Below are 55,062 nucleotides of genomic sequence, written 5' to 3'. Positions count from 1 at the left end.
GTGTCCCGGCTTCACGTTTCTGACCACACGCAGATGGCTGCCATGCGGCAGCCATTGGTTCCCAGCGGTTCGCCAGGTCAGCGAGCCGCGCACTATAGCAGCATTCAAGTCGAGCGCCTAGACGGCGCCCGGCCGGTGTCAGCCCTTCTCGACCTGACCGAACTCGAGCTCGACCGGCGTGGAGCGACCGAAGATGAGCACGGCAACCCGCAGCCTGCTCTTCTCGTAATTGACCTCTTCCACAACGCCATTGAAGTCGTTGAACGGACCGTCGGTGACGCGCACCATCTGACCCGGCTCGAACAACACCTTCGGACGCGGCTTCTCGACACCGTCCTGCACACGCTGCAGGATCGCATCGGCCTCTTCGTCGCGAATCGGCAGCGGACGGTCGGCAGTGCCGCCAATGAACCCCATCACCTTGGAAGTTTCCTTCACCAAGTGCCAGCTTTCATTGTCGATGCGCGGGATACCGGCCTCTTCGTGGGTCTCGATCTGCACCAGCACGTAGCCGGGGAAGAACTTGCGCTCGGACCGACGCTTCTGGCCGGCCCGCATTTCGATGACCTCTTCGGTCGGCACCAAGACGTCGCCAAAACGGTCTTCCATCTCGGCACGGGCGATACGGTCACGCAATGCCTGCGCAACAGATTTTTCGAAGCCTGAATAGGCGTGAACGACATACCAACGCTTCACTGCTTGATTCTCCTCAACGAGCCAGGAACCACTGCGTGAGCTTCTGGATGACAAAGTCGAAGCCGCCCAACAGCAAACTCAGAATGATCACAACGACAATCACGACCCAGGTGGTGCGGATGGCTTCCTGACGCGTCGGCCAGACCACCTTGCGCAACTCGAACCTGGATTCGGACATGAATTCACGGGTTTCCCGGCCCTTGCCGGTTCCCAAAAACACGAATGCGCCGGCCACCAGCCCCACGATCACTGCCAGCGCACGCAACTGCGGCGTCCAGGCACCAAACTGGGTGGCGCGCTCGGGCGCAGAAAACCAGAACCACACAAACAACCCCGCGATCACCAGGAGCGCGGAGATGACGTATTTCACGATATCAGCGCTTGCAGCAGACGCGCTTTTGGAAGGCTCGATTTTGCTATTCATCCGGCTCTAGTTACCGATCTGACCCGAATCGCTGGGCCGGAAAGAGGAGTGGCACGCCAGGAGGGACTCGAACCCCCAACCTGCGGTTTTGGAGACCGCTGCTCTGCCAATTGAGCTACTGGCGTATGTACTCGTTTACCGCAAACCCTAAGACAACGAAGGCGGACCGCGGTTCAGCCGGCCCGCCATTCGTTTGGCACCAGCCGCCGCGAGGCGACTGGATGCAGGCACTTACTTGATGATCTTGGCAACCACGCCGGCGCCGACGGTACGACCGCCTTCACGGATGGCGAAGCGCAGACCTTCGTCCATCGCGACCGGGTTGATCAGGGTCACGACCATCTTCACGTTGTCGCCCGGCATCACCATCTCCACGCCTTCCGGCAGCTGGCAGGCGCCAGTGATGTCGGTGGTGCGGAAGTAGAACTGCGGACGGTAGCCCTTGAAGAACGGGGTATGACGGCCACCCTCGTCCTTGGACAGCACGTAGACTTCGGCTTCGAACTCGGTATGCGGCTTGATCGAACCCGGCTTGCACAGCACCTGGCCGCGCTCGACGTCGTCACGCTTGGTGCCGCGCAGCAGCAGACCGGCGTTGTCGCCTGCCTGGCCCTGGTCCAGCAGCTTACGGAACATTTCCACGCCGGTGACGGTGGTCTTCTGGGTGTCACGGATGCCGACGATTTCGATTTCGTCGCCGACCTTGATGATGCCGCGCTCGATACGACCGGTCACCACGGTGCCGCGTCCGGAGATCGAGAACACGTCTTCGACCGGCATCAGGAACGGACGATCGACGTCGCGGGTCGGCTCCGGAATGAACGAATCCAGCGCCTCGACCAGCTTCAGGATCGCCGGCACGCCGATGTCGCTCTGGTCGCCATCCAGCGCCAGACGCGCCGAACCGTGGATGATCGGGGTGTCATCGCCCGGGAAGTCGTACTTGCTGAGCAGCTCGCGCACCTCCATCTCGACCAGCTCGAGCAGCTCGGCGTCGTCGACCATGTCGGCCTTGTTCAGGAACACCACGATGTGCGGCACGCCGACCTGACGCGAGAGCAGGATGTGCTCGCGGGTCTGCGGCATCGGGCCGTCAGCAGCCGAACACACCAGGATCGCGCCGTCCATCTGCGCCGCACCGGTGATCATGTTCTTGACGTAGTCGGCGTGGCCGGGGCAATCGACGTGCGCGTAGTGACGGGTCGGGGACTCGTATTCGACGTGGGCGGTCGAAATCGTGATGCCGCGCGCCTTCTCTTCCGGCGCCGCGTCGATCGCGTCGTACGCCTTGAACTCGCCACCGAAACGCTCAGCACCGATCTTGGTCAGCGCGGCTGTCAACGTGGTCTTGCCATGGTCAACGTGACCGATGGTGCCGACGTTCACGTGCGGCTTGGTGCGCTCAAATTTAGCTTTTGCCATGGGTGCGTGTCTCGGTAATCGTTTGGAGTTGAAGACGATTGAGTAGTGGTGCTCACGAAAGGAATCGAACCTTCGACCTCCTCCTTACCAAGGAGGTGCTCTACCGACTGAGCTACGTGAGCGAGTTTTGTATTATGCCATGCATTTGCGTTCAATGGAGCGGGAGACGGGAATCGAACCCGCACCATCAGCTTGGAAGGCTGAGGTTCTACCGTTGAACTACTCCCGCGCCGGGAACTGCATGCCACAACATGAAACTGGTGGAGGGAGGTGGATTCGAACCACCGAAGGCGTAAGCCAGCAGATTTACAGTCTGCCCCCGTTGGCCGCTTGGGTATCCCTCCAGCTTTTACTACCGGACCGGTGCGCGATGAGGCGAATTCGGTTCGGGGTGAAGCAGCCCGTTATTTTGTTGTGGGATGCATGCGGTGTCAACAAAAATTTTGAGCAGATCGTCAGTGCCGAAAACGCGCGACCATCGGGGTCGCGCGCAACCGGTCAGACGTTGAAGCGGAAGTGCAGCACATCGCCTTCCTGCACGCGGTATTCCTTGCCTTCCAGACGCAAACGCCCGGCGTCGCGCGCACCGGCTTCGCCGCGGTGCTTGATGAAGTCGTCGAAGCCGATCGTCTCGGCGCGGATGAAGCCCTTTTCGAAATCGGTATGGATCACCGCTGCCGCCTGCGGCGCGGTCGAGCCAGCCCTGACCGTCCACGCACGCACTTCCTTGACGCCGGCGGTGAAATAGGTCTGCAGGCCAAGTAGCTTGTAGGCGGCACGGATGACGCGATTCAGACCCGGCTCGTCCAGACCCAGGTCGGCCAGGAAGGTGTCGCGGTCCTCGTCGTCGAGCTGCGACAGCTCTTCCTCGATCGCTGCCGAGACCGGCACCACTTCCGCACCTTCGGCCAACGCATGCCGACGCACCGCGTCCAGGTGCGGATTGTTCTCGAAACCGTCCTCTAGCACGTTGGCGATGTACATCACCGGCTTGAGCGTCAACAGGAACAGATCGCGCACCAGCGCCTTTTCATCGTCATCCAGGCCGGCTGCACGCCCCGCCTTGCCATCGGACAGCGCGGCCTGCAACTTGGCCAGCACCGGCTTGCGCGCCGCAGCATCCTTGTCGCCACCCTTGGCGCTGCGCTCGGCACGGTTGAGCGCCTTTTCCACGCTGTCCAGATCGGCCAATGCCAGTTCGGTATCGATGGTTTCGATATCGCTGATCGGGTCGACCTTGTTGTTCACATGGATGACGTCGTCGTTTTCAAAGCAACGCACCACGTGGGTGATCGCGTCGACTTCGCGGATATGCGCCAGGAACTTGTTGCCCAGCCCTTCGCCGCTGGCCGCACCCGCCACCAGGCCGGCGATATCGACGAACTCGACCGCGGTCGGAATCAGTTTCTGCGGCTTGACGATCTCAGCCAGTTGATTGAGGCGCGGATCCGGCACCGGCACGATGCCGACGTTCGGCTCGATGGTGCAGAACGGAAAATTGGCCGCAGCGATGCCCGCCTTGGTCAGCGCATTGAACAGGGTCGACTTGCCGACGTTGGGCAGGCCGACGATGCCGCATTTGATACCCATGGGTCACATCCGGGATTTGGGATTCGGGATTGGAGATTCGCCATGCCGCACGGCTGCAAATCCCCAATCCCCAATCACGCATCCCTGCTGGTATGCAGGCGCTTCATCGCCTCGTTGAAATTACCTTGCAGTGCCAGCGGCAGGATATCGATGGCCGCGTCCACCGCAGCGCCGATTGCCGCGTCGTCGTCGCGCCCTGCCCGTCCCAGCACCCAAGGCACCACGCGGTCCTTGTGGCCGGGATGGCCGATGCCGATCCGCAAGCGATGGAATTTACCGTGCCCCAGCAGGCGAATGGTGTCGCGCAGGCCATTCTGGCCGCCGTGACCGCCATCGAACTTGAGCCGCGCGATGCCCGGCGCAAGATCCAGTTCGTCGTGTGCAACGAGCAGTTGCTCCGGCTCGATCTTCCAGAACCGCAACGCGGCGGTGATCGATTTGCCGCTGAGATTCATGAAGGTGGCCGGCTTGAGCAGCCAGACCGATTGCCCGGCGATCTCGACCTTTGCGGTCTCGCCGAACAACTTGGCGTCCAGCCCCCAGCGCACGCCATGGCGTTCGACGAGGGCATCGACGAAACGAAACCCGGCGTTGTGCCGGGTTTGCGCGTGTTCCGGACCGGGATTCCCGAGTCCGACAATCAGGCGGAGTGCAGACATGCCAGTGACCGCAGCCGATCCCGCGCAGTGCGAGGAATCGGCCGACGGCTTACTTGGTCTCGGCGCCTTCGCTGCCTTCTTCACCGGCAGCGTCTTCTTCCTCGATCCGCACGTGCTTGGCAGCAACCACCGCCACGTCGTGCTCCTTGCCCAGCTTCAGTTCCGGAATTTCCACACCGGCCGGCAGCTTGATCTCGGACAAGTGGATCACGTTGCCCACTTCCAGGGCACCGAGGTCCACTTCGATGAACTCCGGCAGATCCTTCGGCAGGCAGACCACCTGAACTTCGTTGAGTTCATGGGTCACGACCACTTCGCTGGACTTACCGGCCGGCGAGGCCGCTTCGTTGATGAAGTGCAGCGGCACGGCGGCACTGAGCTTCTCGTTGGCGCTGACGCGCTGGAAGTCGATGTGGATGATCAGCTGCTTGAACGGATGGCGCTGCATGTCACGCAGCAGCACCTGCTGCACGTCGCCATTGAGGTTCAGGTCGAGGATCGACGAGTAGAACCACTCGTTCTGCTGGGCAAGCCAGATCTGCTCGTGGTTGAGCTGGATGCTGACCGGCTCGAGTTCGCCACCGTAAACGATGGCCGGAATGACGCCAGCGTGACGTAGGCGGCGGCTCGCACCCTTCCCCTCGTTCGCGCGGCGCTCGACCTTGATTTCGTGAGTCTTTGCCATGTTGTTTCACTACCTAGATTGGAATACCGCCTCGCGGCGATGAAGCGTCTCACCCGCGACCAGGCGAGACGTGGTACCGGCACCCGGAACTCCGGGCACCGAATGCGGCATCAGTCGACGTAGAGCGAACTCACCGACTCGCCGAAGGCGATGCGGCGAATGGTCTCGGCCAGCAGTTCGGCCACGCTCAGCTGACGAATCTTGGCGCAGGTGCGCGCAGCTTCGTTCAGCGGAATCGTGTCGGTGACCACCAGCTCGTCGAGCTGCGAATTGTTGATGTTGTCCACTGCCGGGCCGGACAGCACCGGGTGGGTGATGTAGGCGACCACCTTGAGCGCGCCGCGCTGCTTCAGCGCTGCGGCGGCGGCACACAGGGTACCGGCGGTATCGACCAGATCGTCGACCAGCACGCAGGTCTTGCCCTGCACATCGCCGATGATGTTCATCACCGTGGCGACGTTGGCGCGCGGACGGCGCTTGTCGATGATGGCCAGATCCGCATCGTCCAGGCGCTTGGCGACGGCGCGCGCGCGCACCACGCCGCCCACGTCCGGCGATACCACGATCAGGTTGTCGGTGCCGTAGGCGCGCCAGATGTCGGCCAGCAGCAGCGGCGAGGCATAGACGTTATCGACCGGCACGTCGAAGAAGCCCTGGATCTGGTCGGCGTGCAGATCGACCGTCAACACGCGGTCGGCCTCCATCGCGCAGATCATCTTGGCGGCGACCTTGGCGGTGATCGGCACGCGCGAGGAGCGCATGCGACGGTCCTGGCGCGAGTAGCCGAAGTACGGGATGACCGCGGTCACCGACGCGGCGCTGGCGCGCTTGAGCGCGTCGATCAGCACCAGCAACTCCATCAGGTTTTCCGCGCTCGGCGCGCAGGTCGGCTGGATCACGAACACTTCCTGCCGGCGCACGCTTTCTTCGATCTCGACCTGTACCTCGCCATCGGAGAAGCGCGTGACCAGCGCCTTGCCCATGCGAACGCCGAGCTCCTTGCAGATGCTCAGGGCAAGCGGCTTGTTGGCATTGCCGGAGAACACCAGCAGGTTACGTTGGTCTTGCATGGGATCTCTCGGGCGGCGGCAAAGAGCGTGCGGGCGATGATGGAGCTAGACAAAGCCGACCAAATGCCGGGCTTCTTGTTCAATCCCCGCACATGGATGTGCGGGCTGTTGCAGAGGGACCTGCATATACGGCTGTTGCAGGGGACCTGCATGTACCACTGTTGCAGAGGGACCTGCATCAACAACTGGCAGGGGCGGTAGGATTCGAACCTACGAATGCCAGGATCAAAACCTGGTGCCTTGGGCCTCTTGGCGACGCCCCTGCATCAAACCTGTCTCGCGTCCAGCGCGTCGAGCAGTGGCGAGTGCGCTGCACCCTCCACGACCCACGCCCTCAGGTTGTCCGGCAACTGCGCCATGGCCTGCTCTGCAGCAGCGCGCGTGGCGAATTCGACGAAACACCCGCTCCCCGACCCGGTCAAACGCGGCGTCCCGATCCTGGACAGCGCCTGGAACACTGCCTCGATGGCGGGTTCACGGCGCCGCAGGACCGGCTCGAACGCATTGTCGAGCAGGGAACCCGAAGCGAAGTCCGCTATTTTCACGGGCGCAGCATCCCGCGTCAATTCCCGTGATTGAAATAAGACCGGGGTGGGCACGTGAATTCCCGGATCGACCAGCACGTAGGACGCCGCCGGGAGACCGATCGGGGTCAGTCGCTCGCCGACACCCTCGGCCCAGGCATTGTGACCGCGCACGAACACCGGCACGTCGGCGCCCAACCGCAGCCCCAACTCGGCCATTGTCTGGACCGGCAAGCCCAGGCCCCACAAGGCATTCAGCGCGACCAGCACGGTGGCGGCGTCCGACGATCCGCCGCCGAAGCCGCCGCCGGCGGGGATGCGCTTGTCGACCCGGATGTCGGCGCCGGCCTGCGTGCCCGCGCTGGATTGCAGCAGGCGCGCGGCCCGGATGACCAGGTCATCGTCTTCCGCCACGCCGGGCAGGCTGTCGCCGATGCGCCGGATCAGCCCGTCGTTGCGCACACGAAGATGAATGGTGTCCCCCCAGTCCAGCAGCCGGAACACGGTCTGCAGCAGGTGGTAGCCATCGGCGCGGCGCCCGACAATCTGCAGGAACAGGTTGAGCTTGGCCGGCGCAGGCCACGCCGACCAGCCCGTCTCCACCGCGGACATCAGGGCGATACCGTCCATTGATCGACCAACAGGCGCACCTTGGCCTCGCCGTTGCGGGCTTCGATGCGCTGCGGCAGCTCGGGTTGCCCGGCGCCGGCCGGCGCCCAGGCGAGAAAGTCGATGGTCCAGCCATCCTGCTGCACGGTACGCGGTCGCCCGGCCGCATCCAGATCGGCGCGTTCGGCGCCCGTGTCGGCGATGCGCAGCGCGCGCACCCAGTCCGGCATCTGGTTGACCGGGATGGTCCACCCGGTCGCTTCCAGCAGCACCTGCTCGGCATCCGGACCGCTGCGCGGGCCGCCCTCCAGCCCTTCCAGGCGTCCGGCGCCGCTGGCGGTGTCGCCAGTGAGCACCCAACTCTGCCGGGTTACCGGCGCACTGAGCTGCACGCGATACTGCGCACCGTCCTGCTGCCAGTCGATGCGGCCGCTACCACCATTGCTGCCCTTGCTGATCGCCACCCGGCCCTGGAACGACCAGGTCGGATGCGCCTGCAGCCAGGCCTGGCGTGCGGCTTCGGCCTGCCGCGCACCCTCGGAAACCTGCGCGACCACTGCGGCGCCACCGCCCTGCCCGCGCGGCACGCTGACGCAGGCCGACAGCCCGACCAGCACCAGCCCGCTCAGGGCCAGTGTTCGGATCGTCCCGCTCATAGTCCGAATTTTTCCACGGCGCGTTGCAGCGCGCGGTTGTCCGGATCCAGACGCCGCGCCTCATCGAAGTAGCGCCGTGCCTCCTCCTGCTTGCCGCTGACCCACAGCACCTCGCCCACGTGCGCGGCGATTTCCGGGTCCTTGACCAGCGCCCAGGCACGGCGCAGCTGTACCAGAGCTTCCTTGGTGCGGCCCATGCGATACAGCACCCAGCCGTAGCTGTCGACGATGGCCGGGTTGTCCGGGTCGGCGGTGCGGGCGCGGTCGATCAGCGCCAGCGCTTCCTTGTAGCGGGTGGTGCGGTCGGCCAGGGTGTAGCCCAGCGCGTTCAGCGCCGCCACGTTTTCCGGTTCGGCCACCAGGATCTTGCGCAGGTCGGCCTCGGCACGCGCGACATCGTCGCGGCGCTCCCAGGCCAGGCCGCGGGCGTACAGCAGCGCGCCGTCGTCCGGATAGGCGGCCAGGCCGCGCTCGAAGGCATCCAGTTCACCCGCTGCGTCGTCGGCGCGCTGGTGCAGCTCGGCTTCGAGCACATAGGCGTCGCGACGCGCGTCGTCGTCGGCAGTGGCATCGCTCTGCAATGCGCGCGCTTCGGCGAGCGCCTCGGGCTTGCGACCCAGTTCGTACAGGGCGCTGGCGGCGCGCAGGCGCGCCTCGCTCAGCTGCGGGCCGCCGGGCACGCCGCGATACCATTCCACCGCCTCGTCGTAGCGCTTGAGGAATTCGGCGATCTTGCCGAGCAGCAGGCGGCGGTCAGGGTCGGGCTTGGCGGCATTGCTCTTGAGCTCGCCGTACAGCGCCTCGAGCGCGGTGCGATCCTTTTCCTTGGCCAGCATGGAGGCACGCAGCCCGTAGGTCTGGGTGTCCTGCGGCCCGGTCGACAACACCCGTGCGGCGGCTTCGGTCTGCCCCATGGCGTCGTAGGCAAACGCCAGCGCGCCACGCAGCTCGGAATCCTTGACCGCCTGCGGCTCGACATTCTTCAGCAGTGCCAGCGCTTCGTCGTTCTTGCCTTCTTGCTGCAGCTGGGTGGCGTGCAACAAGGCAACGCGCGGCTCTTCGGGGAAGCGGCGCACCACTTCGTCGACGATGCGCTTGGCCAGCGCCGGGCGCTCCATGCGCAAGGCAAGCCGGCCGAATTCCTGCCAGGCTTCGATCTGATTGGGGATGGCGCCGGCCTTGACCAGGTCCTCGAGCACGTCGGCGGAGGCTTCCGGCTCGCGCCCGCCATTGGCCAGGGCGATCAGGGCGAAGCGCCAGCCGCGCGGGTCTGGCTCCTTGAGCAGGCCGAGCAGATCACGGCGGGCGGTACGCAGGTCGTTGCGGCGCAAGGCCAGCGAGGCTTCGGTACTGCGCATGGACATCGACGAGGGTGCGCGGGAGCGCCACAGCGCCAGGGCCTCGATCGCACGCGGGTCGTCGTTGGCCAGCATGGCGATGCGGGCGGCGCGTTCGGCCAGCCCGGCGTCGCCGGCCTCGGCCTTGGCGGCGTCCAGGTAGGCGCGGGCGGCATCGTCCAACTGCCCGGCCTGCAACGCGAATTCGCCGGCGAGCACCGGCTCCAGCGAGGTGGCGCCGGCGCGACCGGGCGGCGGCGCGGGCGGTGCTTTCTTGGGTGCTGCAGTGGCGCTGGCGGAGACTGCGACCAGCAAAAGAACACACAGGATGCGAATCGGTACAGGCATCGGGGGCAACCGGGCCGTAAAATGGGGCCCTGAATGGCCGCCAGCTTATCGCAAGCAACTGAACAATGACGTTGTGGGTGCTCGGACTGAATCACCAGACCGCACCTGTGGACCTGCGCGAACGCGCGGCGTTCGCAGGTGACGCGTTGCCGCGCGCGCTCGAATCCCTGCGCGCGTTGCCGCAGGTGCGCGAGGCCGCGTTGCTGTCCACCTGCAACCGCACCGAGCTGTATGCGATGTCCGACGACCCGCACAGCCTGGTGAGCTGGCTGGAGACCCATGCGCCGGGCTTGAGCGGCTACCTGTATCAGCACCAGGAGGAAGCGGCGGTGCGCCACCTGTTCCGCGTTGCCACCGGGCTGGACTCGATGGTGCTGGGCGAGCCGCAGATCCTGGGCCAGGTGAAGGACGCCTGGGCAGTGGCGCGTGCACATGGCGCGCTGGGCAGCGGGCTGGACCGCCTGTTCCAGCAGACCTTCTCGGTGGCCAAGCGGGCGCGCACCGATACCCGCGTCGGTGCCAATCCGGTGTCGGTGGCCTCCACTGCGGTACGACTGGCGCAGGAATCCTTCGCGCGGCTCAACGAATCCACCGTGCTGCTGATCGGCGCGGGCGAAACCATCGAGCTTGCGGCCAAGCATCTGAGCGAAGGCCGCGTGCGCCGCTTGTTGATCGCCAATCGCACGCTTGCGCATGCGCAGACGCTGGCCAGCCAGCACGGCGGTTACGCCCTGCCGCTGACCGATCTGGACCGCCATCTGGCCGAAGCCGACGTGGTGTTCTCGGCCACCGCCGCGCGCGAGCCGATCGTGACGCGGGTGCAGGTGGAACAGGCACTGCGCGCGCGCAAGCGCAAGCCGATGCTGCTGTTCGACCTGGCGGTGCCGCGCGACATCGAAGCCTCGGTGGCCGAACTCGGCGACGCCTACCTGTACACGGTGGACGACCTGGAACGCGCGGTGGAAGACAACCGCCGCGGCCGCCGTGAAGCCGCCGATCAGGCCGAAGCCATCATCGACCTGCAGGTGGCTCGCTATGTCGAGACCTTGCAGGCCAACGCGCGCCAGGCGCCGCTGAAGCGCTTGCGCGCGTTCGGCGACAGTACCCGCGACGAACTGCTGGCCAAGGCGCGCCAGCAATTGCACAACGGCAAGCCGGCCGACGAAGTACTGGAACAGCTGGCGCACGCGCTGACCAACCGGCTGCTGCATCCGCCCACTGCCGCGCTGCGCGATGCCGCGCTCAACAACGACCTGGACTTGACCAACGCGGCCGACCGGCTGTTCCCGGAAAAGCCGGGTTATCGACATCCCCCTGTAGCCACCCCGATCGTGAGGACCGATGACGCCGACCCTGCGCCGTAAGCTCGAAGCGCTGGCCGAGCGCCGCGAAGAACTGCAGCACCTGCTCTCCGACCCCGATGTGGTCAACAACAACGACAGGTTCCGCGCGCTGTCGCGCGAACTGTCGCAGCTGGAGCCGGTGGCCGTGGCCCTGGAAGACGAAGCGCGCGCCAAGGCCGACCTGAGCGCGGCCGAAGCGATGCGCAACGATCCGGAGATGCGCGAGCTTGCCGAAGAGGAGATCGCCGCCGCACAGGCGCGGCTGGAAGAACTGGATGCGCAACTGGCCTTGCTGCTGGTGCCGCGCGACCCGCGCGATGACGGCAACCTGTTCCTGGAAGTGCGCGCCGGCACCGGCGGCGACGAGGCGGCGATCTTTGCCGGCGACCTGTTCCGCATGTACGCGCGCTATGCCGAGCGCCAGGGCTGGAAGGTGGAAATCGAATCCGACAGCCCCGGCGAGCACGGCGGCTACAAGGAAGTGGTGGCACGGGTGGTCGGACGCGGCGCGTACTCGCGGCTGAAGTTCGAATCCGGCACCCATCGTGTGCAGCGCGTGCCGGCGACCGAGTCGCAGGGCCGCATCCACACCTCGGCGGCGACGGTGGCGATCATTCCCGAAGCCGACGATGTGGAAGAGATCGTGATCAACCCGGCCGACCTGAAGGTGGACACCTTCCGCTCGTCCGGTGCCGGCGGCCAGCACGTCAACAAGACCGAGTCGGCGATCCGCATCACCCATGTGCCCAGTGGCGTGGTGGTGGAATGCCAGACCGAACGCAGCCAGCACGCCAACCGCGACAAGGCGATGAAGCGGCTGAAGGCGCAATTGGTGGAAGCCGAACGCAGCAAGGCGGCCGCCGCCGAAGCGCAGACGCGCAAGTTGCAGGTCGGCAGCGGCGACCGCAGCCAGCGCATCCGCACTTACAGCTTCCCGCAGGGCCGCATCACCGACCACCGCGTGGAAGGCCTGACGCTGTACGACCTGCCCAACATCATCGAAGGCGATCTGGATGCACTGATCGCACGACTGCTGCACGAGCATCAGGCCGACGAACTGGCACGGTTGAGCGACAGCCCGTGAGTGCGCAGGTCCCGCGCGAGCTGCTGCAGCTGCGCGAGGCGGTGCGACGCCAGCCGGGCGACTTCATCGCCTGGCTGATGCTGGCCGATGCCGAGCTCGGCATGGGCGCAATCGTTGCAGGCGAGGCCGCGGTACAACGCGCGCTTGCACTGCAGCCGGGCCATCCGGAAGCGGTGGCGCGGCTTGGCCGGGTGCGCTGGACACAGCAACGGCATGCCGAGGCGGCAGCGTTGTTGCAGCAGGCATCGGACCTGGTGCCGCAACATCCGGGCATCGCGCTGTGGCTGGGGCATGCATTGGAAGATGCAGGCCAGGCCGAAGCTGCCGCGGCCGCGTATACGCGTGCGCATCAGCTGCTGCCCGATGAGCCGTATATCGCTGCGCAACTGCTCAACTGGCGACGCCGCCTGTGCGACTGGCGTGAGCTGGATGCGCTCGCTGCGCAGGTGCGCAGTGCCGTGGCCCAGGGCGCTGCCGCGGTGGAACCGTTCGCCTTCCTGAGTGAGGACACCAGCGCTGCCGAACAGCTTGCATGTGCACGGACGCGCGCGCAGGCAGTCGCTGCGATGTTGCGCCCGTTACCGCCGACTGCAATGCGCAGCCAGGGCGGGTTGCGGCTCGGCTTCGTTTCCAACGGGTTTGGTGCGCACCCCACCGGCTTGCTGACGGTCGCGCTGTTCGAAGCGCTGAAGCGCCGGCAGCCGGCGCTACAACTGCATCTGTTCGCCACCAGCCATGACGACCGCAGCGAGATCCGCGCGCGCCTGGCGCAAGCCACCACGCTGCACGATGTCACAGCGCTCGGGCACCTGGCCACCGCGCAGCACATCCGCGACCAGGGCATCGATCTGCTGTTCGACCTGCGCGGCTGGGGCGGTGGCGGGCGCCCGGAAGTGTTCGCACTGCGGCCGGCGCCGCTGCAGCTCAACTGGCTGGCATATCCGGGCACGTCGGGCGCGCCGTGGATGGACTATGTGCTGGGCGATGCGTTTGCGCTACCGCCGGCGCTGCAGCCGTTCTATCGCGAGCGAGTGCTGCGCCTGAACGGTGCGTTTCAGCCGTCGGACACCTCGCGCGTGGTCGCCGAGCCGCCGCCGCGGGCGCAGTGCGGTTTGCCCGAGCATGGCGTAGTGCTGTGCTGCTTCAACAACAGCTACAAGCTCAATCCCCGCAGCATGGCGCGCATGCTGGCGGTGTTGCGTGCGGTGCCGGGCAGCGTGCTGTGGCTGTTGTCCGGACCCGGCGAGTCCGACGCACGCCTGCGTGCGGTGGCGCAGACGCAAGGCGTGGCTGCGCAGCGCCTGGTGTTCATGCCGAAGCTGCCGCACGCGCAGTATCTGGCGCGCTACCGGCATGCAGACCTGTTCCTGGATACGCATCCGTACAACGCGCATACCACCGCATCGGATGCCTTATGGGCGGGTTGCCCGGTGTTGACCACGCCCGGCGAGACATTTGCCGCGCGCGTGGCCGGCAGCCTGAATCATCATCTGGGCCTGGATGAGATGAATGTGGCCGATGACGCTGCGTTCGTTGCCAAGGCGGTGGCGTTGGCGACTGACCCAGCGGCATTGAGTGCGTTGCGTGCGCGGGTGGCGGAGCGTCGGCGCGAGTCGGGCGTGTTCGATATGGATGGGTTTGCCGACGGATTCGCGGACCTGATGCAAGCACTCGCGCGCCAACATGGTTGGTTGGGTAACTAGCGGGCTGCTTGCCTTTTCAAGCTAGATGGCTGTCTTCCGCCGCACCCCACCCAAACCCGCGCGTCCGTGCCCCGGCCCGCGCTTGCGGCGCGGGCGCTCCAAGGCACGCGCGCCCAGCTGTCCCTCCTCGCCCCTGCGGGAGAGGTGCTTGAAAGCGTCATTGAGTTTCTTCGAGACCTTTTCATGTCATGGAAACAACGTGCAGAGCGGCAGCGTGGCCGGGGATTGGCGGAGAGCGGCACAGGGATGTGCCGCGGCGGCGAGTCAGACAGGATGTCTGCCGAGCCGAGGAGCCGATCCCCGGCCGCGCTGCCGCCCTCGCTGAAGCGAGTACCGACAGGCATCTTGCTTCGCCGTACCCTCACCCCACCCCCTCCTCCCGGCGGGAGACCGGCGTCCAATCTTGCCGCGTGGGCGCTCGGCGGAACGCACACCAGTGGCGCGCAAGATGCGCCTTCTCGCCCGCAGGGAGAGCGACTGGTCGATTTGCCACGAACTGTCAGTTGCTAATTGCCAGTGTCAGCGAACCCCGCTGGCAATCAATGTTGTGCGGCTTCACGCCGTGGTGCTGTACCCGGTCGTTCCGGCTCGCTAGGCTTGGGGCATGCCTTCCAATCCCGACTTCATTCCCTTGCACCTGTGCGTGCTGACGGTGTCCGACAGCCGCACGCTGGCCGATGATCGCTCCGGCGACTATCTGGTCGATGCCCTCACTCACGACGGTCACGTGCTGCACGAGCGCGCCCTGTGTCCGGACGATCGCTACCGCATGCGCGCGATCGTCTCTGCGTGGATCGCCGATGCGCAGGTCGACGGCATCCTGATCACTGGCGGCACCGGCTTTACCGGCCGTGACAGCACGCCGGAGGCAATTACCCCGTTGCTGGACAAGACCATGCCCGGTTTCGGCGAGTTGTTCCGCGCGGTCAGTGTCGACGAAATCGGCACCTCCTCACTGCAGTCGCGCGCGTTTGCGGGGCTGGCCAATCACAGTTTTGTGTTCTGCCTGCCCGGCTCCACCTCGGCCTGCCGCACGGCCTGGGAAAAGATCGTGCGTGCGCAGCTGGATGCGCGGACCAAGCCCTGCAATCTGGCGACACTGCGTCCACGTCTGGGCGAATAGCCTGCGCGCTCCATCGCTGTTGGAACGCGCATGTCGCACCTGAAACGCAAGGCCTACAAGAAGTTGCTGGCACCGCTGCAGCTGGAACTGGTCAACATGGCGCGCTGGCTGCGGCATACCAACCAGCGCGCGCTGGTATTGGTGGAAGGCCGCGACACCGCCGGCAAAGGCGGTGTGATCCAGGCCATCGCCAGCCATCTGAACCCGCGCCAGTGCCGGGTGGTGGCGTTGCCGACACCCAACGATCGCGAAAGCACGCAATGGTATTTCCAGCGCTATGTGGCGCACCTGCCAGCGGCCGGCGAGTTGGTGCTGATGGATCGCAGCTGGTACAACCGCGCCGGCGTGGAACGGGTGATGGGCTATTGCACCGACGCGCAATACGACGCGTTCCTGGAGCAGGCGCCGCGCTTCGAACAACTGCTGGTCGACGACGGCATCCTACTGTTCAAGTATTGGCTGTGCGTGGATCAGGCCGAGCAGGAACAGCGCTTTGCCGAACGCCAGGAAGATCCGCTCAAGGGCTGGAAACTGTCGCCGGTGGATCTGCAGTCACGCAGCAAGTACGAGGACTACACCGCCGCGCGTGAGCGCATGCTCGAGGTGACGCATACGCCGGACGCGCCATGGACGCTGGTGGATTTCAACGACCAGAAGCGCGGCCGGTTGAGCCTGATCCGCAATCTGCTGGATCGGCTCCCGGACACCGCGGTGCCAGATGACACGCTGCAGCTGCCGCCACTGGACGGCAAGCCGCACAAGGAACGTTACGGCGTGCTGGAACCGATCGACGATTACGCCGGCCAGTCCTGAGAGATCTCGTCACTGGCCGCAGTGGCACGTGGCAAGGGGTACAGCCCGGCCTGGCGCTCGGCCTGCTCGGCCTGCAGCACCAGCTGGCTCAGGCGCTGGCTGAACAGCTGCATGAAACCGCGGTGCAGCGGGCGCATCGCTTCGATGTAGTCGACGTCGTCGGCCTGCGCACCGAGCGGGCTGCAGGACGACAGCAGCACTTCGTCCAGGCGTAGCGCGCTGTCGGGCAGACGCACCAGCGCGGCGCGGCGCAACCAGTCGCGCATGCCCTGGCGGTACTCGGCAGCCAGGATATAGGCCACTTCGACCTGATCCAGGTCCACATCCGGGTTCCATGCAAGCACCTGGATGACCTGCGAGCGCTCGTCCAGCATGCGGCTCTCGGCAACCAGGCCGTGCAGTTGCTGCAGCAGACGCCACTGGACGCCGGCGGCCTCGCGCTGCGGGGCAGGCATGGTCTCGATCGCCAGCGCCAGGCGGCGTGCGAACAGCGCCGGCACTTCGGCCAGGACGATCGGGCCGGCATCGGCGCCGAGCAGGAAACGTTCGGTGCGCAGCGTGGCGGTGTCGGGCAGGTAGCCGTCCTGCAGCGGGCGCATCACGCCGTGGTCGAGCAGCGACAGCACCACGTCCAGCCAATAGCGACGCTCCTGTTGCAGCGCGCGGTTGGCGGTGGCGTTCTGCCAGGCCGGACGGAGATCGTCCAGACGCGCGATGCAGGCCTGGGCATCGAGGGTGTCCCAGGGCGCGCGGGTGGCGTCGTTGGGATCGAAATTCTCCACGTTGAGCATGCCGCCGCCGAAACGGTGCCAGGCTGCGCCGCGCTGGGTGCCGGCGGGATCCGGCCTGGAGGCCGACAGCGGCACCGCGGGGGCCGGGCGCAACAGGGCTGCGTAGGCGTCGGCCCAGGAATCGGGCAGACGCGCCGACAGCGGATAGCTGGCAGCGGACGCGCCCAGGCCGTGACGTGCGAGCTTCAGGCTCCACAGCACCGCAGCGATCACGATGCCGCCGAAGATCCAGGCCAGCAGCCAGCTGGTGGCCGCCTGCCCCGGCTGCAGCACGCGGGTCTGCGGCTGCAGAAACAGCAGCCAGCCACTGCCCGACAGGACGCCCAGGTACAGCCATGGCGCCAGCTGCGCCAGGCGACGGTTGCGGGTAGGCAGTTCCTGCCCGTCGGTGTGATCTTGAGATGGAGCGGCCATATATTCCCCCTGCACGCCTGATCGCGCTGACAAGGTTATCGGCGACGCATCGCAAGTCTGTTGGCCTGCTCGACTGGCAGCGACTCAGCCAGTTACAAATTCTTCAGTCGCAAGTCTGTTGGCCTGCTCGACTGGCAGCGACTCAGCCAGTTACAAATTCTTCAGTCGGCGGCGGCGCGCAGGGCGTGCGGGTCACCGCCGCGACCCTGGCCGCCGGCGGGCCTTGCCATAACCAGGATTCCAGCGCATCCAGCGCGACGGCGGGCCCGGCAGCGACCACCTCCACACTGCCGTCGGGCTGGTTGCGCGCATGCCCACGCAGGCCCAGCGCAACCGCACGCTCGCGGGTGGAGGCGCGGAACCACACGCCCTGCACCACGCCGGTGACGATAAAGCGCGCCGCCTGCATCAGCCGGCCTTGCCGGTGATGCCCACCGCCGTCTCGATGTCGCGTGCGGTCACCGGGCCGAGGAACTGCTTGGCGACCTTGCCGTCCGGCCCGATCAGATACGTCATCGGCAAGCCGCGCGGCGTGGCGAAGTCCTGCGGCGGTTGGTAAGGGTCGAGAATGGCGATCGGGTACGACACCGGGTGGTCCTTCAGGAACGCCTGCATGTCGGCGCTGCTGATGTCTTCATAGGCCAGGCCCACCACTTCGACGGTGTCGCGCATGGTGTGCAGCGCCGACAGCTCGGGCATTTCCTTCAGGCACGGCGCGCACCAGGTGGCCCAGAAATTGACCACCACCCACTTGCCGCGATGCGCGGCCAGGTCGTAGGCCTCGCCGGTCACGGTCGGCAGCGACAGCTTGGGCATCTCGGCGGTCTGCTGCACCACCGAGGTGTCGGTTGGGCTGGCCGGGTCGGCGGGAGCGGCCGGCTTTTGCGGCGTCTGTGCGGTGGTCGCCGGCGCTGCACCGCCGGCGGAGGGCGTGCCCTCGCCGGTGGGCTTGCAGGCGGTCAGCAGCAACAGCGGCAACAGCAGCGCACAGGCGCCGCGCACAAGGCGCACGGTCATGGGAGGTCTCCGGGAAGGTGGGTGTAGAGGTCGCCGACCGGTTGCGCCAGCACGCTGCGCAAGGGTTGGCGCAGTTGTTCCAGCGCAGCGGCAGCGGCCTGGCCGTAGGCATCGTCGCGGCACGGCAGGGGGCGGTCTTCGATCGGCACGCGCAGCTGGCAGCTTTCGTAGAGTTCGGCCAGCGGCACCACGTCCAGGTCGCGCGCCAGCAGCCATTGGCCGCGCTCGTCGCGGCGCAACAGGCGGATGCGTTTGAGTTCGCACAGCAACTCCTGCATCAGCGTGTCGGTGAGCATCGGCTCCAGCGCCAGGATGCGGTCTTCATCCAGGCCGTTGCCGTGGATGCGTGCCTGGCGGAAGCGGCCGAGCAGGCGCAGCAGGCCATAGATCTCGAAACCCGGCGGCAGCCGCATCGCTTCGGGCTGGTAGCGGAATGCCGCCATCGAGGAGGCCAGCGAGGCGCCCAGCAGCACCGAGACCCAGCTCAGGTAGATCCACAACAGCAGGATCGGCAGCGCCGACAGCGCACCGTAAATGCGCTGGTAGGTCTGGAAATTGCCCAGATAGAAGCCGAAGCCCCATTTGACGATTTCCATCAGGATCACCGCCAGCAACGCGCCCGGCAGCGCATGCCGCAGGCGTACCCCATGCTGCGGCACCACGCGGTAGATCAGCACGATGCAGACGAATTCCACCGCCATCGGCGCCAGCCGCCAGGCGAATTCGGCCAGCCACTGGCCTTCGGTGGTGCGGAACAGCGGCAGCGCGAACACGTAGGCGGCCATCGCCATCGAGGCGGCGGCCAGCATCGTGCCCAGGGTCAGCACCGTCCAGTAGATCAGGAAGCGTGTCACCTTCGGCCGTGCGGCGGCCACCCGCCAGATGCTGTTGAAGGTCTGCTCGATGCTGTGCAGGGTAATCAGCAGCGAGGCCACCAGCGCGACCATACCGGCCACGGTGAACTTGCCCAGATCCTCCAGCGAACGATTGAGGTAGTTCTGCACCGAGCGCGCCGCGCCGGGCACGAAGTTGTTGAAGATGAAGTCGGTCAGCGCGTCCTTCCACTCGTTGAAGGCCGGGAACGCCGACAGCACCCCGAACACCACGATCGCCAGCGGCACCAGCGCGAACACCGTGGTGTAGGCGAGCGAGGCGGCCGCCTGGAACAGGCGGTCGTCGAGAAAGCGACGCCACAGGAAGCGCCCGAAGCTGACCGTCCGCGCGCGGTCGCGCAGCCGTTCTTTCCATTGGTGGATTTTGTTCACGCGCAACATCGCGCAAGGGTACCCGATGCGCCGTCATCGCGGCCTTGCCGCAACTGCGGCGTGCAGGCAGACGGTGGCTTGGCCGATACTGCGGCAACTCACACAGGCGGTAGATGCGCGATGGCGGAGATTCTGGTGCTGTATTACAGCCGTGGCGGTTCGGTGGCGCGGCTGGCGCGGCAGATCGCGCGCGGCATCGGCGAAGTGCCGGGCATGGGCGCGCGGCTGCGCACGGTACCGCCGGTAGCGGCGGTGACCCAGACCAGCGCCCCGCCGGTGCCGGACGAGGGCGCGCCGTATGTGGACAAGGCCGATCTGGCCGAGTGCAGCGGCTTGCTGCTGGGCAGCCCGACCCGCTTCGGCAACATGGCCGCGCCGATGAAGCATTTCCTTGACGGCCTGGGTGCCGAGTGGGCCAGCGGCATCCTGGCCGGCAAGCCGGCAGGCGTGTTCACTTCCACCGCCTCGATGCACGGCGGCCAGGAATCCACCTTGCTGTCGATGCACCTGCCGCTGCTGCACCACGGCTGCCTGATCGTCGGCATCCCGTTCACCGAGCCGGCGCTCAGCCATACCACCAGCGGCGGCACGCCGTATGGCGCCAGCCATGTCTCCGGTGCCGGCGACGACCCGCAACCGAGCGAGGACGAAGCGCTGCTGGCGCGTGCGCTGGGTCGCCGGGTGGCCGATATCGCCCGGCGCCTGGCCAGCCCATGAGCGTGCGTGCCACGCACTGGCTGCTGACGGCCGCGCTGATCGCGCTGACGGTGCTGTTCGTGAGCTGGTTTCACGACGACCGCCACCGCACCGCGGCGCTGCTGGTGTTCGCACTGCCGCCGGCGCTGATGGCCGCGCTGGCGCTGCGCAGCGCACGTGCGCGTTTCTGGGCCGGCGTGTTTGCGCTGGGCTGGTTCAGTCACGGCGTGATGGCCGCCTGGAGCCAGCCGCAGGCGCGTGGGCTGGCCTGGCTGGAAGTGCTGCTGGCCCTGCTGGTGGTGGCATTGGTGGGCGGCCCCGGCATGGCGGCGCGCTTCGGCCGCAAGCGCCCTCCACGTTGACCCGCTTGGGCAGCACCCGCGCCGGGGTCGTATCATGACGGCCCTCGCGCGGCCTGCACCGCGCCCGTTTGAAGGACCCGCAGCAATGGAAGACCTCCTGATCGTCACCACCGGTGGCACGATCGACAAGATCTACTTCGACGACAAATCGGACTACCAGATCGGCGACCCGCAGATCGGCCAGATCCTCAAGGAGCTGGGCGTGACCTTCCGCTTCTCGGTGATTCCGATCATCCGCAAGGATTCGCTGCACATCACCGATGCCGACCGCGAACTGGTGCGCGCCACCATCGCCGCCCAGCCGACCCGCCACGTGCTGATCACCCACGGCACCGACTCGATGGTGGAAACCGGCAAGGTACTGCAGTCGATCGCAGACAAGACCATCGTGATGACCGGCGCGCTCAATCCGGCGCGCTTTCGCGGCTCCGATGCCGAGTTCAACATCGGCTGCGCGGTCGGCGCGGTGCAGTCGCTGCCGGCGGGCGTGTACATCGCCATGAACGGGCGCATCTGGAATCCGGAAAAGGTGCGCAAGAACGTCGCCGCCAACCGCTTCGAATCGCTCTGACGCCATGAGCAAGGCCACCCGCGCGACCAGGGCATTGGATGCCGCCGGCGTGGCCTATGTGTTGCACCCCTACGCCTACCAGGCCGATGCCGACGCGAAGGGCGTGCAGGCGGCGAACGCCCTGGGACTGGTGCCGCACACGGTGCTGAAAACATTGATGGCCTGGGTCGACGACGAGGCGGTGTGCGTGGTGATTCCGTGCGATCGCCGGGTGTCGCTGAAGAAACTGGCCAGTGCCTGCAACGGCAAGTCGGCGCGCATGATGGAGGTGGCCGATGCCGAGCGTCGCACCGGCTACAAGGTCGGCGGCATCAGCCCGCTGGGGCAGCAACGCCAGGCGCCGGTCCTGATCGAAGCCAGTGCACTGGATGCCCCGTCGCTGTGGATCAACGCCGGGCAACGCGGCTTGCTGCTGGAATTGCCGGGCGATGGCATCGTTGCCGCATTGCGGGCGCGGCCCTGCAGTGTTTGCGACTAGCCGCGGCGAGACACCGCGCCGCGTGCGGGCCGGCTGACGCAAGCCGGCATCTGGAAATCCAAAGGTGGCTCCGGTTTGCGGCAGCGATCACGCACCTCCGCTGCGGCGTGAGGCACCGCCAGCGCCACATGGCCGATACAAGATCACGCCCCAAGGATGACCGGAGTCCTGCACCCCACCGGCGCAGGACTCCGCGCACGCTCAGTACGTAGCCACCAGCGTGACCGCCGAGAACGCCAGCGTGGCCTTGAGCCGCACGTAGTACACCCCTGACGCGGGCGCGCTCAGCGTGCAGCTGTCGGCATTGCCCACCACCGCAGTGCGGCAGTTGTAGGCGGTATCGCTCGGCAATGCACCGGCACGCAGCGACAGATCGGCATTGCCGCTGCCACCGCTGAGCGCCACCCGCAGGCTGCGCGTGCCTGCGGGCACGTTGACCTGGTAATACAGCGAGCCACCGGTGGCTGCAGCCAGGCCGTTGCGTGCTGCATTGCTGGTCAGGGTGGTCGAGGCGATCACCGCAGCCACCGCACCATCGGCGTTGACCAACCCTGCCCCACACCCCTGCGGACACGCCACCGGCAATGCACGCGCCGTGCTCTTGAGCATCGCTTCGACGCTGGCCGCACTGAGCGGATTGAGCGCCACCGACTGCATCAATGCCACCACGCCAGCCACATGCGGCGCCGCCATCGAGGTGCCGCTGTAGACCGCGTAACCTGGGGTGCCCACCGCCGTGCTGCCGCTGTTGAGCGTGGACAGAATCGCCTGCCCCGGCGCGGCGATATCCACGCCCTGGCCGAAGTTGGAAAAGCTGGCCTTGGCCCCGGCCGAGGTGGTCGCCGCCACCGCGATCACGTTCGGGCAATTGGCCGGCACGCTTTTGGATACGTCGATATTGCTGTTGCCGGCAGCCACCACCACGCTGGTGCCGCGCGACACCGCGCTGGCGATCGCATTGCTCAAGGTGGTCGAACAGGAACCGATGCCGCCCAGCGACAGGTTGATCACCCTGGCCGGGGTCGGATTGGCCGGCACGCCGGACACCGTGCCGCCGGAGGCCCACACGATCGCATCGGCGATGTCGGACAGGTAGCCGCCGCAACGGCCCAGCACGCGCACCGGCAGCACCTTGGCATTGAACGCCACGCCCGCGGTGCCGGCGCCATTGTTGGCGGCGGCCGCGACGATGCCGGCCACATGGGTGCCATGCCAGCTGGAACTGGACGCGCTTGCGCCGCTGCCGCACTCGTTGGCCGCGGCCCAGTCGCCCGGATCGGCGGCATCGGTGTCGCGCGCGTTGCCGTCGCGGGCGATGAAGGCATCGCTGATGAAGTCATAGCCGGCCAGCACATTGGCCGACAGCTCCGGATGCGCGGTCACGCCGGTATCGATCACCGCCACCACCGCGCCCTTGCCGGTGGCCTTGTCCCAGGCCGGGCGCACGTTGATGCCGGCGCTGGTGGTCCCCAGCGCCCATTGCTCGGACAGGCGGCTGTCGTTGGGCACCAGCATCGGGCGCAGCAGCATGTCCACTTCCACCCGCTTGACCGCCGGGTCGGCCGCCAGACGACGCATCAGGGTTTCCGCATCGACCCGGTCCAGCGCGCGATCGGCCACCAGCAATTGCGGCCCGACCCCGAGCCAGCGCGACGACGACAGGCCGAGCGCCCGCCCGCGCCGCGCCGGCACCGCACGGGCGATCTCGCGCAACGAGCCACTCAGGCGCCCACGGTTGCCGGCGCTGCTGTCCTTGTAGCTGACGATGAAACGCTGATGGGCCGATGCCGACCCCAGCCCCTGCAGGCTGACGTCGCCAGCGAATGCAGGCGCAGTGCCGCATAGCAGTGCACAGGCCAGCGCGACATGGCGCAGCCCCTTGAACGGTAAATAACGCATGGATCGACCCCTCCCAAGGATGTCGTGGTGCAGACCGGGGTGCGCGGATGCGCACCTGGTGGTGGGGCGCGCCGACTGGCGTCGTTGCCGACCTGCCCAGGCTATCGACCGCCCAGACACGGACCTGAGCCTGGTGCACCGGCAAGACCGAGCAAGCCACAGCGCCGGTTAAGCCAGTTGCGGCGCTGACCAGCTGCCGGAGCCATGCCGCCCCGCTCGTGCGCCGCCGCAAACGGCACTGCCCCGCATCGGCGGGGCAGTGGGAGATGTCCGACCTGACACGGTCGGGCGCATCACGCAGGACGACACGGTGCCAACGGCACAGCCGCTGGCACCGCGAGGCGTCTTACGGGGTCTGGCTGACCGCACCGGCCGCGTTGACGATGCCGGCACCGCAGCCGCCCGAGCAGGCGCCCGGCAGCGGACGGGCGGTGTTCTTCAACAGCGTTTCCACTGCAGCCGGGGTCAGCGGACGGCTGGCCACCGACTGCACCAGCGCCACCACGCCGGCCACGTGGGGTGCCGCCATCGACGTACCGTTGTAGGAGGCGTAGCTGGCGCTGCCCGGGGTGGTGGTGCCGCTGTTGAGCGTGGACAGGATCGCCGAGCCCGGGCCGGAGATGTCGATGGTGCTGCCGAAGTTGGAGAAGCTCGAACGCGCACCGGCCGAGGTGATCGACGCCACCGAGATCACGTTGGCGCAGCTGGCCGGGGTGAAGTTGGCCACGTTGGCATTGCTGTTGCCGGCCGCCACCACCACCGTGGTGCCGCGCGATACCGCGCCATTGATGGCGTTCTGGTAGGTGCTCGAGCAGGTGCCGTTGCCGCCCAGCGACATGTTGATCACTTCGGCCGGATTGGCATTGGCCGGCACGCCGGAGACGGTGCCGCCGGATGCCCACACGATTGCGTCGGCAATGTCGGAGGTGGTGCCGCCGCACAGGCCCAGCGCACGCACCGGCACGATGCGCGCATTGAATGCGGTCCCCGCCACGCCGGTGCTGTTGTTGGTGACCGCAGCAATGGTGCCGGCCACATGGGTCCCGTGCCAGCTGGAGTTGGCCGCTGCCACGCCGGAGCCGCATTGGTTGGCTGCGCGCCAGTCGCCCTGGTCGGCCGGGTTGTTGTCGCGGCCATTGTTGTCACGCGCACGCGCCGCGTCGCTGATGAAGTCGTAGCCCGGCAGCACGTTGGCGTTGAGGTCCGGGTGGCTGGTGATGCCGGTGTCGATCACTGCCACCACCACACCGGTGCCGGTGGCGGTATCCCAGGCCGGACGCACGTTGATGCTCGAGGCGGTGGTGCCGAAACCCCACTGCTCGGACAGACGGGTGTCGTTGGGGGTCAGCGTCGGGTACATGATCTGATCGACTTCCACGTACTCCACGCTCGGGTCGGCGGCGATCCGGCGCATCAGCGTCTCGGCCTCGGCACGGTCCAGGCCACGGTCGGTCTTGAGCACTTCCGACCCCAGTGCGGTACGACGCACGTGATTCAGGCCCAGCGCACGGCCGGCGCGGGCCGGCACGGCGGTGGCGACCGAATTGAGCGATGCGCGCAGCGAGGTCGGGCTCACCGCGGCGCTGGAACCGTCCCTGTACTTGACGATGAAGCGGTCCAGGGTGGGCTGCGAATCCAGCCCGGAAAGATTGACCTGACCAGCAAACGCCGGCACTGCCAGCAGCGAGGTCAGCGCGGACACACCTAGAACCACCAGCGCGCGCGTGGGCGCACGACGTTGCGACACATTGGACATCGATCGTTCCTTAATTGAGAGGTACCGCAATTGCGGCGAGATGGCCAAACCGGCTCCACGTGCTGCGGATCGGGTCAGGCAGTGCACGGGCGCGGGCGCCCGGCGAGACGACTGACCGATGTCCATTCCGGTCGAGCGGCAACACACCGCCGGCGCCTGCCGATGCGGCAGACGTGGGCAATAGGTCGCTGATGGGGTGAAGCGGATCGGATCGGCACTGCCTGGCCGGGGCCAGGCAGTGCCGACGTGCCTCAGTAACTGGCGCGCAAGGTCACGCCGGAGAACGTGCTGTACGCCTTGAGGCGCACGTAGTAAGTGCCAGACGGCGCGCTGATGCTGCAGGTCTCGGCATTGCCGCTACGGTACGGACGGCAGGTGTAGGTGGTGTCGGTCGGCGCACTGCCGGCACGCACGTACAGGTCTGCATCGCCGCTGCCGCCGCTGATCGCCACGGTCAGCGTGCCGCTACCGGCCGGCACTGCGATGGTGTAGTTCAGTTCCGCACCCGTGGCTGCGCCCAGTCCGGTGACCGGCGTGCCGTTGGTCAGGGTGTTGCCGGTGCCGCCACCGCCGCCGCCATTGCTGCCACTGATGGCGGCAGTCACCGCCGCATCGGCATTGACGATGCCGGCGCCGCAGCCGCCCGAGCAGGCGCCCGGCAGCGCACGCGCGGTGTTCTTCAACAGGGTTTCCACGGCAGCCGGGGTGAGTGCGCTCGGCGCGACCGACTGCACCAGCGCGACCACGCCGGCCACATGCGGCGCCGCCATCGAGGTGCCGTTGTAGGACGCGTAGCTGGCGCTGCCCGGGGTGGTGGTGCCGCTGTTGAGTGTGGACAGGATCGCCGAACCCGGCGCCGACACGTCGATCCCGGTGCCGAAGTTGGAATAGCTGGCCTTGGCGCCGGCCGAGGTGGTGGCTGCCACCGCGATCACGTTGGCGCAGTTGGCCGGCAGCGAACCGGACACGTTGGCAGAATCGTTGCCTGCCGCCACCACCACCGTGGTGCCGCGCGAGACCGCACCGCTGATCGCATTCTGCATGGTGGTCGAGCAGGTACCGCCGCCGCCGAGCGACATGTTGATCACTTCGGCCGGATTGGCGTTGGCCGGCACGCCGCTGACGCTGCCGCCGGAGGCCCAGATGATGGCGTCGGCGATATCAGAGAGCGAGCCGCCGCACTTGCCGAGTACGCGCACCGGCACGACCTTGGCGTTGTAGGCGGTCCCCGCCACGCCGGTGGTGTTGTTGGTCACCGCGGCCACCGTGCCGGCCACATGGGTGCCATGCCAGCTGGAGTTGGCGGCGGGAATACCGGAGCCGCACTCATTGGCGGCGTACCAGTCGCCTTCGTCGGCGGGATTGCTGTCGCGCCCGTTGCCATCGCGCGCCGTGGCGGCATCGCTGATGAAGTCGTAGCCCGGCAGGATGTTGGCGTTGAGATCGGCATGGGTGGTGATGCCGGTGTCGATCACCGCCACCACCACATTGGCGCCGGTGGCCTTGTCCCAGGCCGGGCGGATATTGAGGCCGGCATTGGTGGTGCCGAAGGCCCACTGCTCGGACAGGCGGGTGTCGTTCGGGGTCAGCGTGGCGTGCAGGATCTGGTCGACTTCCACACTCTGCACGTTGGGGTCGGAGGCCAGCTGGCGCATCAGGGTCTCGGCTTCGGCACGGTCGAGTGCACGGTCCGCCTTGACCAGCTCCGGTCCCAGCGCCAGGCGGCGCACCGAGTTCAGGCCCAACGCCTTGCCGGCCTTGGCCGGAACAGCGCGCGCGGCGGTGCGCAGCGAGGTGCTCAGCGCGGTTGGACTGGCCAGCGCGGTGCTGCCGTCCTTATAGGTCACGATGAATTTCTGGTGGGTTTGGGCGGTGGCGAGGCCATCCAGATACACCTCGCCGGCAAAGGCCGGGGTTGCCAGCAACAACGAGGTCAGCGCAGCTGCGCTCAGGATGGTCAGTGCGCGGGGGCGCTTGCGGAAAGACTCGTTCGACATCGAATTCCCTTCTAGATCAAAGAGAACCGCCGTAGCGGTGGTAGCCGGTGCCGCCTTCCATAGGTCAGCACCGAGGTCCCGGACCGATCCCCTGTTATCGATCCGTTCAGCGAACCTACCGCACTACAACCAGACTGGACAATAAGAAGTTCGCACTTTCGAAAAATTAAATATCAGATTTGTGACACCGTACGGCACCGTTCAGCCAGTTGACGACATATCCGGACAGGAATTGGCACACACCTGCTGCGTTGCCCCAAAAAAAAGACCCCTGCGCGACCGCACAGAGGCCTTCTTTGACGCGATGCGCTGGCTCAGGACAGACGCACCAGCCAACCGTGGCGGTCCGGGACGCGCCCGTACTGGATGTCGGTCAACTCCTGGCGCAGCGACATGGTCACCTCGCCGGCCGGTGCGGAGAGATCGCCGACCGCAAAGCCATCGCCCTTCAGCTCGCCGATCGGGGTGACCACGGCAGCGGTGCCGCAGGCGAACACCTCGGTGATCTCGCCCGACGCCACGCCCTGCTTCCACTCGTCGATGGCGACCTTGCGCTCGATCACCTGCATGCCGCGATCACGTGCCAGTTGCAGGATGCTGTCGCGGGTGATGCCTTCCAGGATGCTGCCGGACAGTTCCGGCGTCACCAGCGTGCCGTCCTTGTAGACCAGGAACACGTTCATGCCGCCCAGTTCTTCGATGTACTTGCCTTCCACCGGGTCCAGGAACAGCACCTGCGAGCAGCCTTGCGCATAGGCCTTCTGCTGCGGCAGCAGCGAGGCGGCATAGTTGCCGCCGCACTTGGCCGCACCGGTGCCGCCCTTGGCCGCACGTGCGTACTCGGTGGACAACCAGATCGACACGGGTGCCACGCCCTTGGCGAAATACGGACCGGCGGGACTTGCGATGACGTAGTACGAGGCCTTGTGCGCCGCACGCACGCCCAGGAACGCCTCGTCGGCAATCATGAACGGGCGGAAGTACAGGCTGGTTTCCGGGGCCGACGGCACCCAGCTCGCATCCACCGCCACCAGCTGGCGCAGCGATTCGACGAACAGGTCCACCGGCAGTTCCGGCAGCGCCAGCCGCCGCGCCGAGCGCTGCAGCCGCTCGCCATTGGCCTGCGGGCGGAAGGTCCAGATCGAGCCGTCGGCATGCCGGTAGGCCTTGATGCCTTCGAAGATTTCCTGGCCGTAATGCAGCACCGAGGCGGCCGGATCCAGCTGCAGCGGGCCATACGCGCGTACCTGCGCGTCGTGCCAACCGAGCTCGTTGGTCCAGGAAATGGCGACCATGTGGTCGGTGAAATGCAGCCCGAAGCCGGGCGCGGCCAGGATCACGGACAGCTCGTCGGCACTGCGCGGCGACGGGGAACGGGTGGAAGCGAAGGACACGGACACCGGAAGATTCCTGTATGGCGGGCGAAAGGACGCGGCGCCACCTGTTGGACATGGCGCCTGACGATCAGAGCATGCCGGTCTCGAGACGGGCTGCTTCGGACATCATATGCCGGCCCCACGGCGGGTCGAAGACCAGCTCGACGTCGGCCTCGGCAATGGTCGGGATCATCTCCACCTTGCTGCGCACGTCGTCGACCAGGATCTCGCCCATGCCACAACCGGGCGCGGTGAGGGTCATCTTGACGTCCACCCGGCGCTGGTCGTCTTCCTCGCGATGGCTGACCACCGCCTCGTAGACCAGTCCCAGATCGACGATGTTGAACGGGATCTCGGGGTCGAAACAGGTGCGCAGCTGCTGCCACACCAGTGCCTCCACCTCTTCGTCGCTGGCATCGGCGGGCAATTCCAGCCCCGGCGGGGCCTCCTTGCCGATCGCATCGCCATCCTTGCCGGCAATGCGGAACAGGTTGCCTTCGACAAAGACCGTATAGCTGCCACCCAGCGCCTGGGTGATATAGCCGTAACTGCCTGCGGGCAGGGTCACCGAATCGCCCTGCGGCACCATGACGGCATCGCAATCGCGTTCGAACTGGACGGGTTCGCTGCTACGGGAGTACATGGGCTGGATATGGGGCCGCGGCGGATGCGCGCAAGTCCGCCATTCTAGCCGACCACGGCAAGGCCGCTGCCGTTGCGGGATGGAGCCGGCGACGACGCTGCATTCCATCGGCGCGTCCATCACCGCGCAAAGTACATCGCGCGCTTTATCATGTGCGCACTGTCAGGAGCTCCAATGCCGCCTACCACCGCGTCCGCCAGAACCGCCCACTGGCTCTGGCCCCCGCTCCTGCTGCTGGGATGCGTCACCGCCCTGATCGCCTGGATGCTCATCGCGCTTGCGCTGGGCAACCAGGCCGGCTGGATGGCGGTGCTGGTGGCCCTGGAAATCGTCTGGATGCTGCGCCTGGGCACGCTGGGCGCCGGCCCGTTGCGCATCGGCATCGCGGTCGTGGCGACCGCGCTGGTCATCGTCGGCGCCAACTGGGGCATCGCCTCGGCGCAGCTGGGTGGCGCACTGGGCCTGGACCCGTGGACCTCGGCACAGAAGATGGGCGCCGGGCTGGCCTGGACCCTGCTGCAACTGGCCAACAACGGTTTCGACCTGCTGTGCTATGCCGCCGCGCTGGTCCTGGCGTGGTGGGCGGCGCGCTGAGTCGGACGCGTTCGCAACGGCTGCCATTCGGCATCCGTTGAAGCTGATGCTTCATGTACACAGCGCAAGTCACGCCGCTCCTGCTTAGCGCTGGCGCTTTATTTTCCTGACGCAGCGATATCCAGGGAGCTGTGCGGCTTGGCGGCGGGGTCCTTGCCCGCCCACCATCGCAGGACACGCCGCAAGTACGTCCTTGTAGGCTCTTACGCGGCTTCCATGCCGCGTAAGGTCCCGCGACGGTGAGCGGACAAGGACCAGTCGAGATAGTCGGTGTACATGGTTTTCGACAGAGCAACCGGTAACCGGTGCGGTGTCCTCGCCGCGCCCTCGACGCTGCGAGTTTGCTGCAGGGCCCTTGCCGGCCCACCATCGCAGGAAACGCCGCAAGTACGTCAATGTAGGCTCTTACGCGGCTTCCATGCCGCGTAAGGTCCCGCGACGATGGGCCGGCAAGGACCTGTCGAGATGGTCGGTGGTTTGGTTGCAAGCAAAGCATGGTGTGTGTTGTTCGGATCACCGTGCGTTCGATCGGCTTTCCAGCGCAAACCGGGTAACGGCAGCGGCTCAACTCGGTGGCTTGTTTCGGGCTGGCTGATAAGACTGGCCGGATGGTGCGGATAGAGCGTTCGTGAAGCAGCCGATCTGCGGCTCAGCTGCAAGGAACTGGCAGCGAGAACACCGCCCCCTCGACCAAGTGGCTTCGCAAATTCATCCGCCAAGTCAGCCGCACGACGCCTCAGTGCCCGCCCCCGTCCAGCGCCTTAAGCTCGCTGACCAGCGCGCCGGCCGCTTCCGCGCCATCGCCGTACAGCATGCGGGTGTTGTCGGCGTAAAACAGCGCATTCTCGATGCCGGCAAAGCCGGTGCCCTTGCCGCGCTTGATCACTATCGTGTTCTTCGAATTCACCACGTCCAGGATCGGCATGCCGTAGATCGGGCTGGCCGGGTCGGTCCTGGCCACCGGGTTGACCACGTCGTTGGCGCCGATCACCAGCGACACGTCGGTGCTGGCGAACTCGGGGTTGATGTCGTCCATGTCGGCGATCAGGTCGTAGGGCACGCCGGCTTCGGCCAGCAGCACGTTCATGTGCCCGGGCATGCGCCCGGCAACCGGGTGGATTGCGAACTTCACCTTGACCCCGCGCGCGATCAGCCGCTGCGCCAGCTCCCAGATCTTGTGCTGCGCCTGTGCCACCGCCATGCCGTAGCCGGGCACGATCACCACCCGCTCGGCGAACGCCATCATCGCCGCCACGTCGCCGGCCTCGATCGGCTTCTGCGCCCCGGCGATCTCCTGCGCCTGCCCGCCGCCGCCGAAGTTGGAAAACAGCACGCCGCTGATCGGCCGGTTCATCGCCTTGGCCATCAGGCGCGTCAGCAGGATGCCGGCCGCGCCGACCATCATGCCGGCGATGATCAGCGCCTCGTTGCCCAGCACATAGCCTTCGAACGCCACCGCCAGGCCGGTGAATGCGTTGTACAGCGAGATCACCACCGGCATGTCGGCACCGCCGATCGGCAGCGTCATCAACACACCCAGCGCCAGCGCCACCACGAAGAAGGCGATGATCGCCAGCGGCTGCAGGCTGCTGGCCGCCCAGATGCCGAGTACCAGCACCGCCAGTGCCACCAGCAGATTGAAGGCCTGCTGGCCCGCGAAGGTCACCCGACGGTCGAGCCGGCCATCCAGCTTGGCCCAGGCCACGATCGACCCGGACAGCGACACTGCGCCGATCGCCGAGCCCACCACCGCCAGCACCACCGTGCTGGTGTCCGGCCGCCGCGCCGCCAGTTCGGCGATCGCCTGGGCGCTCCAGTGGGTGGTATCGCGGTTGGCGAAGAAGGCAAAGCGCAGCAACTCCACCGCCCCGATCGCCGCCGCCGAGCCGCCGCCCATGCCGTTGTACAAGGCCACCATCTGCGGCATGTCGGTGATGGCAACCTTCCTGGCCGACCACCACGCCACGCCGGTTCCGATCGCCAGCGCGGCCAGGATCAGCGGCACGTTATGCAGCTCGGGCAGGAAGAATGTCGCCACCGTGGCGATCAGCATGCCCAGCCCGGCCCAGCGGATGCCGCTGCGCGCGGTCAGCGGCGACGCCATGCGCTGCAGCCCGAGCAGGAACAAGGTCGCCGCGACCAGATAGCTGGACTTCACCAGCCATGCCAGCAGCTCGGCAGTGGAGACGTTCATGGCGCGTCCCCGCCCGACGGCTTCTTGCTGGACTTGAACATGTCCAGCATCCGCTCGGTCACCACGTAACCACCGGCCGCATTGCCCGCACCCAGCATCACCGCGACAAATCCCAGCGCCTTTTCCAGCGTGGTATCGGCATGCCCCAGCACCACCATCGCACCGATCAGCACGATGCCGTGGATGAAGTTGGAGCCGGACATCAGCGGGGTATGCAGGATCACCGGCACCCGCGAGATGATCACGTGGCCGGCGATGGCCGCCAGCATGAAGATGTACAGCGCTACGAATCCGTCGCTCATCGTCGTTCGCTCCACTGGCCGGTGCGGCCCGCCGATCATACCCACGCCGTGCGCGCCCGGGCGCGTGTCAACCGAATCGGCACTCGCCCGTTGACGTCGTATCGTCTCCGCGGAAGCTACGCTGTGCTGGTGGGAACCCCTTTCGATCCGCAACCTGCCGCACCGGCCGCCACCGTGCCGGTTTCGCTGGACGCCTTCCTGGCCGGCATCGGCCCGCGTGCGTTCCGCTTTGCCGAGGCCGGCCTGCGTCACCGCGAAGATGCGCTGGACGCCGTGCAGGACGCCATGGTGAAGCTGCTCGGCTACCGCGAGCGCCCGGCCACCGAATGGACGCCGTTGTTCTGGAGCATCCTGCGCAGCCGCATCATCGACCTGCAGCGCCGGCGCAGCTTCCGCCTGAAGTTCTGGGCGCCGGCCGAACGCGCCGACGACGAGGGCACCATCGACTGGGCCGACCCCGGCACCGGCCCGGTGGACGAACAACAGCATCAGCAGGCCTACCAACGGCTGGTCGAGGCCTTGCGCAACCTGCCGGCGCGCCAGCGCGAAGCGTTCACGCTGCGCGTGCTGGAAGACCTGGACGTGGCCACCACCGCCAAGGCGATGGGCTGCTCGGAAGGCTCGGTCAAAACCCACCTGTCGCGTGCGCGCGACGCGTTGCAAAAACAGTTCGAGGATTTCCTGTGAACCGCTCCCACGACCCGGCCCAGCTGGATGCGCACCTGCGCCAGCTGCATGCCTCCGCACTGACCAGCCTGCCGCCGCAGACCCTGGCGCGCCTGCGCCAGGCCCGTCAGGCGACCGCTCCCACGCGCGCCCGGCGCGGCTACTGGTTGCTGGCGACTGCGTGTTCCGGCCTGCTGGCGGTCGGCATCGGCCTGCAGTTGCGTCCGGGCGAGCGCGCCTCGCCGGACCGCGCTCCGACCCAGGTGGTCGCCGGCACCACCACCGATACCGACGACATGCTCACCCAGAATCCGGACCTGTACGTCTGGCTGGGGTCCGATACCGCCCTGGCCATGGAATAAGCACGATGACCCGCACCACCCGCCTGTTGTTGACCCTGCTGCTGTGCGCCGCGCCCTGCGCGTCCCTGCTGGCTCAGGCCCATTCCCCCGGACCGCCGGGACCGCCACCGCCGGATGGCCCCGGCCCGCGAGGACCCGGACCGCGCGAGGCAGACACGCCGATGCCCGAGTGGGACAAGCTCACCCAGCAGCAGCGGCAGGTGCTGATCGATGCGCTGCGCGAACGCTGGAACGATGTGCCGGAAGAACGCCCGCGCATGTATCGCCATGCGCGCCGCTGGCTGGACATGACCCCGGAGCAGCGCAAACAGGCCAAGGCCGGCATGGACCGCTTCCGCAACATGAGCCCGGAGCAACGCCGCGAGGCCAAGGCCTTGTTCGAACGCATGCGCACGCTCAACCAGCAACAACGCAATGAGCTGCAGCAACGCTGGCAGAAAATGAGCCCGGCCGAACGCAGCACCTGGCTGCGCGAGCATCCGCCCACCGACGACTGACGCGGCGCTGCCGCGGCAAGCGCAACCCGCCAGCACACCGGTGCATCCCAGTCACGCGCGGCCACCGTAGGAGCGCGCTGGCGCGCGATGGAGCATCACAGATAAGCGCCATCGCGCGACGGAGCGTTACCGATAAAGCGCCATCGCGCGCCAGCGCGCTCCTACCCGCCAGAGCGCAAGGCGCATGGGCTCGGCGGGGCTACGCAGTCGCTGGCGCCGACCAGCGTGTCTTGGCCAGCAGTTCGTCGTCCCAGTCGAACGACAGCGCGCCATCCTTGATCAGCAATGCGGCGAACGCGTAGACGTTGCGCGCGAACATCTCGCTGGCGTGCACCGCGCCCTGGCTGGCCAGGTTGAGCGGGCCGGCGATCACCACGCCGTCGCGCTCATAGGTATCGCCGGGCCGGGTGGCAGCGCAATTGCCGCCGGTTTCCGCGGCCAGATCGACGATCACGCTGCCGGCGCGCATGCCGTGCAGCATCTCCATGCTCAGGATCTTGGGCGCCGGCCGGCCGGGCACGGCGGCGGTGCAGACCACCACGTCCACGCCTTTGAGGTGTTCGGCCAGCCGGCGTTGCTGTTCGGCGCGTTCGTCGTCGGTGAGCTGGCGCGCATAACCGCCCTCGCCGGCCGCGCTCACGCCCAGATCCAGGAAGCGCGCACCCAGCGAGGCGATCTGCTCGCGGGTTTCCGGGCGCACGTCGAAGCCTTCGACCTGCGCGCCCAGCCGTTTGGCGGTGGCGATCGCCTGCAGCCCGGCCACGCCCGCACCGATCACCAACACCTTGCTCGGGCGCATGGTGCCGGCGGCGGTGGTCAGCATCGGAAAGAAGCGCGGCGCCAGCTGCGCGGCGATCAGCACGGCCTTGTAGCCGGCCATGCCGGCCTGCGAACTCAAGACGTCCATCGATTGCGCACGTGTGGTGCGCGGCAGGCGCTCCAGCGGAAACGCGACCAGCGCAGCGGTGGCGATCGCCTGCGCACGTGCCGGGTCGGCGTCCGGCGCCAGCATGCCGATCAGCACGGTGTGGGGCCTGCATTGCTGCAGCAGCTCGGTGGGCGGTGCCTGCACGCTCAGCAGCACCTCGGCCTGCGCCAGCGTGTCTGCCGTGGCGAGCTGCGCCCCGGCCTGCAGATACGCGGCGTCGGCCATGCTACTGGCACAGCCGGCGCCTGGCTCGATCCACACGCTGGCGCCGAGCGCGACCAGTTTCCTGACCGTTTCCGGCGTGGCGGCGACACGGCGCTCGCCTGCCGCGTGTTCTTTCAGCACCAGCACCTGCACAGCCATGGCTTGCCCCGCTCGCGCCTGTCGTCGCGGCGATGCTAGCAGAGCGCGGCAGCCACGCTCAGGGCGTCAGCAAGGCCGGCAGCATCGGGGCGAGCAACTGCTCGGGCGGCGCCAGCGCCACCGCTTCGGTGCGGTGGTCGATGGCCAGACACGCATAACCATGCGCCGCGCTCCAGGCCAGCAGCACCCGTTGATGCAGCAGGTGCGCATCCGGCGCACTGCCGTGCCGGGCCAGCCAGGCCGCATGCAAGGCATCGCGCAGGCAGGCCATTGCCGCATCGGTGGCTGCCAGCAGGCGCGGCAGGCTGCGTCGCTGCGGCTCCAGGCTCTGCATCAAGCGAAACTGCTGCGGGTAGGCGATGGCGAACCGGATATAGCCCAGGCCGCCGCCCAGCAGTGGGTCGACCTCGCGCTGGGCCTGCACGATCCACTCGACCATGCGTTCGTACCCGTCTGCGACCAGTTCCACCACCAGGCCTTCCAGCGAGCCGAAGTGATGTGCCGGTGCGGCATGCGAAACGCCCGCACGGCGGGCGCACTCGCGCAGGCTCAGCCCGCGCGGACCCGATTCGCCGACGATCTCCCAGGCCGCGCGGCGCAGGGCGGCGGGCAGATCGCCATGGTGATACGTCGCTGACTTGGGCGCGTGGGACATGGCGGCTTCGCAAATCGGGATGTCATTGGAGCAGGGAATCTTGACGCTGACAAGATTGGCGGTGCAGACTCGCCCCGCATCTTGCCAGCGTCAAGATCGGCGCCGGATGTAGCCCCTCCCCAGCGAGTTTTTTCATGGCCAAGGCATTTTCCCGCTGGCGCATGCGCCTGACCCGCACGCTGTTCGGGTCGGCCAGCCGCCTGGCTCCCGGCCCGACCGGCCGCCTGCTGGCGCGCCGCTTCGTGACGCCGGATGCAGCATCACGCCGGCACGCCGCATCCACCCTGGCCACGCTGTCCGACGTGGGCCGCGACAGCCTGTCCATCGATGGTATCGAGATCGCGGTGTATGTCTGGGGCGACCCGGCGCAGCAACCGTATGTCCTGCTCTCCCACGGCTGGTCCAGCTATGGCCTGCGCTTTGCCGCCTGGGTGCCACGGCTGCAGGCGCTGGGCTATGCGGTGGTGGCCTTCGACCAGGCCGGGCACGGATTGAGCGGTGGGCGCATCAGCTACATGCCGCACTTTGTCGAGGTGCTGCGCCGGATCGGGCGGCGCTTCGGCCGGCCGGCGGCCTTCATCGGTCATTCGCTGGGTTCGGCATCGGTCGTGTTCGCCGATGAAGCGGCCTGGCAGCCGGCGCGCTACGTGCTGATCGCGCCATTGCTGGCCCCGGCCGAGACCGCACGCCGGCAGTTCCGCGCCTTTGGCATCGCGGCCAAGACCTTCGTTCCGTTCGAGGACCTGCTGCATGCGATCACCGGCAAACGCTTTGCCGATTTCGATGCGTCCCCGCATCTGCCGCGTTTCCAGCGTCCGGCCCTGATCATCCATGACCGCCGCGACCGCGAGACACCCTGGGACGAAGGCGCGCGTTTTGCGGCGCTGTGGCCGCAGGCGCAATTGCTGACCACCGAAGGCCTGGGACACAACCGCATGGTCGACCATGCCTCGGTCATCGAAGCGGCGCTGGACTTTATCGGACCGGCGCGGGCCTGAGCGTACCGCGATGCGGCAAGCGCATCGCGCGGTACCCGTTAGTGCACGGTGCTGTTGTGCAACGGATCCAGGCGGTCGATGACGCCCTGCATGGCGCTGTCGAAGGCGCCGTCGTTGATGTGCTCGCGCAGCCTGCCCAGGCGCACCATCACCGCCAGCTCCTCCGGCGAGGCGACGCAGAAGCGTACGCCGCGGCGATTGACGAACAGCAGCCGCTGCGAGATCGGGCTCACCCACGACAGCTTGCCCGCCTGCACCTTGCCGTCCTTGTCGACGAAATCCAGCCAGGTGCCGATATCCATCGCACGGAAACGCTCGGCATCGGCGCTGTCGATGCTCTGCGCCACCGCCTCGGCCCCCAGCACCACGCTGACGCTTTCGGCAGCCGGCGGCGGCAGGTTGACCTGCGGCAGCTCCGGCAAGGCCTTTTCCAGCTCCGGGCGCGCTTCGGCGATGGCCTGCAAGGTGTCGTGCAATGCGGTGATCGCCACCACCACCGCGTCGCCATGCAGGCCGACGCTGGCAAATACGCGATGCAGGGCCGGCTGCCAGACCTGCAGCCACGGCTTGCCGACGATGTGGCGACGTGCCTCGGCCAGTTCTTCCAGCACGCCATCGGCCAGGGCCAGTGCCTCGACGGTGCCCGGACCTTCCTCACCGTCGCGCAGGATCGCCATGGTCAGATGGTGCAGCCACGGCTGACGCAGGAAATCCTCCACGGCCCTGGGCAGCGGCGTGCCGGCCTGCGTGCGCTGTTCCAGCTCCGACAGCGCGCGGCTGCGTGCCAGCTCGAGCTTTTCCTGGCCGCGCTGGGTTTCGGTGGCGCGCCGCTCGGCAATTTCCACCCGGCGCCGATGCTGCGATAGGAAATCGCGGAATTCCTCTTCCAGGGTCAGGAAGATCGCCAGGTTCTCGTTGAATTCGGCCACCAGGCGGTCGACGATTTCCTCGACCTTGCCCATCAGCACACGCTCGGCAGCGCTGTCGCCGGTGTTGCCTTCGCAGGCCTCGGCCAGCGAATTGAGCAGGCGCCGCGCGGGATGGGTCTTCTGCACGAACATCTTGCGATCCAGCAGCGCGACCTTGACGAAGGGCACCACCAGCCGGCCGATCATTTCGCGCGAACGGTTTTCCAGATCGCGCTCGTCCAGCATCACGTCGAACAGCATGCCGACCAGGTCGATCGCATCCTCATCCATCGGGTCCAGGCGCGCGGTCGCCGGGTCCACGCCCAGCCGCGTGGCGCTGGACAGCACTTCGTTCTTCAGCCGCTGCGCCAGCGACTCGGTGTCGTCGCCGATGGCCGCCTGCAGCGTCGCGCTCGGCGTGGCCTGCAGCAGCGACAGCACCGACATCATCTCGCGCTGGCTCAGCGGGCGTTGCTGGCCCACCGCCACCGATGCGGCAGAGGCGGTGTTGTCGCGCACGCTGCGGGTCTGCTGCAGCAACTCGTGCAACGCTTCCAGCAACATGCCCTGGCTGCCGCCGGGGTGATCGGCCTCGCCCCCATCCATGCCGCCGGCAACGCCGCCACCGGCCTGGCCACGCTGGGCGGCGGCCTGCATGCGGCCGCGGCTGTGCGCCCAGCGGTCCAGGAAGCGGTTGGCCCAGGCCGGTGCGTACTGGTCGCTCTGGTCGTCGCCGCCGATGTCGGCAGCCGCGCCCTGGGCCTCGGCCTGGGCGCGCTCCTCGGGCGTGTCGCCGCGTGGCTGCACGCGCGGCGGCGGGCGCTTGGGCTGGGAGATTTCCGGCATGACGCCGGCCTTGGCCAGCGTCTCGTCCAGGCGCGCATACAGCTTGCCGATCGGCTCGGCCAGGTCGCGCTCGCACAGCTTGATCAGTACCAGGCGCACTTCCGGCGCCAGGTCGCAGGTGGCGAAGGCTTCGTGGATCGCCACGCCCAGATGCTCCGGACCGAGCGGGTTGGTGTCGGCCACCAGTTCCAGGCCGCCGGCGATCCAGCCCAGGCGGCGGTCCACCCGCGCCAGCACCTGCTTGAAGTCGCGCAGCAGCACCGTGGCCAGGTTGCGCACCGCCAGCCGCGATTCGAGCACGTGTTCGGGCACCAGACTCAGCGGGCCGGTGCCGATGTCGCCTGCCAGGACCACCTCGGCCGACAGCGGCTCGCCCAGCAACAACGCCTGCCAGCCGTCGTCCAGCTGCTGGCGGAACCGCGAGGCCACTTCGTCGCGCTTGCGGCGCAACTCGCGCATGCCGTCGAGAAACAACAACTGCGATGTGCCCGCGGATTCGGCGCGATCGAACAGCACATCGTCAAAGTGTGCGACTGCAGCGGCAAAAACCTGCGCGAGTGCGGGCACGAACACGGCGTGCGCCTGTTCGAGCAAGCGTTGGTCACGGCCCGGATGTCCCGACGGACTGGGCTGAAAAGTCATGCGCAAAGGCTCCCCGCCCCTGCAGGCGTGAAAATATTCAAACGAAAGAAAACAGACGCGGCCCCAAATTCCGCCACCGCATGGTAGGCGTTTCGCTCGTTTGTTAAGTGTGACGCAATTCGCACTTTAGTCGTGACCGCCCAGGGTTTGCGTGTCAGTCGGACATCCTAGCGTGCATCGCTGCGGTGGCGCTTGCCAGCGCGTATTAACCGCCTGCGGGGGTTAAGCCTTCAGCATGTGCGGCCGGTCCAGCGCATCGACGACATCCTGCATCGCGCTGTAGAACGCGTCCTCGTCGCGATGCAGACGCAGGCGGTCCAGCCACACCATCATCGCCAGTTCCTCCGGCGAGGACACGCACAGCCGCCCGCCGCGCCGGTTGACGAACATCAGCCGCCCGGAGATCGGGCTGATCCAGCACAACCTGCCGGCCTGCACGCGGCCATGCCGGTCGACGAACTCCAGGCAGGTGCCGAGCGCCATGCCGCGGAAGAAATCGGCGGTGACACGATCGAATTCCACCTGCGCAGTGACATCCAGCATCGGCGTCAGCGGCTCGCCGACCGGCTCGGCCGGACCGGGGCTGGGGCGCAGCGCGCTCAAGGTCGGCGCAAACAGGGCGGGATCCGGCGCTCCCGCAGCCGGCACCGATGACGTGGACAGCAGCGCGCGCTGCAGTTCCTGCAGGGCCAGCTCGGCGTCGCGTTGCGCCAGGCCGGCCAGCGCGAAAGCCTGCAGCAGCTGCGCACGCTGCGGCTCCAGCGCGGCGTCACCAGGCGCAGCACCCAGTTGCGCCAACACCGCATCGCCCAGGGCCACGGCCGCGTCCAAGGCCTGGCCGGTGCCGTCGCCACGCAACGCCACCTGTTGCACATACGGCTGCCAGACGCGGCCGAGGAAGTGCTCGACCAGCGGCGGCAGCGGCCCGCGCGCCAGGCGCTCTGCCAGCGCCTGCGCGGCAATGCTGCGTGCGGCTTCGCGGCGTTCTTCGGCGCGCTGCAATTCGCTGGCACGGCGCTCGGCGATTTCCACCCGGCGCCGATATTGTTCGTAGCTGGCGCCGAACTCGGCCTCCAGCGTCAGAAACAGCCCCGGATGCTCGTCGAAATCGCGCACCACCGTGTCGATCACCGCCTGCACCTGGCCGAGCAAGGCCTGCTCTGCCGCGGTTTCGCCGGCATTGCCATCGCAGGCGTCGACCAACAGGTTGAGCAGGCGGCGTGCGGGATGGCCGTCGCGCACGAACAGGTGGCCGTCCAGCATCGCCAGCTTGGCCATCGGCACCAGCAACTGGCCGAGCAGGCTGCGCTGCGCATCCGACAGATGGCTCTGCACCAGGATCGCGGCGAACAACAAGGCCACCAGATCCAGCGCGTCCTCGTCGTCGGGGTTGAGGCAGGTGGTGGCCGGATCCACCCCAAGCGCGGCGGCGGCGCGCCTGACCTGCTGCCGCAGGCCACATGCCAGGCCCGAATCGGTGCCGTCGATGGCATCGAAGCCGGCCGCAGGCATGGTCTGCAGCAGCGACAGCGCCGACACCACCTCGCGCGGCGACAGCAGGCGCTGCCCGGCAGGTGCGGGCGTGTCGCCATCGGGTTCGCGTTGGCGGCGTGCATGCTGCAGCAAATGGTGCAGGCCGGCCGGCAACAGCTCGCGGCCGCTGCGCAGATGCACGTCGATCGCCTCGACGCCGGCCAACGCGCCCTGCCCGCCCGACCAGTCGGCGAAGAAGCGTGCGATCCAGTCCGGCGTCTCGGCGGCCTGCTCGCCGGCGCCTTCGTCCTGGCGCGGAATGCCGCGCCGCCGGCTGCGCGGCTGCGGCAACTCGCGCAAGCGCGCCACCTGCGCCAGCGCCTGTTCCAGCGCGCCGTAGCGCTGGCCGACGCGTTCCATCAGGTGCTGCTCGCAGACCTTGATCACCGCCAGATGCGCCTTGGGCGCCAGCGTCACCCCCTGAAAGGCCTCGTACAGGGCCACGCCCAGATGCTCCGGCCCGAACGGATTGCTGTCGCCATCGATACGCAGCCCGCCGGCAATGAAGCCCAGATAGCGATTGAGCCGCATCAGCTCCGTGCGCCACTGGTGCTGCAGCGCGCCGGCCAGGTTGCGCACCGCCAGGCGCACCTCCAGGTCCTGCTCGGGCAGCAGGGTCAGCCCGGCCGCACCGCGGCCCAGGCTGCGATCGGCCGACAACGGCCGCCCGGATTCCAGCCCCTGCCAGGCCTTGGCCAGATGCCCGCGGAAACGCGCGGTGATCGGCTCGCGCTGCTGCCGCACCGCCTGGATCGCCTCCAGGAAGTCGTTCTGGGCCGGGCCGGCATCGGCCGCCAGCTGGAACAGCGCCTCGGCCAATGTGTCCTGGAATTGGACAAAGGCATCGGCCAGCGGCACCAGCACAATCTCGCGTACCTGGTCGAGCAGCTGCGAATTGCGGCTGGGGAGCACGGGGGTGGACACGAACTGGGTCATCGGGCGGCGCACAGGACGAACATGGAAGGGATGTCACGACCGGGCCGGCATCGGCCCGCCGCCCATGATGCGGCGGGCGTTGGGAAGGGCCCGTCTATAATTGCCCGCATCCTCGCCTCGACCCGGAATTATGCACGCACCGTATTCGCTCCAGGCGCTGGACGCGCGCCGCTCGGTCCCCTCCAAACAGCTGGGCGAGCCCGGCCCGGATGAAGACACCCTGCTGCGCATGCTCACCTCGGCGGTGCGCGTGCCCGACCACGGCAAGCTGGTGCCGTTCCGTTTCTTGCGCATCAGCGGCGATGCCCGCCAGGCACTGGGCGATTTCCTGGCCGAGCGCAGCCTGGCCGCCGACCCGCTGGCGCCGCCCGCCGCGGTCGAAAAAGACCGCAACCGTTTCAACGATGCGCCGCTGGTGGTCGTGGTGATCGCCGCGCTGCGCCCCGGGCACAAGGTGCCCGAGCAGGAACAGCTGCTCACCGCCGGCTGCGTATGTTTTGCGCTGCTGCAGGCTGCGCAGGCGCATGGCTTCGGCGCGCAGTGGCTGACCGCGTGGATGGCCTACGACCCGGCGGTGACCGGCTATCTGGGCCTGGAGCAGAACGAGCGCATCGCCGGTTTCATCCATATCGGCACCCCGCGCCTGCAGGTGCCAGAGCGCGAGCGCCCGGACCCGCGTGCGCTGCTGCGCGACTGGACCCCGTGACCACGCACGTCCCCATGCTTGCAGGCGCGCCGCCGTCGATCAGCCGCCCGACCCCGCTGTATCTGGTCGATGCCAGCCTGTACGTGTTCCGCGCCTGGCATTCGATCCCGGACGAATTCCAGGATGCGCAAGGCTGGCCGACCAATGCCGTGCACGGCTTTGCGCGCTTCCTGCTCGACCTGCTCGAACGCGAGGATCCGCAGCACATCACCATCGCCTTCGACGAGGCGCTGGACAGCTGTTTTCGGCATGCGCTCTACCCGGCCTACAAGGGCAATCGCACGCCGGCACCGGATGCGTTGCGGCGCCAGTTCGCGCATTGCAAGGCGCTGTGCGCGGCATTGGGCCTGAGCGTGCTGGCGCACCGCGATTACGAGGCCGACGACCTGATCGGCAGCGCCTTGCACAGCGTGCGTGCGCACGGCCTGCGCGGGGTGATCGTGTCGGCCGACAAGGATCTGTCGCAGCTGCTGCTCGAACACGACGAGCAGTGGGATTACGCGCGCAACCTGCGTTGGGGCATGGACGGGGTCAAGGCGCGCCACGGCGTGCACGCCCATCAGATCGCCGACTACCTGGCGCTGTGCGGCGATGCGATCGACAACATTCCCGGCGTCACCGGCATCGGCGCCAAATCGGCGGCGGTCCTGCTGGCGCATTTCGGCAGCCTGGATGCCTTGCTGGAGCGTATCGACGAGATCCCGTTCCTGCGCCTGCGCGGCGCGGCGCAGATGGCCGCGCGCCTGCGCGAGCAACGCGAACACGCGCTGCTGTGGCGTCAGCTCACCACCATCGCACTTGACGCGCCGCTGGCGCTGACCGATGCCGGTTTCACGCGCGCGCCAGCCGATACCGACATGCTGGGCGGCTTGTGCGAGAGCCTGCGCTTCGGCCCGCTCACCCGGCGCCGGTTGCTGGCCGCCTGCGGCGGCGCGCCGGCACCGCGCACTCCCGTTTCCCTGGAACAAGGCCTGCATCCATGAACCGACACGACACCCCGCCCACCGTGGTCTACGAAGGCAAGTACCAGCGCATGGTCGTGCGCGGCACCTGGGAATATTCCGAACGCGTGCACGCCGGCGGCCTGGCCGCGATCATCGTGGCGGTGACCCCGGACGATGCGATGTTGTTCGTCGAACAGTTCCGCGTGCCGCTGCAGGCCCGCACCATCGAAATGCCGGCCGGTCTGGTCGGCGATGTGCATGCCGACGAGTCGATCGAGCTGTCGGCCATTCGCGAACTGGAAGAAGAAACCGGCTGGACCGCCGAGCACGCCGAAGTGCTGATGATCGGCCCGACCTCGGCCGGCGCCAGCAGCGAGAAGATCGCCTTCGTCCGCGCCACCGGCCTGCGCAAGGTCGGCGCCGGCGGCGGCGATGCCAGCGAAGACATCACCGTGCACGAGATCCCGCGCACGCAGGTCGGCGCCTGGCTGGTGCAGAAGATGGCCGAGGGCTATCAGATGGATCCCAAGCTGTGGGCCGGGCTGTATCTGGTCGATCACGCACTGGACGGCACCCCGCGTGGCTGAAGCGACCGCTGCCCGCCTGCTCGGTGCCGACGATCCCGCACCGTTCAGCGTGCACAACCCGCAGGCCGCCTCGCCATGGCTGCTGATCGCCGACCACGCCGGTCGGCGCGTGCCGGCGCGGCTGGCCAATCTGGGCCTGCCGCAGCAGGAGCTGGACCGCCACATCGGCTGGGATATCGGCATTGCCGAGGTCACCCGCCTGCTGGCCGATGCGCTGGATGCGGTCGCCATCGCGCAGACCTATTCGCGCCTGGTGATCGACTGCAATCGCCCGCATGGTTCGGCCACGCTGATGCCCGAGATCAGCGACGGCACCTCAATTCCGGGCAACCTGCAGCTGTCGGCCGACGATCGGCAGCAGCGCATCGATGCGATCTTTGCGCCATACCACGCGCGCATTGCGGCGGAACTGGATGCACGCGCACAGCGCGGGCAACCCACCGTGCTGGTGTCGATGCACAGCTTCACGCCGATCATGGCCGGCAATGCACGGCCCTGGCATGCCGGCGTGCTGTACAACCGCGACACGCGGCTGGCGCACCGCCTGCTGCAGGCCTTGCGCGACGAGCCGGATCTGGTGGTTGGCGACAACCAGCCCTACGCGGTCAGCGACACCAGCGACTATGCGATTCCGGTCTACGGCGAAGGCCGCGGACTGCTGCATGTGGAGCTGGAACTGCGCCAGGACCTGATTGCCGATGCCGCCGGGCAACAGGCGTGGGCACAACGCCTGGCACGCATCCTGCCGCCGCTGGCGCAGGCACTGCTGCCGCACTGACTCCTACGAAGCATGCGGCGGCCGCGCTGATCTGCAGCCTCGGTGACGACGGTTGCCTCGTAGGAGCGCACCCGGGCGCGACAGGCCGTCCCGTTACCCTACGTCGCGCCCGGGTGCGCTCCTACCGCTGGCGCGCGAGCGCTGCTGCAGCTTCCCGTGCACGCTCGCGGTTGCGCTCAGGCGAACCCGTCGGTGGCGCGCACCAGCGCATCGACATTTTCCGGCTCGAAGGCCGAATGCCCCGATGCCGGGCTGACCTGCAGCTGCGCCTTCGGCCAGACCTTGTGCAGGTCCCAGGCGCTTTGCATCGGGCACACCACGTCGTAACGCCCCTGCACGATCACGCCGGGGATGTCGGCGATGCGGTGCGCGTCACGCAGCAGCTGGTCTTCGACCTCGAAGAAACCGCCGTTGACGAAGTAGTGGTTCTCGATGCGCGCGAACGCCAGGGCGAAGTGCGCGTCCTCGTGTCCGGTGACGAAGTCGGCGTCCACATGCAGGAAGCTGGTGGCACCTTCCCACACGCTCCACGCCTTGGCCGCGGCCAGACGCGTGGCTTCGTCGTCGCTGGTCAGGCGGCGATGGAAGGCGGAGATCAGATCGGCGCGCTCCACCACTGGAATCGCGTTGACGTAATGCTCCCAGGCATCCGGAAACAGCCGGCTGGCGCCCTGCTGATAGAACCATTCCAGCTCGAAACGGCGCAGCAGGAAGATGCCGCGCAGCACCAGCTCGGTGACCTGCTGCGGATGGGTCTGCGCATAGGCCAGCGCCAGGGTCGAGCCCCAGCTGCCACCGAACACCTGCCAGCGCGCGATGCCCAGGTGTTCGCGCAGGCGCTCGATGTCGGCGACCAGGTCCCAGGTGGTGTTGTTCACCAGATCGGCATGCGGGGTGGAACGGCCTGCGCCGCGCTGGTCGAACAGCACGATGCGGTATTTGGCCGGGTCATGGAAGCGCCGCATCTTGTCGTTGCAACCGCCGCCGGGGCCGCCGTGCAGCATCACCACCGGCTTGCCCTGCGGATTGCCGCACTGTTCGAAATACAGCGTGTGGCGGTCGTCGACCTGGAGGGTGCCGTGGTCGTACGGCGTGATCTCGGGATAGAGCGTGCGCATGCGTCGGTCCTGCGGGAAACCGCTAGTGTATCGGCACCCGGTCTGCACACGCGGGCGCCCCATGCGATCGAGCCAGGGCGGGCGCACGGCGAAGCGCGAGGACGTGGAGCGACGGAGCCAGGCTCCTGCACGCAGCGCCGGACGGGCACGGTCGGTGCCCGGAAGCGGCATGTCCTGTTTCAGCTCCGAGCGCGCCGTCCCCCCTCCACCTGGCGACCGCTCCGTGGCCGGCCGCGCTAGCCCGCAGCGGGCGACCAGCGCCCCGACGTCACTCGGTCACGCTGCTCCAGGTCCTGATGCGTGGCCACCGCGTCGAAGCCACGCGCCTGCAGCAGCCCGGCCACCGCCGCGCCCTGGTCCCAGCCGTGTTCGAGCAGCAGCCAGCCGCCCGACAGCAGATGCGCAGGCGCATCGGCGACGATCAGGCGGATGTCGTCCAGGCCATCGGGGCCGGAAGCCAGCGCACTGGCCGGCTCGTAGCGCAGGTCGCCTTCGCCCAGATGCGGATCCTGCGCGGCGATATACGGCGGGTTGCTGGCGATCAGGTCGAAGCGCTCGCCGGCCAGCGGCGCAAACCAGTTGCCCTGCCGGCATTCGACATTGCGCAAGCGGTGGCTGTCGGCATTGCGCCAGGCAACCGCCAGCGCCGCCGCGCTGGCATCGGTGGCGATCACCTGTGCCTGCGGCCGCTCGCTGGCGATGGCCAGCGCGATCGCGCCGCTGCCGGTACCCAGATCGGCAACGCGGCGGCCCGGCCGGGCGTCCAGTCGCTCAAGTGCCAGCTCGACCAGCACCTCGGTGTCGGCGCGCGGGATCAGCGTGGCAGTGGAGACCGCCAGATCCAGCGTCCAGAACCCACGCGTGCCGGTCAGGTACGCCACCGGTTCGCCGGCCTGGCGCCGCTGCACCAATGCCGCGAATGCCTGCGCGACCGACGGCTCGACCGGATCGCGGCCATGCGCGAACAGCCAGGCGCGGTCGCGGCCCAGCGCATGCAGCAACAGCGGCTCGGCATCACTGCGCTCGATCCGCTCGACCGCACGCCGCAGCAACTGCTCGGCGGCAAGACCGGCTGGGTCCTCACTCATACGGATCATTCACTTATGCGCAACATCGGCTGACCATTATCGGAGATGGAATCGGCCCCTGCAGCGGCAGACGCCGTCTGCAAACTCGATAGCCCCAGCCTATCTATACAATTCCATCAATCGATTTGAGAAATCTATCGATCCTGCCTAACATGGTGACTGTTCCATCCCCCGCCCCCTTCATCGCACGAGGAAACTCAATGTCTCTTATCAACACTCAGGTCCAGCCGTTCAAGGCGAATGCGTACCACAACGGCAACTTCATCGAAGTCACCGAGGCCAGCCTGAAGGGCAAGTGGTCGGTGCTGATCTTCATGCCGGCCGCCTTCACCTTCAACTGCCCGACCGAAGTGGAAGACGCCGCCGACAACTATGCCGCGTTCCAGAAGGCAGGCGCCGAGGTCTACATCGTCACCACCGATACGCACTTCTCGCACAAGGTGTGGCACGAAACCTCGCCGGCCGTGGGCAAGGCGCAGTTCCCGCTGATCGGCGATCCGACCCACAAGCTGACCCGCGCGTTCGGCGTGCACATCGAAGAAGAAGGCCTGGCCCTGCGCGGCACCTTCATCATCAATCCGGAAGGCGTCATCAAGACCCTCGAGATCCACGACAACGCGATCGCCCGCGACGTCACCGAGACGCTGCGCAAGCTGACCGCTGCCCAGTTCGTCGCCAACAACCCGGGCCAGGTCTGCCCGGCCAAGTGGAAGGAAGGCGCCAAGACCCTGGCTCCGTCGCTGGACCTGGTCGGCAAGATCTAAACCGACTGACACCTCCGGCCTGTGGTTGAGGCCGGAGCATCTCCGGCCCAGCACTGGGCCGGGGGTGAACCGGAGCCGGTGCCGGGCTGCCCGCCAGCCATCGCCAGCACGCATTCCCGACATCGCGCCGGCTGCGGTTCATCCCCTTCCTCCCCGGCGACCTGCCTCAGCGCAGCGACGCCACGCCCTCCCCTTGCCCATTCCCAGGAGTTCTCCATGTTGGATGCCAACCTCAAGACCCAGCTGACCGCCTACCTGGAACGGGTTACCCGTCCGATCCAGATCAATGCCTCGATCGACGACAGCGCCGGCTCGCGCGAAATGCTCGACCTGCTCGAGGATCTGGTGCTGCTGTCGGACAAGATCAGCCTGGACATCCACCGCGATGACAACCAGCGCAAGCCCTCGTTCGCGCTGACCACGCCGGGCCAGGACATCTCGCTGCGCTTTGCCGGCCTGCCGATGGGCCACGAGTTCACCTCGCTGGTGCTGGCGCTGCTGCAGGTGGGCGGCCACCCGTCCAAGGCTGCCGCCGAGCTGATCGAGCAGGTGCAGCACCTGGATGGCGACTACCAGTTCGAAACCTATTTCTCGCTGTCGTGCCAGAACTGCCCGGACGTGGTGCAGGCGCTGAATCTTGCCGCCGTGCTCAACCCGCGCATCAAGCACGTGGCCATCGACGGCGCGTGGTTCCAGGACGAGGTCGAAACCCGCCAGATCATGTCGGTGCCCACCGTCTACTTGAATGGCGAGCTGTTCGACCAGGGCCGCATGACGCTGGAGCAGATCGTCGCCAAGCTCGACACCAACGCGGCCAAGCGCGACGCCGCCAAGATCGCCGCCAAGGACGCCTTCGAGGTGCTGGTGGTCGGTGGCGGCCCGGCCGGCTCGGCAGCGGCCGTCTACGCCGCGCGCAAGGGCATCCGCACCGGCGTGGCCGCCGAGCGTTTCGGTGGTCAGGTGCTGGACACCATGTCGATCGAAAACTTTATCTCGGTGCCGGAAACCGAAGGCCCGAAGATGGCCGCCGCGCTCGAGCAGCATGTGCGCCAGTACGACGTGGACATCATGAACCTGCAGCGCGCCGAGCAGCTGATTCCGGCCGGTGCCGATGGCCTGATCGAGATCAAGCTCGCCAATGGCGCCTCGCTCAAGAGCAAGACCGTGATCCTGTCCACCGGCGCGCGCTGGAGGCAGATGAACGTGCCGGGCGAAGACCAGTACAAGAACAAGGGCGTGGCCTATTGCCCGCATTGCGATGGCCCGCTGTTCAAGGGCAAGCGCGTGGCGGTGATCGGCGGCGGCAATTCGGGCGTCGAGGCCGCGATCGATCTGGCCGGTATCGTGGCGCATGTCACGCTGGTGGAGTTCGACGACAAGCTGCGCGCCGACGAAGTGCTGCAACGCAAGCTGCGCAGCCTGCACAACGTGCGCATCATCACCAGCGCGCAGACCACCGAAGTGCTGGGTGATGGCCAGAAGGTCACCGGCCTGGTCTACAAGGATCGCACCGGCGGCGACATCCAGCACGTGGATCTGGAAGGCGTGTTCGTGCAGATCGGTCTGCTGCCCAACACCGAATTCCTCAAGGGCTCGGTGGCGTTGTCGCCACGCGGCGAGATCATCGTCGACGACCGTGGCCAGACCAATGTTCCGGGCGTATTCGCTGCCGGCGACGCCACCACGGTGCCGTACAAGCAGATCGTGATCGCGATGGGCGAAGGTTCCAAGGCTGCGTTGAGCGCGTTCGATTACCTGATCCGCTCCAGTGCACCGGTCAGCGCCGACAACGTCGCCCAGGCAGCATAAGCGCACTCAAGCCAGCGCCCGGCCAGCCCGGGCGCTAAGCTCCAGTCGTACCCCGTCACCGCAATGAGGGCTGCTGCACATGAATCTGCGTGACCTGAAATATCTGGTCGCCCTGGCCGACCACAAGCATTTCGGCCGTGCTGCGACGGCCTGCTTCGTCAGTCAACCGACGCTGTCCACACAGATCAAGAAACTCGAAGACGAACTCGGCGTGCCGCTGGTGGAACGTGCGCCGCGCAAGGTGATGCTGACCCCGGCGGGCCGCGAAGCGGCGATGCGCGCGCGCGGCATCGTGGCCGAAGTGGAACAGATGAAGGAAGCCGCGCGGCGCAGCCAGGATCCGGAAGCCGGCACCGTGCGGCTGGGCATCTTTCCCACCCTGGCGCCGTATCTGTTGCCGCATGTGGTGCCGCGGATCCGCGAGCGGTTCCCGCGCCTGGAACTGCTGCTGATCGAGGAAAAAAGCGATCAGCTAGTGCACCAGCTGCGCGAAGGCCGGCTGGATGCGGCGCTGCTTGCACTGCCATTGCAGGATGAGCAGCTGCATGCCGAATTCCTGTTCGAGGAACCCTTCGTGCTGGCCGTGCCGGAAGGCCATCCGCTGTCGCGTCACGACAGCATGACGCTGGACGATCTGTCCGAGCAGCGGCTTTTGCTGCTGGAAGATGGCCACTGCCTGCGCGAACAGGCGCTGGATGTCTGTCATCTTGCCGGCGCGCTGGAAAAATCCGAATTCCAGGCCACCAGCCTGGAGACGCTGCGCCAGATGGTGGCTGCCAATGTCGGTGTGACCTTGCTGCCGCTGCTGGCGGTCAAACCACCGGTCGCGCGCTCGGAGAACATCCGCCTGATCCGTTTCCGCGAAGACAAGCAGCCCAGCCGCCGCATCGCCATGGCCTGGCGCCGCAGCTCAGCCATGACCGCGTTCCTGGAGCAGCTGGCGCAGTTGTTCAAGGAGTTGCCGGAGAGCCTGTTTACGCTGGACCAGCCGGCGACTGGGCCTAAGGCGGTTGCGGCCTGAGGAATCGGGAATCGGGATTCGGGATTCGGGATTCGGGATTCGGGATTCGGGATTCGCAAGATCGTTTCATGGCTGCGGTTGCTTGGCGGGATGTTTTTTCACCTGTTCTCGGACAGAAGCGACGCGCAAGCGTCGTTTTTTGTTTGGTGGGTGGTTACGACGCGATGTCTCTGGACGCACATGGCGGTTGTGGTGTCATTGGCACGTGGTGGACTCCCAAGAGGCACTTCAAGTCAGTCGCTGGGTGATGGCAGATGGCACGCACCTGGGCGCTGCAGCGCTGCCTGCCTGATGCGCTGGCCACGGCCCGTCACTCGCGGTGCCGCGCCGGCCTCGCCCGATACCTGCCGTGCACTGCGCCATCTCGCCATGCATTGCGATCGGGCAGCGGCGCCCTCATCTGGGCAGTGAGGCTTGCCATGTTGGCGGGCCGTCATCGTCAAGGAGATTGCCATGACTTCGCAGCACCACAGCGGCTTGCCGCCGTCCATCCTGGTTTCCAGCCACGACCTCGCCCGGCTCGAGGCCCTGCTCGATTCCCCCGCTTTCAACAAGCACCCGGCCGCCACCGCGCTGAGTGACGAACTGGGCCGTGCACGCGTCGTGCCGCCCGACCAGATTCCCGGCGATGTCGTCACCATGCACTCCCGCATCGATTGCGAAGATGAGCTGCATGGCGAACGACATACGCTCACCCTTGTGTATCCGCACGAGGCCGATGTGCAGCACGGCCGCATCTCGGTGCTGGCGCCGGTCGGCACTGCGCTGCTCGGCCTGTCGGTCGGCCAGAGCATCGACTGGCGTACGCCCGACGGGCGCGACCTGCGTCTGCGTGTCAGCGCCGTGCACGATCAACATGCCCTGGCCGGCGCCTGACTTCACACGCCAGGCGCGCTACCGTAGCGCGCTGCGTCCTATCCACGACCCGTTCCACGATTCGAGAGAACCCGCATGACTGCTCCCTCCAAGCTTGCCCAGTTGCGTGACCTGTCCGTCGTCGTTGCCGACACCGGCGACTACGACGCCATCAAGCGCCTGAAGCCGGTCGACTGCACCACCAATCCCACCCTGGTCAAAAAGGCATTGGATCTGCCGGTGTATGCCGACCTGATCGAGCGCGAGCTGGCCTGGGGCCGCGAACACGGCGGCGAAGACCGCACTAGCACCGTCAACGAAGTGGCCGACCGCCTCACTATCGGCGTCGGCGTCAGGCTGGCCGAGCTGGTCCCCGGCCGCGTCTCCACCGAGGTCGATGCCGACCTGGCGCACGACACCGAGGCGACCATCGCCAAGGCGCGCAAGTTCATCGCGATGTACGCCGAGCGTGGCGTGTCCAAGGACAAGATCCTGATCAAGATCGCGGCCACCTGGGAAGGCATCGAGGCTGCGCGCCAGTTGCAGCGCGAAGGCATCGACTGCAATCTGACCCTGATCTTCAACCGCTCGCAGGCGCTGGCCTGTGCGGAAGCGGGCGTGTTCCTGATCTCGCCGTTCGTCGGCCGGATCCTGGACTACTACGTCGCCCAGGGGCAGACCCCGGCCAGCATCGACGAAGACCCGGGCGTGGTGTTCGTGCGCACGGTCTACAACGAGTTCAAGCAGCGCGGCTCGTCCACCGTGGTGATGGGCGCCTCGTTCCGCTCCACCGCGCAGATCGAAGCCCTGGCCGGTTGTGACCGGCTGACCATCTCGCCGGAGCTGCTGGAAAAGCTCGACGCCGAACACGGCGAACTGCCGCGCAAGCTCTCGCCTGCGCAGGCCGACAACGCGCAGATCACCCCGATCGACAGCGACAGCTTCGCCACCGATCTGGCAGCCGACCCGATGGCCACCGAAAAGCTGGCCAGCGGCATCGACGCCTTCGCCAAGGATCTGCAGGCACTGCGCAAGACCATCACCGACAAGCTCGCCGGCTGATTGCAGCACCGCGGGTCGCAGTACCAACGCCTGCAGCCTGGTGGCTGTGGGCGTTTTGGTTTTTGCAGTCTGGCTGCGCAGCACACAATGCAGCCACGACGCGTAAGGCAAGGCCCTCGCGATGCTGGCATTGGAAACTGCTGCCGGCCTGGGCCGCCGTACTTTTCAGGCATCGTCGAGCTTGTGGACGCATCGACGCTGCGCAGCCGCCACCAAGCTGCCATGCGCGCGTCTTGGCCTGAGCGGCGCGCGGATCTGCGTCGCTCTCCACGCGCCGCTTACACCCGCGCAAGCCGCACTGCCTAGAATCCGGGTTCCTCAACTGGCGTAGCGGACAATGGCAAACATTGCAGTGGTGATGGTCGACGGCGTGGCCGATTGGGAGATTGGCGTTGTCCTGCCGGCGGCGCGCGAATGGTTCGGCGACCAGATCGCCATCGCCAGCATCGATGGTCAGCCGGTGCAGTCGATCGGCGGGCTGCGCATCACCCCGGACTTCGCCCTCTCCGATCTGGCGCCGCTGGATGCCGATCTCTGGATCCTGCCCGGCAGCGAGCGTTGGCAGGCCGGCGAAATCCCCGGCCTGAGCGGCCTGCTGGTCGAGCGCGTGCAGCACCAGCGCCCGGTCGCGGCGATCTGCGGCGCCACCATCGCCCTGGCCTATGCCGGCCTGCTCGACCAGCGCGCACACACCAGCAACGCGCTGGCCTTCCTGCAGGAACACGTGGTGCCGTATGCCGGTGCTGCGCAATACCGGCACGAAAAGGTGGTGACCGCCGATGGCGTGATCACCGCACCCGGCACCAGCCCGGTCGGCTTCGCGCTTGCCTGCATGCGACTACTGCATCCGGAACGCACCGACATGCTCGCCCAGCTGCGCGGCATGTTCGCCGGCGAGTTCGTCTGATCCGGTGGATTCCGGCACGCCTGGCGCATTGGCTGCACTGACTGGATGCAGTGGGTCGCCGCACCGATCCATTGCACCGATTGGCGGTCAGGATTGACCGCAATGATGCGCCGGGCCGGTTCGCCGCTCGGCCACCCGCGGTGGCGGCGGCGCAGCTTACGCGCGCCGCAAAAAAAGATGGCCACGCCGTCTCCGGCGTAGCCATTCAAGTTGCCTGGCATGCACTCCCATGCGCTGCCTGATCGTGATAACGCTGCCGGTCACTGTTGGCCATCGGCACGCCGCCACGATCACGTGGATGACAGCGCTTCAATCCGGCCCGCCTTTCCGTCAGGCATCCAGCCCGATCGGGCAGCTCACTCCCGTTCCGCCAAGCCCGCAATAGCCATTGGGATGCTTGGCGAGATATTGCTGGTGATCGTCTTCGGCGTAGTAGAACGTGGGCGCCGGGAAACGGATCTCCGTGGTGATCGCGCCATACCCGGCGGCGTCCAGTTGCTGCTGGTACGCATCGCGGCTGGCAAGCGCGGCGTCGTATTGCGCCTGTGTCGTGCAATAGATCGCCGAGCGGTATTGCGTGCCGACATCGTTGCCCTGCTGCATGCCCTGGGTGGGGTCGTGGCTTTCCCAGAACGTGCGCAGCAACTGTGCGAACGACACCGACGCTTCGTCGTACACCACCAACACCGCTTCGGTATGGCCGGTCTGCCCGGAACACACTTCGCCGTAGGTGGCGTTGGGTGTCTCGCCGCCGGCGTAACCCACCGCCGTGGTGTACACCCCTGGCAGGTTCCAGAACTTGCGTTCTGCACCCCAGAAGCAGCCGAGCCCGAACTGCACCTGGGCCAGGCCGGTGAATTCCCCGCGCAACGGATGGCCGTTGATCAGGTGGGTGTTGTGGAGCGGTAGTGCCTGCTCGCGTCCGGGCAAGGCCTCGCCCGGACGTGGCATGCGTTGTTTGAAAGCGCCGATTCCCAGCATGGTGCAACTCCGCAATCGTGAGGATTGCCTGCTGGATGGCGCCGGCCGTAGCGGCTTTCAAGCCACTGCGGTCAATGCGGCGTTACTTCCTGGTCACCGAGGCGGTGGCGGTGTCCACTTCCGGCATCGCCGAGCTGTGGTGATTGATGATCAGCCACTTGCCGTCGCGCTTCTCGTACACGAAGGTGTAGCGCGCCTGCACGTCGGTTTTCTTGCCGTCCTTGTCGGTCAGCGTGAAGGTGTAGACACCCGCATCCACCGCGCTGTCGTCATCGAGCACACGCACGGTGCGGTAGTTGACGACGCCCTGCGGCTTCTTGGTCAGGAACATCTCGAAGTACTTTTCGATCTGCTCGCGCGAGGCGCGGACCTCGTTGGAGACCGTCGGCAGCAACACGCCGTCCGGGGCGTACAGGTCTGCCACCTTGTCCGGATTGCCGGTAGCCAGTGCCGCGTTCCAGGTGTCGAACAGCGCGGCGACTTCGCGTTCTTCGCCGCCGGCCGGCAACGTGGCCTTGTCGGTGTAGTGCATCACGCCGCCAGCCAGCGCCGGGGTGGCAGCCAGAGCCAGAACCAGAGAGAACAGAGTGCGACGCATGGGAAATCTCCGTGTGGTTGAGGGGGTTGCCGCATCGGGCAAGCGCAGTATCGAAACCAAGCGGCCCCA

Annotated in this window: 53 protein-coding genes and 5 tRNA genes; 24 read left to right on the top strand and 34 right to left on the bottom strand. The window is 67.2% G+C overall.

The annotated features are described in order from the left end of the window. Positions 1-138: 138 nt before the first annotated feature. The 15 genes from nusG to ABQ137_RS05130 all read right to left on the bottom strand — a co-directional run bounded on the left by nusG (position 139) and on the right by ABQ137_RS05130 (position 10,020). Positions 139-696: a transcription termination/antitermination protein NusG gene (gene nusG, locus ABQ137_RS05200; RefSeq protein ID WP_047128216.1), complete on the bottom strand. Its 558-nt coding sequence runs from the start codon at positions 694-696 to the stop codon at positions 139-141. Positions 697-709: 13 nt separating this feature from the next. After that, the gene (gene secE / locus ABQ137_RS05195; RefSeq protein ID WP_016900684.1) at positions 710-1,120 is read right to left on the bottom strand and encodes a preprotein translocase subunit SecE; all 411 of its coding nucleotides are present in this window, start codon (positions 1,118-1,120) and stop codon (positions 710-712) included. A 49-nt stretch (positions 1,121-1,169) separates the two neighbouring features. Further along, positions 1,170-1,245, bottom strand: a tRNA-Trp gene (locus ABQ137_RS05190). 106 nt (positions 1,246-1,351) lie between these two features. Further along, entirely contained in the window at positions 1,352-2,542 is a 1,191-nt protein-coding gene (tuf, locus tag ABQ137_RS05185; RefSeq protein WP_003486726.1) for an elongation factor Tu, read from the bottom strand. Positions 2,543-2,588: 46 nt separating this feature from the next. Beyond that, positions 2,589-2,664: transfer RNA gene (locus tag ABQ137_RS05180), tRNA-Thr, on the bottom strand. Positions 2,665-2,697: 33 nt separating this feature from the next. Then, positions 2,698-2,771 (bottom strand) — tRNA-Gly (locus ABQ137_RS05175). 29 nt (positions 2,772-2,800) lie between these two features. Then, positions 2,801-2,886: transfer RNA gene (locus ABQ137_RS05170), tRNA-Tyr, on the bottom strand. 154 nt (positions 2,887-3,040) lie between these two features. Continuing rightward, positions 3,041-4,132, bottom strand: coding sequence for a redox-regulated ATPase YchF (gene ychF / locus ABQ137_RS05165; protein WP_054591844.1), 1,092 nt, complete (start codon positions 4,130-4,132; stop codon positions 3,041-3,043). A 74-nt stretch (positions 4,133-4,206) separates the two neighbouring features. Further along, the gene (gene pth / locus ABQ137_RS05160; RefSeq protein WP_054591843.1) at positions 4,207-4,791 is read right to left on the bottom strand and encodes an aminoacyl-tRNA hydrolase; all 585 of its coding nucleotides are present in this window, start codon (positions 4,789-4,791) and stop codon (positions 4,207-4,209) included. 49 nt (positions 4,792-4,840) lie between these two features. After that, entirely contained in the window at positions 4,841-5,476 is a 636-nt protein-coding gene (locus tag ABQ137_RS05155; protein ID WP_016900688.1) for a 50S ribosomal protein L25/general stress protein Ctc, read from the bottom strand. A 110-nt stretch (positions 5,477-5,586) separates the two neighbouring features. Next, a complete protein-coding gene (locus tag ABQ137_RS05150; RefSeq protein WP_002811729.1) occupies positions 5,587-6,546 on the bottom strand; it encodes a ribose-phosphate diphosphokinase in 960 nt (319 codons plus the stop codon). A 186-nt stretch (positions 6,547-6,732) separates the two neighbouring features. After that, positions 6,733-6,809, bottom strand: a tRNA-Gln gene (locus ABQ137_RS05145). 3 nt (positions 6,810-6,812) lie between these two features. Then, positions 6,813-7,700, bottom strand: coding sequence for a 4-(cytidine 5'-diphospho)-2-C-methyl-D-erythritol kinase (gene ispE / locus ABQ137_RS05140; RefSeq protein WP_349781410.1), 888 nt, complete (start codon positions 7,698-7,700; stop codon positions 6,813-6,815). After that, the gene (gene lolB, locus ABQ137_RS05135; RefSeq protein WP_349781408.1) at positions 7,682-8,335 is read right to left on the bottom strand and encodes a lipoprotein insertase outer membrane protein LolB; all 654 of its coding nucleotides are present in this window, start codon (positions 8,333-8,335) and stop codon (positions 7,682-7,684) included. The genes ispE and lolB overlap by 19 nt, the downstream gene beginning before the upstream one ends. Next, positions 8,332-10,020, bottom strand: a complete 1,689-nt coding sequence (locus ABQ137_RS05130) for a tetratricopeptide repeat protein (RefSeq protein WP_349781406.1) — start codon at positions 10,018-10,020, stop codon at positions 8,332-8,334. The genes lolB and ABQ137_RS05130 overlap by 4 nt, the downstream gene beginning before the upstream one ends. Positions 10,021-10,085: 65 nt before the next feature. Between ABQ137_RS05130 and hemA the strand changes: the two genes are divergently transcribed. From hemA to ppk2, 5 genes are all read left to right on the top strand, one after another. Continuing rightward, positions 10,086-11,384: a glutamyl-tRNA reductase gene (gene hemA, locus ABQ137_RS05125; RefSeq protein ID WP_054591840.1), complete on the top strand. Its 1,299-nt coding sequence runs from the start codon at positions 10,086-10,088 to the stop codon at positions 11,382-11,384. Next, positions 11,362-12,447, top strand: a complete 1,086-nt coding sequence (gene prfA / locus ABQ137_RS05120; RefSeq protein WP_046345802.1) for a peptide chain release factor 1 — start codon at positions 11,362-11,364, stop codon at positions 12,445-12,447. Before hemA ends, prfA begins: the two co-directional genes overlap by 23 nt. Continuing rightward, positions 12,444-14,150 carry an O-linked N-acetylglucosamine transferase, SPINDLY family protein gene (locus ABQ137_RS05115; protein WP_349781404.1) on the top strand — a complete coding sequence of 569 codons (1,707 nt, stop codon included), beginning with the start codon at positions 12,444-12,446 and terminating at the stop codon, positions 14,148-14,150. Before prfA ends, ABQ137_RS05115 begins: the two co-directional genes overlap by 4 nt. Positions 14,151-14,754: 604 nt before the next feature. Further along, positions 14,755-15,273 carry a molybdenum cofactor biosynthesis protein B gene (gene moaB / locus ABQ137_RS05110; RefSeq protein ID WP_024938580.1) on the top strand — a complete coding sequence of 173 codons (519 nt, stop codon included), beginning with the start codon at positions 14,755-14,757 and terminating at the stop codon, positions 15,271-15,273. A 30-nt stretch (positions 15,274-15,303) separates the two neighbouring features. Further along, on the top strand, positions 15,304-16,086 hold the full coding sequence (ppk2, locus tag ABQ137_RS05105; protein WP_024938581.1) for a polyphosphate kinase 2: 783 nt from the start codon (positions 15,304-15,306) through the stop codon (positions 16,084-16,086). Here the strand turns inward: ppk2 and ABQ137_RS05100 are convergent. The 4 genes from ABQ137_RS05100 to ABQ137_RS05085 all read right to left on the bottom strand — a co-directional run bounded on the left by ABQ137_RS05100 (position 16,068) and on the right by ABQ137_RS05085 (position 19,582). Then, entirely contained in the window at positions 16,068-17,291 is a 1,224-nt protein-coding gene (locus ABQ137_RS05100) for a hypothetical protein (RefSeq protein ID WP_126966979.1), read from the bottom strand. The two genes, ppk2 and ABQ137_RS05100, sit on opposite strands and share 19 nt — an antisense overlap. A 142-nt stretch (positions 17,292-17,433) precedes the next feature. Continuing rightward, on the bottom strand, positions 17,434-17,700 hold the full coding sequence (locus ABQ137_RS05095; protein ID WP_102252735.1) for an acylphosphatase: 267 nt from the start codon (positions 17,698-17,700) through the stop codon (positions 17,434-17,436). Next, positions 17,700-18,308 carry a TlpA family protein disulfide reductase gene (locus ABQ137_RS05090; RefSeq protein ID WP_104568879.1) on the bottom strand — a complete coding sequence of 203 codons (609 nt, stop codon included), beginning with the start codon at positions 18,306-18,308 and terminating at the stop codon, positions 17,700-17,702. The genes ABQ137_RS05095 and ABQ137_RS05090 overlap by 1 nt, the downstream gene beginning before the upstream one ends. After that, entirely contained in the window at positions 18,305-19,582 is a 1,278-nt protein-coding gene (locus ABQ137_RS05085; protein WP_024938585.1) for a YihY family inner membrane protein, read from the bottom strand. The genes ABQ137_RS05090 and ABQ137_RS05085 overlap by 4 nt, the downstream gene beginning before the upstream one ends. A gap of 51 nt (positions 19,583-19,633) precedes the next feature. On the opposite strand from ABQ137_RS05085, the gene wrbA reads away from it, so the two are divergent. The 4 genes from wrbA to ybaK all read left to right on the top strand — a co-directional run bounded on the left by wrbA (position 19,634) and on the right by ybaK (position 21,680). Then, positions 19,634-20,290 (top strand): NAD(P)H:quinone oxidoreductase, encoded by a 657-nt coding sequence (wrbA, locus tag ABQ137_RS05080; protein WP_349781401.1) that lies wholly within the window; start codon positions 19,634-19,636, stop codon positions 20,288-20,290. Then, on the top strand, positions 20,287-20,631 hold the full coding sequence (locus ABQ137_RS05075; RefSeq protein ID WP_047128204.1) for a DUF2069 domain-containing protein: 345 nt from the start codon (positions 20,287-20,289) through the stop codon (positions 20,629-20,631). The genes wrbA and ABQ137_RS05075 overlap by 4 nt, the downstream gene beginning before the upstream one ends. Positions 20,632-20,716: 85 nt before the next feature. Then, positions 20,717-21,202 carry an asparaginase domain-containing protein gene (locus tag ABQ137_RS05070; protein WP_016900703.1) on the top strand — a complete coding sequence of 162 codons (486 nt, stop codon included), beginning with the start codon at positions 20,717-20,719 and terminating at the stop codon, positions 21,200-21,202. Between the two features lie 4 nt (positions 21,203-21,206). Next, positions 21,207-21,680, top strand: a complete 474-nt coding sequence (ybaK, locus tag ABQ137_RS05065) for a Cys-tRNA(Pro) deacylase (protein ID WP_349781399.1) — start codon at positions 21,207-21,209, stop codon at positions 21,678-21,680. 201 nt (positions 21,681-21,881) lie between these two features. Here ybaK and ABQ137_RS05060 read toward each other — a convergent pair whose 3' ends face one another. The 5 genes from ABQ137_RS05060 to sufT all read right to left on the bottom strand — a co-directional run bounded on the left by ABQ137_RS05060 (position 21,882) and on the right by sufT (position 29,351). Continuing rightward, positions 21,882-23,579, bottom strand: coding sequence for a S8 family peptidase (locus tag ABQ137_RS05060; protein ID WP_349781397.1), 1,698 nt, complete (start codon positions 23,577-23,579; stop codon positions 21,882-21,884). 346 nt (positions 23,580-23,925) lie between these two features. Next, positions 23,926-25,335: a S8 family peptidase gene (locus tag ABQ137_RS05055; protein ID WP_024938590.1), complete on the bottom strand. Its 1,410-nt coding sequence runs from the start codon at positions 25,333-25,335 to the stop codon at positions 23,926-23,928. 251 nt (positions 25,336-25,586) lie between these two features. Continuing rightward, entirely contained in the window at positions 25,587-27,332 is a 1,746-nt protein-coding gene (locus tag ABQ137_RS05050) for a S8 family peptidase (protein ID WP_024938591.1), read from the bottom strand. Between the two features lie 314 nt (positions 27,333-27,646). Continuing rightward, positions 27,647-28,732: a branched-chain amino acid aminotransferase gene (locus ABQ137_RS05045; protein WP_039523741.1), complete on the bottom strand. Its 1,086-nt coding sequence runs from the start codon at positions 28,730-28,732 to the stop codon at positions 27,647-27,649. Positions 28,733-28,796: 64 nt separating this feature from the next. After that, positions 28,797-29,351 carry a putative Fe-S cluster assembly protein SufT gene (sufT, locus tag ABQ137_RS05040; RefSeq protein WP_016900709.1) on the bottom strand — a complete coding sequence of 185 codons (555 nt, stop codon included), beginning with the start codon at positions 29,349-29,351 and terminating at the stop codon, positions 28,797-28,799. Positions 29,352-29,525: 174 nt separating this feature from the next. Between sufT and ABQ137_RS05035 the strand changes: the two genes are divergently transcribed. Further along, entirely contained in the window at positions 29,526-29,945 is a 420-nt protein-coding gene (locus ABQ137_RS05035; protein ID WP_349781395.1) for a hypothetical protein, read from the top strand. A gap of 736 nt (positions 29,946-30,681) precedes the next feature. On the opposite strand, the gene ABQ137_RS05030 is transcribed toward ABQ137_RS05035, so the two are convergent. Both ABQ137_RS05030 and ABQ137_RS05025 read right to left on the bottom strand, forming a co-directional pair. Continuing rightward, positions 30,682-32,139: an NAD(P)(+) transhydrogenase (Re/Si-specific) subunit beta gene (locus ABQ137_RS05030; RefSeq protein WP_349781393.1), complete on the bottom strand. Its 1,458-nt coding sequence runs from the start codon at positions 32,137-32,139 to the stop codon at positions 30,682-30,684. After that, positions 32,136-32,441 carry an NAD(P) transhydrogenase subunit alpha part 2 gene (locus ABQ137_RS05025; RefSeq protein ID WP_046346232.1) on the bottom strand — a complete coding sequence of 102 codons (306 nt, stop codon included), beginning with the start codon at positions 32,439-32,441 and terminating at the stop codon, positions 32,136-32,138. The genes ABQ137_RS05030 and ABQ137_RS05025 overlap by 4 nt, the downstream gene beginning before the upstream one ends. A 123-nt stretch (positions 32,442-32,564) precedes the next feature. Here ABQ137_RS05025 and ABQ137_RS05020 point away from each other — a divergent pair, with 123 nt between their 5' ends. Genes ABQ137_RS05020 through ABQ137_RS05010 form a run of 3 tightly spaced genes read left to right on the top strand, consistent with a single transcriptional unit; the run spans position 32,565 to position 33,966 of the window. Beyond that, positions 32,565-33,128, top strand: a complete 564-nt coding sequence (locus ABQ137_RS05020; RefSeq protein WP_104608429.1) for an RNA polymerase sigma factor — start codon at positions 32,565-32,567, stop codon at positions 33,126-33,128. Further along, positions 33,125-33,469, top strand: coding sequence for a hypothetical protein (locus ABQ137_RS05015; RefSeq protein WP_184432004.1), 345 nt, complete (start codon positions 33,125-33,127; stop codon positions 33,467-33,469). Before ABQ137_RS05020 ends, ABQ137_RS05015 begins: the two co-directional genes overlap by 4 nt. Before the next feature lie 5 nt (positions 33,470-33,474). Then, positions 33,475-33,966 carry a DUF3106 domain-containing protein gene (locus ABQ137_RS05010; RefSeq protein ID WP_039810786.1) on the top strand — a complete coding sequence of 164 codons (492 nt, stop codon included), beginning with the start codon at positions 33,475-33,477 and terminating at the stop codon, positions 33,964-33,966. Positions 33,967-34,165: 199 nt separating this feature from the next. On the opposite strand, the gene ABQ137_RS05005 is transcribed toward ABQ137_RS05010, so the two are convergent. Further along, on the bottom strand, positions 34,166-35,257 hold the full coding sequence (locus tag ABQ137_RS05005; RefSeq protein ID WP_349781390.1) for an NAD(P) transhydrogenase subunit alpha: 1,092 nt from the start codon (positions 35,255-35,257) through the stop codon (positions 34,166-34,168). Positions 35,258-35,315: 58 nt separating this feature from the next. Next, a complete protein-coding gene (locus ABQ137_RS05000) occupies positions 35,316-35,912 on the bottom strand; it encodes a TetR/AcrR family transcriptional regulator (RefSeq protein WP_126966985.1) in 597 nt (198 codons plus the stop codon). A 134-nt stretch (positions 35,913-36,046) separates the two neighbouring features. Between ABQ137_RS05000 and ABQ137_RS04995 the strand changes: the two genes are divergently transcribed. Continuing rightward, a complete protein-coding gene (locus ABQ137_RS04995; RefSeq protein ID WP_349781388.1) occupies positions 36,047-36,910 on the top strand; it encodes an alpha/beta hydrolase in 864 nt (287 codons plus the stop codon). A 38-nt stretch (positions 36,911-36,948) separates the two neighbouring features. Here ABQ137_RS04995 and pacR read toward each other — a convergent pair whose 3' ends face one another. Together pacR and ABQ137_RS04985 are read right to left on the bottom strand one after the other, a co-directional pair. Further along, positions 36,949-39,306 (bottom strand): PacR family protein, encoded by a 2,358-nt coding sequence (gene pacR / locus ABQ137_RS04990; protein ID WP_167708490.1) that lies wholly within the window; start codon positions 39,304-39,306, stop codon positions 36,949-36,951. 222 nt (positions 39,307-39,528) lie between these two features. Continuing rightward, positions 39,529-41,775, bottom strand: coding sequence for a DUF1631 domain-containing protein (locus ABQ137_RS04985; protein WP_184551458.1), 2,247 nt, complete (start codon positions 41,773-41,775; stop codon positions 39,529-39,531). Between the two features lie 130 nt (positions 41,776-41,905). Between ABQ137_RS04985 and ABQ137_RS04980 the strand changes: the two genes are divergently transcribed. From ABQ137_RS04980 to ABQ137_RS04965, 4 genes are read left to right on the top strand one after another with little or no spacing between them, the layout of a single operon-like run. Continuing rightward, positions 41,906-42,481, top strand: coding sequence for a nitroreductase family protein (locus ABQ137_RS04980; protein ID WP_184516286.1), 576 nt, complete (start codon positions 41,906-41,908; stop codon positions 42,479-42,481). A gap of 14 nt (positions 42,482-42,495) precedes the next feature. Then, positions 42,496-43,464 carry a 5'-3' exonuclease gene (locus tag ABQ137_RS04975; protein WP_179465010.1) on the top strand — a complete coding sequence of 323 codons (969 nt, stop codon included), beginning with the start codon at positions 42,496-42,498 and terminating at the stop codon, positions 43,462-43,464. Continuing rightward, positions 43,461-44,012, top strand: coding sequence for an NUDIX hydrolase (locus tag ABQ137_RS04970; protein ID WP_024940626.1), 552 nt, complete (start codon positions 43,461-43,463; stop codon positions 44,010-44,012). Before ABQ137_RS04975 ends, ABQ137_RS04970 begins: the two co-directional genes overlap by 4 nt. Next, positions 44,005-44,790, top strand: a complete 786-nt coding sequence (locus ABQ137_RS04965; protein ID WP_184516283.1) for an N-formylglutamate amidohydrolase — start codon at positions 44,005-44,007, stop codon at positions 44,788-44,790. The genes ABQ137_RS04970 and ABQ137_RS04965 overlap by 8 nt, the downstream gene beginning before the upstream one ends. A gap of 176 nt (positions 44,791-44,966) precedes the next feature. On the opposite strand, the gene pip is transcribed toward ABQ137_RS04965, so the two are convergent. Both pip and prmC read right to left on the bottom strand, forming a co-directional pair. Beyond that, positions 44,967-45,908 carry a prolyl aminopeptidase gene (gene pip / locus ABQ137_RS04960; RefSeq protein WP_024940624.1) on the bottom strand — a complete coding sequence of 314 codons (942 nt, stop codon included), beginning with the start codon at positions 45,906-45,908 and terminating at the stop codon, positions 44,967-44,969. 236 nt (positions 45,909-46,144) lie between these two features. Next, a complete protein-coding gene (prmC, locus tag ABQ137_RS04955) occupies positions 46,145-46,996 on the bottom strand; it encodes a peptide chain release factor N(5)-glutamine methyltransferase (protein ID WP_184516281.1) in 852 nt (283 codons plus the stop codon). Positions 46,997-47,196: 200 nt separating this feature from the next. Between prmC and ahpC the strand changes: the two genes are divergently transcribed. The 6 genes from ahpC to ABQ137_RS04925 all read left to right on the top strand — a co-directional run bounded on the left by ahpC (position 47,197) and on the right by ABQ137_RS04925 (position 53,414). Then, positions 47,197-47,760, top strand: a complete 564-nt coding sequence (gene ahpC, locus ABQ137_RS04950; protein ID WP_039523700.1) for an alkyl hydroperoxide reductase subunit C — start codon at positions 47,197-47,199, stop codon at positions 47,758-47,760. Positions 47,761-47,976: 216 nt separating this feature from the next. Next, positions 47,977-49,569, top strand: coding sequence for an alkyl hydroperoxide reductase subunit F (gene ahpF / locus ABQ137_RS04945; RefSeq protein WP_039530547.1), 1,593 nt, complete (start codon positions 47,977-47,979; stop codon positions 49,567-49,569). A 79-nt stretch (positions 49,570-49,648) separates the two neighbouring features. Next, a complete protein-coding gene (locus ABQ137_RS04940; RefSeq protein WP_024940621.1) occupies positions 49,649-50,590 on the top strand; it encodes a LysR substrate-binding domain-containing protein in 942 nt (313 codons plus the stop codon). Between the two features lie 453 nt (positions 50,591-51,043). Next, positions 51,044-51,466, top strand: coding sequence for a nucleoside diphosphate kinase regulator (gene rnk, locus ABQ137_RS04935; RefSeq protein WP_054591346.1), 423 nt, complete (start codon positions 51,044-51,046; stop codon positions 51,464-51,466). 75 nt (positions 51,467-51,541) lie between these two features. Further along, positions 51,542-52,507, top strand: coding sequence for a transaldolase (gene tal, locus ABQ137_RS04930; RefSeq protein ID WP_039530548.1), 966 nt, complete (start codon positions 51,542-51,544; stop codon positions 52,505-52,507). 337 nt (positions 52,508-52,844) lie between these two features. After that, a complete protein-coding gene (locus tag ABQ137_RS04925; RefSeq protein ID WP_184516279.1) occupies positions 52,845-53,414 on the top strand; it encodes a type 1 glutamine amidotransferase family protein in 570 nt (189 codons plus the stop codon). A gap of 330 nt (positions 53,415-53,744) precedes the next feature. On the opposite strand, the gene msrA is transcribed toward ABQ137_RS04925, so the two are convergent. Together msrA and ABQ137_RS04915 are read right to left on the bottom strand one after the other, a co-directional pair. Further along, positions 53,745-54,395, bottom strand: coding sequence for a peptide-methionine (S)-S-oxide reductase MsrA (gene msrA / locus ABQ137_RS04920; RefSeq protein ID WP_024938252.1), 651 nt, complete (start codon positions 54,393-54,395; stop codon positions 53,745-53,747). Positions 54,396-54,477: 82 nt separating this feature from the next. Beyond that, a complete protein-coding gene (locus tag ABQ137_RS04915; RefSeq protein ID WP_024938253.1) occupies positions 54,478-54,993 on the bottom strand; it encodes an SgcJ/EcaC family oxidoreductase in 516 nt (171 codons plus the stop codon). Between the last annotated feature and the right edge of the window lie 69 nt (positions 54,994-55,062).

Source organism: Xanthomonas sp. WHRI 8393 (assembly GCF_040203315.1).
Classification (GTDB): domain Bacteria; phylum Pseudomonadota; class Gammaproteobacteria; order Xanthomonadales; family Xanthomonadaceae; genus Xanthomonas; species Xanthomonas arboricola.
Note: the sequence above shows the minus strand (reverse complement) of the source record. Positions and strands in the feature narration are given on the sequence as shown.

What these genes read in the sequence shown, in the direction of transcription:
- ABQ137_RS05075 (WP_047128204.1), top strand. Translation starts at nt 20,287, where the DNA reads ATGAGCGTGCGTGCCACGCACTGGCTGCTGACGGCCGCGCTGATCGCG.
- lolB (WP_349781408.1), bottom strand. Translation starts at nt 8,335, where the DNA reads ATGAGCGGGACGATCCGAACACTGGCCCTGAGCGGGCTGGTGCTGGTC.
- ABQ137_RS05155 (WP_016900688.1), bottom strand. Translation starts at nt 5,476, where the DNA reads ATGGCAAAGACTCACGAAATCAAGGTCGAGCGCCGCGCGAACGAGGGG.
- tal (WP_039530548.1), top strand. Translation starts at nt 51,542, where the DNA reads ATGACTGCTCCCTCCAAGCTTGCCCAGTTGCGTGACCTGTCCGTCGTC.
- ABQ137_RS05060 (WP_349781397.1), bottom strand. Translation starts at nt 23,579, where the DNA reads ATGCGTTATTTACCGTTCAAGGGGCTGCGCCATGTCGCGCTGGCCTGT.
- ahpF (WP_039530547.1), top strand. Translation starts at nt 47,977, where the DNA reads ATGTTGGATGCCAACCTCAAGACCCAGCTGACCGCCTACCTGGAACGG.
- ABQ137_RS04925 (WP_184516279.1), top strand. Translation starts at nt 52,845, where the DNA reads ATGGCAAACATTGCAGTGGTGATGGTCGACGGCGTGGCCGATTGGGAG.
- prfA (WP_046345802.1), top strand. Translation starts at nt 11,362, where the DNA reads ATGACGCCGACCCTGCGCCGTAAGCTCGAAGCGCTGGCCGAGCGCCGC.
- ABQ137_RS04915 (WP_024938253.1), bottom strand. Translation starts at nt 54,993, where the DNA reads ATGCGTCGCACTCTGTTCTCTCTGGTTCTGGCTCTGGCTGCCACCCCG.
- ABQ137_RS04975 (WP_179465010.1), top strand. Translation starts at nt 42,496, where the DNA reads ATGCTTGCAGGCGCGCCGCCGTCGATCAGCCGCCCGACCCCGCTGTAT.
- moaB (WP_024938580.1), top strand. Translation starts at nt 14,755, where the DNA reads ATGCCTTCCAATCCCGACTTCATTCCCTTGCACCTGTGCGTGCTGACG.
- ABQ137_RS05050 (WP_024938591.1), bottom strand. Translation starts at nt 27,332, where the DNA reads ATGTCGAACGAGTCTTTCCGCAAGCGCCCCCGCGCACTGACCATCCTG.
- prmC (WP_184516281.1), bottom strand. Translation starts at nt 46,996, where the DNA reads ATGAGTGAGGACCCAGCCGGTCTTGCCGCCGAGCAGTTGCTGCGGCGT.
- ABQ137_RS05035 (WP_349781395.1), top strand. Translation starts at nt 29,526, where the DNA reads ATGCCGCCTACCACCGCGTCCGCCAGAACCGCCCACTGGCTCTGGCCC.
- ABQ137_RS05055 (WP_024938590.1), bottom strand. Translation starts at nt 25,335, where the DNA reads ATGTCCAATGTGTCGCAACGTCGTGCGCCCACGCGCGCGCTGGTGGTT.
- rnk (WP_054591346.1), top strand. Translation starts at nt 51,044, where the DNA reads ATGACTTCGCAGCACCACAGCGGCTTGCCGCCGTCCATCCTGGTTTCC.
- hemA (WP_054591840.1), top strand. Translation starts at nt 10,086, where the DNA reads ATGACGTTGTGGGTGCTCGGACTGAATCACCAGACCGCACCTGTGGAC.
- secE (WP_016900684.1), bottom strand. Translation starts at nt 1,120, where the DNA reads ATGAATAGCAAAATCGAGCCTTCCAAAAGCGCGTCTGCTGCAAGCGCT.
- ABQ137_RS05030 (WP_349781393.1), bottom strand. Translation starts at nt 32,139, where the DNA reads ATGAACGTCTCCACTGCCGAGCTGCTGGCATGGCTGGTGAAGTCCAGC.
- tuf (WP_003486726.1), bottom strand. Translation starts at nt 2,542, where the DNA reads ATGGCAAAAGCTAAATTTGAGCGCACCAAGCCGCACGTGAACGTCGGC.
- ychF (WP_054591844.1), bottom strand. Translation starts at nt 4,132, where the DNA reads ATGGGTATCAAATGCGGCATCGTCGGCCTGCCCAACGTCGGCAAGTCG.
- pip (WP_024940624.1), bottom strand. Translation starts at nt 45,908, where the DNA reads ATGCGCACGCTCTATCCCGAGATCACGCCGTACGACCACGGCACCCTC.
- ABQ137_RS05090 (WP_104568879.1), bottom strand. Translation starts at nt 18,308, where the DNA reads ATGACCGTGCGCCTTGTGCGCGGCGCCTGTGCGCTGCTGTTGCCGCTG.
- ABQ137_RS05010 (WP_039810786.1), top strand. Translation starts at nt 33,475, where the DNA reads ATGACCCGCACCACCCGCCTGTTGTTGACCCTGCTGCTGTGCGCCGCG.
- sufT (WP_016900709.1), bottom strand. Translation starts at nt 29,351, where the DNA reads ATGTACTCCCGTAGCAGCGAACCCGTCCAGTTCGAACGCGATTGCGAT.
- ybaK (WP_349781399.1), top strand. Translation starts at nt 21,207, where the DNA reads ATGAGCAAGGCCACCCGCGCGACCAGGGCATTGGATGCCGCCGGCGTG.
- ABQ137_RS05000 (WP_126966985.1), bottom strand. Translation starts at nt 35,912, where the DNA reads ATGTCCCACGCGCCCAAGTCAGCGACGTATCACCATGGCGATCTGCCC.
- ABQ137_RS05085 (WP_024938585.1), bottom strand. Translation starts at nt 19,582, where the DNA reads ATGTTGCGCGTGAACAAAATCCACCAATGGAAAGAACGGCTGCGCGAC.
- ABQ137_RS05100 (WP_126966979.1), bottom strand. Translation starts at nt 17,291, where the DNA reads ATGGCCGCTCCATCTCAAGATCACACCGACGGGCAGGAACTGCCTACC.
- ABQ137_RS05095 (WP_102252735.1), bottom strand. Translation starts at nt 17,700, where the DNA reads ATGCAGGCGGCGCGCTTTATCGTCACCGGCGTGGTGCAGGGCGTGTGG.
- ABQ137_RS04980 (WP_184516286.1), top strand. Translation starts at nt 41,906, where the DNA reads ATGCACGCACCGTATTCGCTCCAGGCGCTGGACGCGCGCCGCTCGGTC.
- ABQ137_RS05070 (WP_016900703.1), top strand. Translation starts at nt 20,717, where the DNA reads ATGGAAGACCTCCTGATCGTCACCACCGGTGGCACGATCGACAAGATC.
- ABQ137_RS04985 (WP_184551458.1), bottom strand. Translation starts at nt 41,775, where the DNA reads ATGACCCAGTTCGTGTCCACCCCCGTGCTCCCCAGCCGCAATTCGCAG.
- pacR (WP_167708490.1), bottom strand. Translation starts at nt 39,306, where the DNA reads ATGACTTTTCAGCCCAGTCCGTCGGGACATCCGGGCCGTGACCAACGC.
- ABQ137_RS04995 (WP_349781388.1), top strand. Translation starts at nt 36,047, where the DNA reads ATGGCCAAGGCATTTTCCCGCTGGCGCATGCGCCTGACCCGCACGCTG.
- ABQ137_RS05005 (WP_349781390.1), bottom strand. Translation starts at nt 35,257, where the DNA reads ATGGCTGTGCAGGTGCTGGTGCTGAAAGAACACGCGGCAGGCGAGCGC.
- ABQ137_RS05150 (WP_002811729.1), bottom strand. Translation starts at nt 6,546, where the DNA reads ATGCAAGACCAACGTAACCTGCTGGTGTTCTCCGGCAATGCCAACAAG.
- ppk2 (WP_024938581.1), top strand. Translation starts at nt 15,304, where the DNA reads ATGTCGCACCTGAAACGCAAGGCCTACAAGAAGTTGCTGGCACCGCTG.
- ispE (WP_349781410.1), bottom strand. Translation starts at nt 7,700, where the DNA reads ATGGACGGTATCGCCCTGATGTCCGCGGTGGAGACGGGCTGGTCGGCG.
- ahpC (WP_039523700.1), top strand. Translation starts at nt 47,197, where the DNA reads ATGTCTCTTATCAACACTCAGGTCCAGCCGTTCAAGGCGAATGCGTAC.
- ABQ137_RS04940 (WP_024940621.1), top strand. Translation starts at nt 49,649, where the DNA reads ATGAATCTGCGTGACCTGAAATATCTGGTCGCCCTGGCCGACCACAAG.
- msrA (WP_024938252.1), bottom strand. Translation starts at nt 54,395, where the DNA reads ATGCTGGGAATCGGCGCTTTCAAACAACGCATGCCACGTCCGGGCGAG.
- ABQ137_RS04970 (WP_024940626.1), top strand. Translation starts at nt 43,461, where the DNA reads ATGAACCGACACGACACCCCGCCCACCGTGGTCTACGAAGGCAAGTAC.
- ABQ137_RS05025 (WP_046346232.1), bottom strand. Translation starts at nt 32,441, where the DNA reads ATGAGCGACGGATTCGTAGCGCTGTACATCTTCATGCTGGCGGCCATC.
- ABQ137_RS05130 (WP_349781406.1), bottom strand. Translation starts at nt 10,020, where the DNA reads ATGCCTGTACCGATTCGCATCCTGTGTGTTCTTTTGCTGGTCGCAGTC.
- pth (WP_054591843.1), bottom strand. Translation starts at nt 4,791, where the DNA reads ATGTCTGCACTCCGCCTGATTGTCGGACTCGGGAATCCCGGTCCGGAA.